Annotated in this window: 54 protein-coding genes (2 of these 54 cut by a window edge); 20 read left to right on the forward strand and 34 right to left on the reverse strand. The window is 73.2% G+C overall.

The features are described from left to right. The 6 genes from ACLQ26_RS21290 to ACLQ26_RS21315 all read right to left on the reverse strand — a co-directional run. Window positions 1-677 carry the 5' portion of an ABC transporter ATP-binding protein gene (locus ACLQ26_RS21290; protein WP_425746095.1) on the reverse strand. The gene continues 319 nt to the left of window position 1, outside the view, so 677 of the gene's 996 nt are visible here — the first part of the coding sequence; its start codon is at window positions 675-677; its stop codon lies off the left edge, out of view. A gap of 1 nt (window position 678) precedes the next feature. After that, window positions 679-3384 (reverse strand): FtsX-like permease family protein, encoded by a 2706-nt coding sequence (locus ACLQ26_RS21295; RefSeq protein WP_425746096.1) that lies wholly within the window; start codon window positions 3382-3384, stop codon window positions 679-681. Beyond that, window positions 3381-6581, reverse strand: a complete 3201-nt coding sequence (locus tag ACLQ26_RS21300) for an FtsX-like permease family protein (RefSeq protein ID WP_425746097.1) — start codon at window positions 6579-6581, stop codon at window positions 3381-3383. Before ACLQ26_RS21300 ends, ACLQ26_RS21295 begins: the two co-directional genes overlap by 4 nt. Window positions 6582-6689: 108 nt before the next feature. Continuing rightward, window positions 6690-6845 (reverse strand): hypothetical protein, encoded by a 156-nt coding sequence (locus ACLQ26_RS21305; protein WP_425746098.1) that lies wholly within the window; start codon window positions 6843-6845, stop codon window positions 6690-6692. Beyond that, the gene (locus ACLQ26_RS21310; protein WP_425746099.1) at window positions 6842-7057 is read right to left on the reverse strand and encodes a helix-turn-helix domain-containing protein; all 216 of its coding nucleotides are present in this window, start codon (window positions 7055-7057) and stop codon (window positions 6842-6844) included. The genes ACLQ26_RS21305 and ACLQ26_RS21310 overlap by 4 nt, the downstream gene beginning before the upstream one ends. Then, the gene (locus ACLQ26_RS21315) at window positions 7057-7536 is read right to left on the reverse strand and encodes a DUF2975 domain-containing protein (protein ID WP_425746100.1); all 480 of its coding nucleotides are present in this window, start codon (window positions 7534-7536) and stop codon (window positions 7057-7059) included. The genes ACLQ26_RS21310 and ACLQ26_RS21315 overlap by 1 nt, the downstream gene beginning before the upstream one ends. Window positions 7537-7619: 83 nt before the next feature. On the opposite strand from ACLQ26_RS21315, the gene ACLQ26_RS21320 reads away from it, so the two are divergent. Both ACLQ26_RS21320 and ACLQ26_RS21325 read left to right on the forward strand, forming a co-directional pair. After that, window positions 7620-8132: a DUF402 domain-containing protein gene (locus ACLQ26_RS21320; protein WP_425746101.1), complete on the forward strand. Its 513-nt coding sequence runs from the start codon at window positions 7620-7622 to the stop codon at window positions 8130-8132. 33 nt (window positions 8133-8165) lie between these two features. Continuing rightward, on the forward strand, window positions 8166-8519 hold the full coding sequence (locus ACLQ26_RS21325; RefSeq protein ID WP_425746102.1) for a nucleoside triphosphate pyrophosphohydrolase: 354 nt from the start codon (window positions 8166-8168) through the stop codon (window positions 8517-8519). A gap of 28 nt (window positions 8520-8547) precedes the next feature. On the opposite strand, the gene ACLQ26_RS21330 is transcribed toward ACLQ26_RS21325, so the two are convergent. After that, a complete protein-coding gene (locus tag ACLQ26_RS21330; protein WP_425746103.1) occupies window positions 8548-9798 on the reverse strand; it encodes a DUF222 domain-containing protein in 1251 nt (416 codons plus the stop codon). 145 nt (window positions 9799-9943) lie between these two features. Between ACLQ26_RS21330 and ACLQ26_RS21335 the strand changes: the two genes are divergently transcribed. Beyond that, on the forward strand, window positions 9944-10273 hold the full coding sequence (locus ACLQ26_RS21335; RefSeq protein ID WP_425746104.1) for a hypothetical protein: 330 nt from the start codon (window positions 9944-9946) through the stop codon (window positions 10271-10273). An 11-nt stretch (window positions 10274-10284) separates the two neighbouring features. Here ACLQ26_RS21335 and ligD read toward each other — a convergent pair whose 3' ends face one another. After that, the gene (gene ligD, locus ACLQ26_RS21340) at window positions 10285-11319 is read right to left on the reverse strand and encodes a non-homologous end-joining DNA ligase (protein WP_425746105.1); all 1035 of its coding nucleotides are present in this window, start codon (window positions 11317-11319) and stop codon (window positions 10285-10287) included. A gap of 47 nt (window positions 11320-11366) precedes the next feature. Here ligD and msrB point away from each other — a divergent pair, with 47 nt between their 5' ends. Next, entirely contained in the window at window positions 11367-11771 is a 405-nt protein-coding gene (gene msrB / locus ACLQ26_RS21345) for a peptide-methionine (R)-S-oxide reductase MsrB (RefSeq protein ID WP_234588985.1), read from the forward strand. Here the strand turns inward: msrB and ACLQ26_RS21350 are convergent. The 3 genes from ACLQ26_RS21350 to ACLQ26_RS21360 form a co-directional block, all read right to left on the reverse strand. Continuing rightward, on the reverse strand, window positions 11737-12357 hold the full coding sequence (locus ACLQ26_RS21350; RefSeq protein ID WP_425746106.1) for a DUF305 domain-containing protein: 621 nt from the start codon (window positions 12355-12357) through the stop codon (window positions 11737-11739). The two genes, msrB and ACLQ26_RS21350, sit on opposite strands and share 35 nt — an antisense overlap. Before the next feature lie 63 nt (window positions 12358-12420). Continuing rightward, the gene (locus tag ACLQ26_RS21355) at window positions 12421-13167 is read right to left on the reverse strand and encodes a lytic polysaccharide monooxygenase (RefSeq protein ID WP_425746107.1); all 747 of its coding nucleotides are present in this window, start codon (window positions 13165-13167) and stop codon (window positions 12421-12423) included. Window positions 13168-13276: 109 nt separating this feature from the next. Beyond that, window positions 13277-13552 (reverse strand): glycoside hydrolase, encoded by a 276-nt coding sequence (locus ACLQ26_RS21360; protein WP_425746108.1) that lies wholly within the window; start codon window positions 13550-13552, stop codon window positions 13277-13279. 155 nt (window positions 13553-13707) lie between these two features. On the opposite strand from ACLQ26_RS21360, the gene ACLQ26_RS21365 reads away from it, so the two are divergent. The 4 genes from ACLQ26_RS21365 to ACLQ26_RS21380 all read left to right on the forward strand — a co-directional run bounded on the left by ACLQ26_RS21365 (window position 13708) and on the right by ACLQ26_RS21380 (window position 16737). Continuing rightward, window positions 13708-13968, forward strand: coding sequence for a hypothetical protein (locus ACLQ26_RS21365; RefSeq protein ID WP_007456992.1), 261 nt, complete (start codon window positions 13708-13710; stop codon window positions 13966-13968). A gap of 28 nt (window positions 13969-13996) precedes the next feature. Continuing rightward, window positions 13997-14968 carry a DMT family transporter gene (locus ACLQ26_RS21370; protein WP_425746109.1) on the forward strand — a complete coding sequence of 324 codons (972 nt, stop codon included), beginning with the start codon at window positions 13997-13999 and terminating at the stop codon, window positions 14966-14968. 23 nt (window positions 14969-14991) lie between these two features. Beyond that, window positions 14992-15522, forward strand: coding sequence for a GNAT family N-acetyltransferase (locus ACLQ26_RS21375; RefSeq protein WP_425746110.1), 531 nt, complete (start codon window positions 14992-14994; stop codon window positions 15520-15522). A 66-nt stretch (window positions 15523-15588) separates the two neighbouring features. Beyond that, window positions 15589-16737: a lytic polysaccharide monooxygenase gene (locus ACLQ26_RS21380; RefSeq protein ID WP_425746111.1), complete on the forward strand. Its 1149-nt coding sequence runs from the start codon at window positions 15589-15591 to the stop codon at window positions 16735-16737. 69 nt (window positions 16738-16806) lie between these two features. On the opposite strand, the gene hemQ is transcribed toward ACLQ26_RS21380, so the two are convergent. The 3 genes from hemQ to hemE are packed head-to-tail and all read right to left on the reverse strand — an operon-like array spanning window position 16807 to window position 20019. Then, entirely contained in the window at window positions 16807-17508 is a 702-nt protein-coding gene (hemQ, locus tag ACLQ26_RS21385) for a hydrogen peroxide-dependent heme synthase (RefSeq protein ID WP_007456984.1), read from the reverse strand. Next, window positions 17505-18914 (reverse strand): protoporphyrinogen oxidase, encoded by a 1410-nt coding sequence (gene hemG, locus ACLQ26_RS21390; RefSeq protein ID WP_425746112.1) that lies wholly within the window; start codon window positions 18912-18914, stop codon window positions 17505-17507. Before hemG ends, hemQ begins: the two co-directional genes overlap by 4 nt. Before the next feature lie 7 nt (window positions 18915-18921). Next, entirely contained in the window at window positions 18922-20019 is a 1098-nt protein-coding gene (hemE, locus tag ACLQ26_RS21395) for a uroporphyrinogen decarboxylase (RefSeq protein ID WP_425746113.1), read from the reverse strand. A 149-nt stretch (window positions 20020-20168) separates the two neighbouring features. Between hemE and ACLQ26_RS21400 the strand changes: the two genes are divergently transcribed. Continuing rightward, window positions 20169-20741: a DUF3000 domain-containing protein gene (locus ACLQ26_RS21400; RefSeq protein ID WP_425746114.1), complete on the forward strand. Its 573-nt coding sequence runs from the start codon at window positions 20169-20171 to the stop codon at window positions 20739-20741. Window positions 20742-20775: 34 nt separating this feature from the next. Here ACLQ26_RS21400 and ACLQ26_RS21405 read toward each other — a convergent pair whose 3' ends face one another. Both ACLQ26_RS21405 and ACLQ26_RS21410 read right to left on the reverse strand, forming a co-directional pair. Next, a complete protein-coding gene (locus ACLQ26_RS21405; RefSeq protein WP_425746115.1) occupies window positions 20776-21648 on the reverse strand; it encodes a hypothetical protein in 873 nt (290 codons plus the stop codon). Between the two features lie 201 nt (window positions 21649-21849). Then, window positions 21850-23109, reverse strand: coding sequence for a trypsin-like peptidase domain-containing protein (locus ACLQ26_RS21410; protein ID WP_425746116.1), 1260 nt, complete (start codon window positions 23107-23109; stop codon window positions 21850-21852). Between the two features lie 266 nt (window positions 23110-23375). Here ACLQ26_RS21410 and ACLQ26_RS21415 point away from each other — a divergent pair, with 266 nt between their 5' ends. From ACLQ26_RS21415 to ACLQ26_RS21430, 4 genes are all read left to right on the forward strand, one after another. Further along, window positions 23376-24701, forward strand: coding sequence for a ribonuclease D (locus tag ACLQ26_RS21415; protein WP_425746117.1), 1326 nt, complete (start codon window positions 23376-23378; stop codon window positions 24699-24701). 176 nt (window positions 24702-24877) lie between these two features. After that, window positions 24878-26071, forward strand: coding sequence for a thiolase family protein (locus ACLQ26_RS21420; protein WP_425746118.1), 1194 nt, complete (start codon window positions 24878-24880; stop codon window positions 26069-26071). Beyond that, window positions 26068-28137: a 3-hydroxyacyl-CoA dehydrogenase NAD-binding domain-containing protein gene (locus ACLQ26_RS21425; RefSeq protein WP_425746119.1), complete on the forward strand. Its 2070-nt coding sequence runs from the start codon at window positions 26068-26070 to the stop codon at window positions 28135-28137. The genes ACLQ26_RS21420 and ACLQ26_RS21425 overlap by 4 nt, the downstream gene beginning before the upstream one ends. A 170-nt stretch (window positions 28138-28307) precedes the next feature. After that, window positions 28308-29111 (forward strand): hypothetical protein, encoded by an 804-nt coding sequence (locus ACLQ26_RS21430; RefSeq protein ID WP_425746120.1) that lies wholly within the window; start codon window positions 28308-28310, stop codon window positions 29109-29111. An 86-nt stretch (window positions 29112-29197) separates the two neighbouring features. Here the strand turns inward: ACLQ26_RS21430 and ACLQ26_RS21435 are convergent, their stop codons facing one another. From ACLQ26_RS21435 to ACLQ26_RS21460, 6 genes are all read right to left on the reverse strand, one after another. Beyond that, entirely contained in the window at window positions 29198-29620 is a 423-nt protein-coding gene (locus ACLQ26_RS21435) for a VOC family protein (protein ID WP_425746121.1), read from the reverse strand. Next, window positions 29617-30024, reverse strand: a complete 408-nt coding sequence (locus ACLQ26_RS21440) for a VOC family protein (RefSeq protein WP_425746122.1) — start codon at window positions 30022-30024, stop codon at window positions 29617-29619. The genes ACLQ26_RS21435 and ACLQ26_RS21440 overlap by 4 nt, the downstream gene beginning before the upstream one ends. Before the next feature lie 165 nt (window positions 30025-30189). After that, window positions 30190-31371, reverse strand: a complete 1182-nt coding sequence (locus tag ACLQ26_RS21445; RefSeq protein WP_425746123.1) for a sensor histidine kinase — start codon at window positions 31369-31371, stop codon at window positions 30190-30192. After that, a complete protein-coding gene (locus ACLQ26_RS21450) occupies window positions 31368-32036 on the reverse strand; it encodes a response regulator transcription factor (RefSeq protein WP_039907546.1) in 669 nt (222 codons plus the stop codon). Before ACLQ26_RS21450 ends, ACLQ26_RS21445 begins: the two co-directional genes overlap by 4 nt. A gap of 85 nt (window positions 32037-32121) precedes the next feature. Continuing rightward, complete coding sequence (locus ACLQ26_RS21455; RefSeq protein ID WP_425746124.1) at window positions 32122-33411, reverse strand: PQQ-binding-like beta-propeller repeat protein; 1290 nt, start codon at window positions 33409-33411, stop codon at window positions 32122-32124. Beyond that, window positions 33408-34685 carry a PQQ-binding-like beta-propeller repeat protein gene (locus ACLQ26_RS21460; RefSeq protein ID WP_425746125.1) on the reverse strand — a complete coding sequence of 426 codons (1278 nt, stop codon included), beginning with the start codon at window positions 34683-34685 and terminating at the stop codon, window positions 33408-33410. The genes ACLQ26_RS21455 and ACLQ26_RS21460 overlap by 4 nt, the downstream gene beginning before the upstream one ends. A 140-nt stretch (window positions 34686-34825) precedes the next feature. Between ACLQ26_RS21460 and ACLQ26_RS21465 the strand changes: the two genes are divergently transcribed. Continuing rightward, on the forward strand, window positions 34826-36700 hold the full coding sequence (locus tag ACLQ26_RS21465) for a hypothetical protein (protein WP_425746254.1): 1875 nt from the start codon (window positions 34826-34828) through the stop codon (window positions 36698-36700). Here the strand turns inward: ACLQ26_RS21465 and ACLQ26_RS21470 are convergent. Both ACLQ26_RS21470 and ACLQ26_RS21475 read right to left on the reverse strand, forming a co-directional pair. Then, window positions 36697-38517 (reverse strand): hypothetical protein, encoded by a 1821-nt coding sequence (locus ACLQ26_RS21470; protein WP_425746126.1) that lies wholly within the window; start codon window positions 38515-38517, stop codon window positions 36697-36699. The genes ACLQ26_RS21465 and ACLQ26_RS21470 overlap by 4 nt on opposite strands. After that, window positions 38517-40679, reverse strand: a complete 2163-nt coding sequence (locus ACLQ26_RS21475; protein ID WP_425746127.1) for a hypothetical protein — start codon at window positions 40677-40679, stop codon at window positions 38517-38519. Before ACLQ26_RS21475 ends, ACLQ26_RS21470 begins: the two co-directional genes overlap by 1 nt. 155 nt (window positions 40680-40834) lie before the next feature. Here ACLQ26_RS21475 and ACLQ26_RS21480 point away from each other — a divergent pair, with 155 nt between their 5' ends. After that, on the forward strand, window positions 40835-42034 hold the full coding sequence (locus ACLQ26_RS21480) for a hypothetical protein (RefSeq protein ID WP_425746128.1): 1200 nt from the start codon (window positions 40835-40837) through the stop codon (window positions 42032-42034). 112 nt (window positions 42035-42146) lie between these two features. On the opposite strand, the gene dxs is transcribed toward ACLQ26_RS21480, so the two are convergent. The 3 genes from dxs to ACLQ26_RS21495 all read right to left on the reverse strand — a co-directional run bounded on the left by dxs (window position 42147) and on the right by ACLQ26_RS21495 (window position 47535). After that, window positions 42147-44093, reverse strand: a complete 1947-nt coding sequence (gene dxs, locus ACLQ26_RS21485; protein WP_425746129.1) for a 1-deoxy-D-xylulose-5-phosphate synthase — start codon at window positions 44091-44093, stop codon at window positions 42147-42149. 81 nt (window positions 44094-44174) lie between these two features. Next, window positions 44175-45473 (reverse strand): class I SAM-dependent RNA methyltransferase, encoded by a 1299-nt coding sequence (locus ACLQ26_RS21490; RefSeq protein WP_425746130.1) that lies wholly within the window; start codon window positions 45471-45473, stop codon window positions 44175-44177. Further along, a complete protein-coding gene (locus ACLQ26_RS21495; protein WP_425746131.1) occupies window positions 45466-47535 on the reverse strand; it encodes an APC family permease in 2070 nt (689 codons plus the stop codon). The genes ACLQ26_RS21490 and ACLQ26_RS21495 overlap by 8 nt, the downstream gene beginning before the upstream one ends. Before the next feature lie 172 nt (window positions 47536-47707). Between ACLQ26_RS21495 and ACLQ26_RS21500 the strand changes: the two genes are divergently transcribed. Together ACLQ26_RS21500 and ACLQ26_RS21505 are read left to right on the forward strand one after the other, a co-directional pair. Continuing rightward, window positions 47708-48373, forward strand: coding sequence for a potassium channel family protein (locus ACLQ26_RS21500; protein ID WP_363682291.1), 666 nt, complete (start codon window positions 47708-47710; stop codon window positions 48371-48373). 3 nt (window positions 48374-48376) lie between these two features. Further along, window positions 48377-49066: a potassium channel family protein gene (locus tag ACLQ26_RS21505; protein WP_363682289.1), complete on the forward strand. Its 690-nt coding sequence runs from the start codon at window positions 48377-48379 to the stop codon at window positions 49064-49066. A 36-nt stretch (window positions 49067-49102) separates the two neighbouring features. Here the strand turns inward: ACLQ26_RS21505 and ACLQ26_RS21510 are convergent, their stop codons facing one another. From ACLQ26_RS21510 to dut, 4 genes are all read right to left on the reverse strand, one after another. Further along, on the reverse strand, window positions 49103-49789 hold the full coding sequence (locus ACLQ26_RS21510) for a DUF3159 domain-containing protein (RefSeq protein WP_425746132.1): 687 nt from the start codon (window positions 49787-49789) through the stop codon (window positions 49103-49105). A 25-nt stretch (window positions 49790-49814) separates the two neighbouring features. Continuing rightward, complete coding sequence (locus ACLQ26_RS21515; protein WP_357498525.1) at window positions 49815-50195, reverse strand: OB-fold nucleic acid binding domain-containing protein; 381 nt, start codon at window positions 50193-50195, stop codon at window positions 49815-49817. A 126-nt stretch (window positions 50196-50321) separates the two neighbouring features. After that, complete coding sequence (locus tag ACLQ26_RS21520) at window positions 50322-50990, reverse strand: DUF3710 domain-containing protein (RefSeq protein ID WP_425746133.1); 669 nt, start codon at window positions 50988-50990, stop codon at window positions 50322-50324. 25 nt (window positions 50991-51015) lie between these two features. Further along, a complete protein-coding gene (gene dut, locus ACLQ26_RS21525) occupies window positions 51016-51552 on the reverse strand; it encodes a dUTP diphosphatase (protein ID WP_425746134.1) in 537 nt (178 codons plus the stop codon). A 90-nt stretch (window positions 51553-51642) separates the two neighbouring features. Between dut and ACLQ26_RS21530 the strand changes: the two genes are divergently transcribed. Next, a complete protein-coding gene (locus tag ACLQ26_RS21530; RefSeq protein ID WP_425746135.1) occupies window positions 51643-52170 on the forward strand; it encodes a DUF3093 domain-containing protein in 528 nt (175 codons plus the stop codon). Window positions 52171-52188: 18 nt separating this feature from the next. On the opposite strand, the gene ACLQ26_RS21535 is transcribed toward ACLQ26_RS21530, so the two are convergent. Beyond that, the gene (locus ACLQ26_RS21535; RefSeq protein WP_393294889.1) at window positions 52189-52986 is read right to left on the reverse strand and encodes a hypothetical protein; all 798 of its coding nucleotides are present in this window, start codon (window positions 52984-52986) and stop codon (window positions 52189-52191) included. Window positions 52987-53106: 120 nt separating this feature from the next. Further along, a complete protein-coding gene (locus tag ACLQ26_RS21540) occupies window positions 53107-53403 on the reverse strand; it encodes a DUF4193 domain-containing protein (RefSeq protein ID WP_007075406.1) in 297 nt (98 codons plus the stop codon). A gap of 434 nt (window positions 53404-53837) precedes the next feature. Between ACLQ26_RS21540 and ACLQ26_RS21545 the strand changes: the two genes are divergently transcribed. Then, window positions 53838-54356 (forward strand): LytR C-terminal domain-containing protein, encoded by a 519-nt coding sequence (locus ACLQ26_RS21545; RefSeq protein ID WP_425746255.1) that lies wholly within the window; start codon window positions 53838-53840, stop codon window positions 54354-54356. 73 nt (window positions 54357-54429) lie between these two features. Here ACLQ26_RS21545 and ACLQ26_RS21550 read toward each other — a convergent pair whose 3' ends face one another. Then, window positions 54430-55251 (reverse strand): inositol monophosphatase family protein, encoded by an 822-nt coding sequence (locus ACLQ26_RS21550; RefSeq protein WP_425746136.1) that lies wholly within the window; start codon window positions 55249-55251, stop codon window positions 54430-54432. Between the two features lie 289 nt (window positions 55252-55540). Here ACLQ26_RS21550 and ACLQ26_RS21555 point away from each other — a divergent pair, with 289 nt between their 5' ends. After that, on the forward strand, window positions 55541-56525 hold the 5' portion of the coding sequence (locus tag ACLQ26_RS21555; RefSeq protein WP_425746137.1) for an RNA polymerase sigma factor. Its footprint extends 617 nt past the window's final position; the window shows 985 of its 1602 coding nt (coding positions 1-985); the start codon lies at window positions 55541-55543; the stop codon falls past the right edge of the window.

Genomic DNA, 56525 nt, shown 5'->3' on the forward strand with positions numbered 1-56525 from the left:
ATGGTGCGCAGCGCCGCGAAGACCTCGGCGCCGGTGGCCTCGTCCAGCTCACCTGTCGGCTCGTCGGCGAAGAGCACCTCCGGGTCGTTGGCCACCGCCACCGCCACGGCGCACCGCTGCTGCTCGCCGCCGCTGAGCTGACCCGGCCGACGGTCCGCGCAGTAGCCCACGCCGACCATGTCGAGCAACTCCCGGGCCCGTTCCCGGCGGGCCTTGCCGCCGCGCTTGCCTGCCAACTGCATCGGCAACTCGACGTTCTCCAGCGCGGTCAGGTACGGCAGCAGGTTGCGGCCGGTCTGCTGCCAGACGAACCCGACCAGCTCCCGCCGGTAGCTCAGTCGCCGCTTGGCCGACAGCGAGAGCAGGTCGTAGTCGGCCACCCGGGCGATGCCGGCGGTCGGCGTGTCCAGACCGGAGAGGATGTTGAGCAGGGTCGACTTGCCCGAGCCGGACGCGCCGACGATCGCCACCAGCTCGCCCCGGTCGATGACCAGGTCCAGACCCTGCAGGGCGACTACCTCCACCCCCTCGGTCTTGAAGATCCGCACCAGGCCGTCGCAGACGATGTGTCCGCGCAGTCGGTCCTGCCCGCCGGCCCGCTCGGCGGCGCGCTGTGCGGCCCTCTGCTGAAGGGCGGCCAGGTCGGGTACCAGTGCAGTCTGTGCGGTAACGGTCATCTCAGCTCTCCTCTCCGAGCCGGAGCACCTCACCGAGGCGCAGCCGGCGGTTGTTCAGGGCCTCGACGGCGACCGCGAAGCCGAGGGCGACCGCCCCGAGCGCGAACACCGCGACGACCAGGCCGGGTTCGAACGCCACCCGGACCGGCATTCCGCCGGTGAACGCGGACAGGCCGAGCACCGGATTGAGCACCAGCGGGAGCACCGCGCCGACAAGCGCGCCGGTCAGCACCGACACCCCGACCAGCGGGGCCAGCTCGACCAGCAACAGCCCCCGCCACTGCCGGCGGGACAGGCCGAGGGTACGCAGCCGGGACAGCACCTGCCCCCGGGCCCGCGCACCGGCCAGCACGGTGAACGCGATCGCCAGCAGCCCGAGAACGGTGCCTCCGGCGGCGCCCGCCACGAACCCGAACGCCAGCACGCCGTTCGCGCCACCGTCACCAAGATCCCGTCGTACGCCCGCTCGGGTGTCGACGGTGACCCCGAGCGGCCGTTCCCGGCCGGTCACCGCCCCCTGCTGCTGGTACCGCAACTGACCCGCGTCACCAGCCTGCCGAAGCTCATCCGCGTCGAGGCGATCCCCGGCTACCAGCAGGCTGGTCGGCACGGGGGTGGTGGTCCGCGGCGGCAGCGCCTGCCAGGGCAGGATGACGAACCGCCTGGTGTTCGCCGCCAACAGTGGGAAGGTGTCCTGCGCACCTGCCACCCGGAACTCGTACCGCTGGCCCTGGACGGAGATGAACGCCGAGTCGGCGAGCCCGCCCCGGGACAGGTCGGCGGCGACCGCCGGGGAGACGATCGCGGGCAGTGGCCCGGGTTGGGCCCGAGCCGAACGCAACACGGCCGGCACCGCGCCGTCCACGTCGGACTCCTCGGTCACCGTGGCCAGTCCAGGGCCGTCGACCAGCAGCACGGTCGCCTGCCCCATCCGCGCGTCGGTGCCGAGGTCGTCGGTTGCCAGCCGCTGGTCCGACTCGATCAGCACCGGGGTGGCGGCCCGGACGCCGGGCATGCCGTCCAGCGCCGCGACGGTGTCCGGGGCGAAGCGTTCGCCCCGGATCAGCGCGTCGGCGGGGACGATCCGCTCGGCGGCCCGGTCGCGGCTGGCGGCGACGCCGGCGGCGACGACCCCGCAGAACGCCGCCGTGCCGATCGCCAGCACCACGACGACCAGGGGGGCGGCGACGGCAGACCGCCCCGCCCGCGCGGTGCCGAGGAACGTCACGCTGCCACGCGTCCGCGCGGCAAGCCGGCTGACCAACCGCAACGGCCAGGGGTACGCGCGCAGCACGAGCACCGCCGCGGCGATCGCGAGCAACACGGGCACGGACACCAGCAGCGGATCCACCTCACCGAGGGTCAGCCCGCGCCGGCGCAGCAGCACCGCGGCGAGCACGGCAAGCAGCAGCAGGGACACCTCGACGGTGAGCCGCCGCGCCGACGGGTGCATCCGGACCAGGTCACGGCGCGCCGCCCCACCGGCCGGCACCGCAAGCGTCGCCAGCGGCAACGCCAGGGTGACCAGGACTGTCACCGCCGCGGCGTACGGGGCGGTCGGATCCGGTTCACCGGGGAACAGGGTGCCGAGCAACCAGCCAACCAGGGCGGCGGCCGGCACCACAAGCAACGACTCGGCGAGGCTGCGCCGGGCCCCGGTGGTGGCCGCGCCCCCACGGGCGCGGATCAACGCGAACTCCGAGCGGCGCCGTCTCGTGGCGAGCATGGCCGCGAGCACGATCAGTCCGGCCAGGGTGGCCAGCACACCGGCGCCGATGACCGAGAGGAGGGTGCGGGCGGCGTTCACCTGGGCGGCGAACTCGCGCAGCGGAACGTCGACGCCGATGGTCAACGCGTAGCCGGGCGGGAGGTTGCGTTGCATCTCCTGCAGGCCGTCGATGAGCTGGTTCAGACCGCTTGCGGCGATCCGGTCGATCCCCAGTCGGTACCGAAACTCGGACTGGATCGGCCAGCCCTCGGCGGCCCGCTTGTTCATGGCGGACTGGGCGATCACGCCGGTGATGGTGAACGGTTCGCTGTCGCCTGTCGGTTCGATGATCCGTAGCAGCTGCGGCAGTCCCTCCCACATCCCGTCCGCGCGGTCGACGGGTCGGAACAGGCCGGACACCACGACAGGTTTGGGGCTGCCGAAGGTACCCGCGAGGTCGACGGTGCCGATGCGGAGCCGGCTGCCGGCACGCAGGTTGAGCTTGCGGGCCACGTCGACGTCGAGCGCGACCTCGATCGGCCGATCCGGGACGTACGTCTCGCTGGGCCAGGCGCCCTCGACGAGGGTGCTGGCGTCCTGAACGCCGGGCATGGCCCGCAGGCCCACGTCGACAAGCAGGTCGCGAGCCGCGAGGTCCGGCCCGACCACGCGGGTCGGCGGGATATCCACCCGGAGCCACCGCTCGGTGATCGCCGAGCGCACCTGCGGCGGCATCCCGGCGGCGAGGGCGTCGAAACGCTCCTGCGCGTCGGCCATCGCCGTCTTCGTGGTGGGGACCGGGGCGTTCGACGTGTACGAGAGGTCCCGGCGGGCGGGGGGCTCGCTGGTGAGCTGCGCCCGCAACCCCTGTTCCGCGAGCCGGTTGACGAGTCGGGGCACTCCGCTGACCAGCAGGGTGACCACCAGGGTCAGCACCGCCAGGAGCAGGAACTGCCCGCCGTACGCCCGGACCCGCCGGGCGGCCGCGCCGACGCTCATCGTTCTCCCCCGATTCGCAGCTGCACCGCCGCCACCCGCTGACGGATGCCGGCGGCGATGAACGCGCTGAAGGCGAGCGCCGCCAGCAGCAGACCGACCGCGGTGAGGCCGATGGGCACCCAGGGCAGCGCGAATGCCGCCGGGGGCACCGGCCGGCCGGCGGCCGTGGTGAGGATGACCAACGGAGCCATGGTGGCTCCGACCGTGGCACCGAGCAGGAGCCCAACACCGACGCCGATGCCGGCCAGGAAGGTCTGCTCGGCCAGCAGCGCCCGGGCCAGCAGCCGAGGTGTGGCGCCGAGGGTGTTCAGCACCGCGAACTCGCCCACGCGACGCCGGGCGGTGGCCCACACGTCGACCATGAGACCGACCAGGGCGAGCAGCACCGCTCCGAGCGCGGCGGCGAGCATGCCGGTACGCGACCCGCGCCAGTACGGGTCGTCGGCGGCGGCCTTGATCACGGCGCGCCGGTCGAGGACTGTGACGCCGGTCAGTTCGGCGGTGGCGCGGGCGGCAGCCGCCGGGTCGTCGGCGCCGATCCACCACTCCGGCACCGGCCGGATGGTCCCGCCGGCGCGGATCAGCGCGTCGACAGCCGTGGGCAGGTCGAGCAGCACGCCCGCGCCGGTGGTGGTCGGCACGGAGTCCAGTTCACCGAGCAGCCGGGCCTGCACGGACGCGCCGGAGAGGGTCAGGTTGAAGGTGTCGCCGGTGTGCAGGCTCAACGCGTCACGTACTGCGGCGGTCATCAGCACCGGAACGGGTGCGATCTGCCCGGCGGGCACGATGGCGAACCGGGTGGGCGGTTGGTAGGCGAACTGCCCGCCGGGGATCACCTCCACCGGGAAGCTCGCGGCGACGCCCGTCGCGGTGGACTGCGCCCTGGGGGGCGCCTGGCCGTCGGTCGCCTGGCGGCCCGTCGCCGCGACCCAGTCCCCGGTCAGTTCGGCGGGTCGCGTGGCGCCGTCCGCGCCGACGAGAGTCAGGCCGTCCACCTGGAGCCGGTAGTTGTTCCCGGCCGCCGCCCCGCCGTCGGCCTCGAAGCCGGCGAGCCGCAGTCGCGCCGGGCCCACGTCGGGCAGCTGCACGGTGAACGGCGCGGCCCGTCCGTCGCTTGTGGCACTGACGGCCGGCAACCGGAAGGCCAGCCCGTCGGAGCTGGTGACCAGCAACGCCACGGCGATCCTCAGGGGCCGGTCGGCCTCGCCGACGGGCGTACGGGCCGTGCCGGTGATCGCGCGGGTGCCGGCGGGGAGTTCGACGCCGGTGGGGGCGCCGCGGGCAGCGACCATCCGCTGGTACTGCGTCGACACCGGCTCGTCGCTGAGTCGGTCGGCGAGCCGGACGACGCCGGCCGCGCTGGCCGGGTCGAGGCCGATCACGGTGACGGGCAGGTCCGCTCGGCCGACCCGTACCTCATCTCGCCACGCCGGCACTGCCCGGTGCACGCCCGGCAGCGCGGCGAGCTGACCTGCCCGGCTGGTCGGGGCGGAGCCGGCCCTCTCGGTCACCCGCAGGTCGGCGCCGACCGTGTGGCCGGCCTGTTCGACCTGGGACCGCTCACCCGTGCTGACCAGGGACCAGGCCAGGGTGCTCCCGCCGACGGCGAGGGCGAGCAGCAGCACCGGCCCGGCGTGCGGACGCCGGCCGGCCTGCCACATGCCGAGCATGGTGGCCGTCCACGGTCGCCTGTCGACGAACCGCTCGGCGAACCGGGTCAGCGGCGGGAGCACCCGTAGCGCCAGTACGGCCCCGGCCAGCACACCGAGGGTCGGCGCTGCCACCAGCAGCGGATCGAGTCCGAGACGGCCGTTCGAGCCGGCCAGCGGCGAGGCGTACCGGCGCAGCTGCACCCAGGCGAGCACGGCGAGCGCGACAAGCACCAGGTCGACGCTGGCCCGCTGGACGCTCGCCGACCGGTTCGGCCGGGACCGGGCGGCCATGTCGGCCACGTACGTGCCGGCCCCCCGCAGCGTCGGCGCGACCATGGCCACCAGGCATCCGGCGGCGGTCGCCGCGGCAGCCGCCCAGACCAGGGTGGTGTTGCCACCGGCGGTGGACAGCTCTGCCGTCCCGCCGGGGCGGACGAACCGCAGCGCCTCGCCGGCGATCACCGGCCCGAGCAGGGCTGCCGGTGCCACCACGAGGGTCGCCTCCCGGGCAGCCAGGCCGGCGAGCTGACGCCGGGCGGCGCCACGTGCGCGCAGCAGCGCGGTCTGGGGACGACGGTCCTCGTGCAGCAGGGCGGCGACCAGCACCAGCGCGTACCCGCCGAGCACCAGGATGAGCAGCAGCGGGGTGGCCAGCGCGGAGCGTCCCACCAGGTCGGCGCGGGCGATCCGGTCGAGCAGTTGGTCCATCTTCGTCAGCGTCTGGGCGGAGCTGCCCAGTTGGGCGGCGTCGGGCACCGCCGTCGCGGCGGCGTTCACGGCGGCACGCACCGCGGGCAGGTCACCGGCGTCGACGCCGCCGAGGTCCGGTTCGGCCAGCCAGGACGCCGTGACCGAGCCCGGGAAGGCGGTCGCGAAGTCGGCCGGGTCCAGCGCGAACGGCCCGTACGAGGTGGCCGACCCGGCGCTGCCCGTACCCACACCGGGGGCCAGCAGCCAGTACGCCTCGGTCGGGTCGCGGGGCCGCCAGGTGCCGGCGAGCACCATTTCGCTTGCCTTCTCGGTGGAGCGGTCCCGCAGGGGGATCCGCTCGCCGGTGGTCAGGCCGAGTGTCGTGGCGACCCGTTCCGGCAGACTCACCTGCACGGGTTTCGCTCCGGGACGCGGCCACGCTCCGTTGGTCAGCTCGGCGTGCGCGGCCAGGTCGTCGAGGGTGGCCAGGTTCGCGAAGATCGGCTCGTCGCCCGTGCGCGGCACCGAGCCGAGGTCGCCGGTCAGCTCCCGGCCGGTGCCGTATCGGGCCCCGGCGACGGTGACCGGCACCCCGGCGAGCCCGTCGGCGAACTGGGCTCGTGCCGCCTGGTCGCGCTTGGCGAACTCTGCGGCGTCGCGACCACCGGCGCCGCTGATCAGCAGACCGCGTTCCTCGGCCGGCGACGCGGCGACAAGCGCCCGCTGCCCGGCGTCCACCGCCCGGCGGTTGTAGTCGGACAGGCCGGTGACCAACGCGACCGCCACCAGAGCGGCGATCACCGCGGCAACCAGCAGACCCCGCGCCTCGCGGGCCCGCCTCCACACCAGCTTCATCCGACGCCTCCCCTGGCCCTGGCGGGCCGACGACCTTCAAGACAGGTCACCTACGGGGAAAGGTTCGCGCCCGTTACATGATCGTTATTACGAGTACGACAGGTGCGGTCACGTTCCGCGGCGGGCCGTCCGTACCGCGAACACGACAGCGCCCACGACGAGCAGCACGCCGATGAGCTGGAGGCCCGGCGAGTCGTCGGCTCCGCCGTACGCGACCGCGGCCACGCCGAGGGCGACGGCGAGGGTGGCGATGACGTACCTCATGGGGTGTCCTCCTCGACCCACTCCAGCAGGTCTCCGGGCTGGCAGTCGAGCACCCGGCACATCGCTTCCAGGGTGCTGAAGCGGACGGCCTTGGCGCGGCCGTTCTTCAGCACCGCCACGTTCGCGGGGGTGAGCCCGACGCGCTCGGCGAACTCACCGACGCTCATCTTGCGCTTGGCCAACTCGACGTCGATGCGGACGATGATGGGCATCAGATCACCGCCTCCATGTCGGTCCGCAGCGTGGTGGCCTGCCGCAGCAGCGCCCGCATCACCACCATCAGCAGCCCGAGCACCGTGACGCCCATCGTCAACAGGAACAGCAGGATCGGGCCACCCGGGTCGTCGGCGTTGAAGCCGACGTAGAGGAAGACGCCCACGAGCACCGCCCACCCCGCGCCGATGGCCCACACGATCAGATCGACCCACTTCAGGGACGCCTCGGTGAAGATGCGGTCGTCCCTGACCAGGCTGAGCAACTTCCAGGTGGACACGATCACCACCTGGACGCACAGCACCCAGAAGACCGTCACGGCGGTCAACGGCCACCGGAGGTAGGCGTGCTCGGGCGACTCCTGCGCCATGTGCGCGAACTGCCCCGGCAGCGAGAACGACTGGAACCCGACCAGGACCACGAACAGCACCACGAGAAAGACTCGGAGAGCGGCTACCGCTCGACGTTCAACAAACATGTATTGAGTCTCGCTCGTTACCTATCGAAAGTCAATCGGTTGTCGGCGCGACTGCCGAGCCCAACTTCGCCTAGGGTTCATCCGTGAGCATCGGGAAGACACCCGCCAGCGTGCGGCTCAGCAAGGTCAAGCGTCCGGGTGGGGTCTTATGGTTCGATCTCCAGCGGCTCGCGCAGGACGACGCGGGAACGTGGCTGCGGGGTCCGGTCGGTTCACCGTGGGGCACTCCGAGCGACAGTGGCAGGTTGCCCGTGCCGACAGTGGTGCTGCTGGCCGCGGACCGCCCGTGGGTGGCCTGGTGGGTCGAAGACCCCGCCGACAGGCGGCTGGAGATCGACGTGTGCCTTCCACCAGAGACCGTCGAAGCGGGTTGGCGGTATGTCGATCTTGAGCTGGATCCGGTGCGTCACGAGGCCGACGGACGTGTGGAGATCGAGGACTGGGACGAGTTCGAACAGGCGCGCCGGAACGGCTGGATGACGTCGGACGACGCGACGCTTGCGCAGACCACGGCCGAGCGCTGCGCGGAGGTGCTTCGGCAGGGGACAGAGCCCTGGCTTGGGCGCGGATGGGACATGCTCCGTCAGACGGCGTAGCAAGGCGCTGTCCGGCACTGCGAGGATGCTGACGTGGCGCAGATCGGGAGAACACTTCACGGCAAGCTGGTACGTGACCGCATTCCCGAGATCATCGCGGGCAACGGCCGGGTCCCGAAGTTTCGCGTCCTTCCTCGGGAGCGGCTCCTGCCGGCCCTTGTCGCCAAGTTGCACGAGGAAGCCGAGGAACTTGGGGCAGCCGGCCAGGAGGACGTCCTCGGTGAGCTCGCCGACGTCCAGGGGACAAGCCGTACCGCCCCGACAGCGGCGGCCGTTCGGCGAAAGAGCGAGAAGAGCCCGGCACGGATGCTTCCGGGGTTGGCCACGTCGCAGCACGGCGCTCAGCGTGCTTTCGTTCATTGGGCTTGCGCGCTCGTCGAGTGGTGATGGTGCGACGGATCGCGGTGCCGGCTGCTCACGTCCGCCGGTGGTAGTGGTTGCGGCGCGGCAGTTGGTCGGGGTCGAGCCAGGCCGGAGGCACGAATTCCGGGTGGCCGTCAGCGCCGAGGCGGACCGCCCAGTCGCTCCGGTGGACGTGCCGGTGGTGGTGGCCGCAGAGCAGGACCGCGTTGTCGAGGCTGGTCGGGCCGCCGTCGGCCCAGTGCCGGATGTGGTGGGCGGCGCACCAGCGGGGTGGCCGGTCGCAGCCCGGGAAGGCGCAGCCGCCGTCGCGCAGGACCAGTGCTCGACGCAGCGCGCCGGTGACGAGCCGGCGCTGTCGGCCCACGTCGAGGACCTGGCCGGCGCCGCCGAGCACGGCGGGCAGGACGGCGGCATCACAGGCGAGCCGGCGCACCGCGTCCGCTGTGAGCCGCAGGCCGACGTCGAGCACGCCGGCCCCCAACTGCCGGGTCAGCCCGTCGTAGCTTGTGGTGACCACGACATGGGCCGGATCGCCGCCGTTCTCGGGTAGCTCACCGGTACGCAGGGCGAGCCGGCACACGTCCGCGAGGGCGTCGTGGCGACGCTGCCCGGCGCAGCGGGTGTCGTCGGTGCCGGAGGGTGCGCTGAGTGGGTCGATGACGGCGCGCAGCAGCGCGGCGGCTTCCGCGTCCAGGGTGCCGGTGAGCCGTAGCCGCCCGCCTGCCTGCTCGGAGATGGTGACGTGCCGGTCGCGGGCCGCTCGGGCATCGTCGGCGGCGAGGGCCGCCGCGGCGGCGGCGTCGGCGAGGTCGGGGGCGGCGTGGTCGAGGATCCGGGCACCCATTCTGCGCAGCACCGAGGGCTCGAACTGCCCGGCCCACTCCACCAGCACGCCGACGGCCCCGTCGGCGACCTCGACACCCGCCGAGGTCGACACGGTGGCGGCCGTGTCGGCGATGACGCGGGCCTGCTCCACGGTGACCACCCCGTCGGCGAGGGCGGCCCGCACGCCAGGCGGGGCCACGTCGAGCGTGGCGGCGAGGCCGACCAGGCGGCGCGCCGCAGAGACGTCGAGGCGCAGGCGGTCGCGCAGCCACACAGCCGTCGAGGACGCGCCCTGCGCGACCGCGGTCCCCCGACCATCCAGCTCGCGCACCGCCGCCAACTGCACGGCCGCAAGTCGCTGCTGGAGCCGGTGCGTGGTGTCGAGCACCGCGATCAGATCGTGCTCGGAGAGCGCCCACGGGGCAGCGTCGGCGCAGCTCGCCACCGCACTCTCCGCCCGCGCCAACTCATCGATCACACCCAAATTTTAGAACAGGTGTACGACACTTTCGGCCCCCAGCGCCGCTTTCCGAAGATGGCCCGCCAGACAGCCAACGCGACCAGAATCGATGGCCCTTGAGCGGCACCCCGAGGGATCATTCGGCGTGACCGATGCCGCTGCAATGTTGAGAATCGCGGATCTGCGCCGAGCCTGTTCGATGCTGCTGGACGCGGCGGAGAGCAGATTCGGCCCGCACATCCCGCTGTCCCAGTTCCGCGTCGACCACTACTGGAACATCGATCTTCGTGCGGCATTCGAGATGACTCCGCAGCTGGAACTGGCGATCGACTGCGGGCAGAGCAGCGACGATCTCGCAGAGCTGATCGGCATCGTGCAGCGAGGTCCGGAGGACCTCCTGTCGCTGTGGCACGACCTCCAGCACGTGAGCGGGCTCCTGCGGCTGCTGGCGTACCTCGACCTGCCGGACGCCCCCGAGGCTCCCGGCAACTAGCGGAGAGAGAGTCAGGCGCTCTCGTCGGGGGTGCGCTTGGCGCGGCTGGGCTGCACGCGCTTGGGTTCGCCGGGCATCTTGGGGTGGTCTGGCGGGTACGGCAGGTCGCCCTGGCCGGCGGAGGCGTCGCGCTCGGCCCACTCCAGCAGGGGCGTGATGTCCCACGGGGCGTCGTCGATGCCGGCGTGCGGGTCGCCCTGCTCGGCGAGCCGGGCCGGGACGCTGCGCAGGTCGAAGTCGTCCGGGTCGACGTCGGGCAGCTCGTCCCAGGTGACCGGTGTGGAGACGGTCGCCCGCGCGTTGGCCCGCAACGAGTAGGCGCAGGCGATCGTGCGGTCGCGGGCCATCTGGTTGTAGTCGACGAACACCCGGCTGCCGCGCTCCTCCTTCCACCAGGCGGTTGTCACCAGGTCAGGGTTGCGGCGTTCCACCTCCCGGGCCAGCGCGATGGTGGCCCGGCGCACCTCGGTGAACGTCCAGCGGGGTTGGATGCGCAGGTAGACGTGCACACCGCGACCGCCGGAGGTCTTCGGCCAGCCGGTGGCGCCCAGCTCGTCGAGGACAGCGCGGACCTGCCCGGCGGCCCGCGCCGCGTCGGCGAAGTCGGTGCCTGGTTGCGGGTCGAGGTCGATGCGCAGCTCGTCGGGGCGGTCCACGTCGGTGGCGCGCACCGGCCACGGGTGGAACACGATCGTGCCCATCTGCGCCGCCCAGGCCACGTGCGCCAGGTCGGCCGGGCACAGCTCGGCGGCGCTGCGACCGCTCGGGAAGGTGATCTGGGCGGTCGTCACCCAGGGCGGCACGCCACGGGTGGGCACACGCTTCTGGAAGAACGCCTCACCCTCGACGCCCTCGGGGAAGCGTTGCAGCGTGGTGGGCCGGTCCCGCAGGGCGCGCATGATGCCGTCGCCGACCGCGAGGTAGTAGTGGAAGACGTCCGCCTTGGTGAACCCCCGCTGCGGGAAGATCACCCGGTCCGGACTGCTCAGCCGTACGCTGCGCCCGGCCACCTCGACCTCGGCGACCGCTGCCTTGGTGCCACCCATCCCGCGACCTTATGCCACGCCCCCGACGTTCGACGTACCGTTGACGGGTGAGTCTTGACGACAACAACCTGCCCAAGACCGAGGACGAGTGGCGTGTCCGCCTGAGCCCCGAGGAGTTCCACGTCCTGCGGGAGGCGGGGACCGAGCGCCCGTGGGTCGGCGAGTACGTGGACACCAAGACCCAGGGGGTCTACCACTGTCGCGCCTGCGGCCTGGAACTCTTCTCCAGCGACACGAAGTTCGACTCGCACTGCGGGTGGCCGAGCTTCGACGACGCCATTCCGGGCCGGGTCAAGGAGATCGAGGACCGCAGCCTCGGCATGGCCCGTACGGAGATCCGCTGCGCCCGCTGCGACAGCCACCTCGGGCACGTGTTCCACGGCGAGGGCTTCACTCCTAAGGACACCCGGCACTGCGTCAACTCGATCTCCGTCCGGCTGGAGCCGCGCTGATCTGAGCCGCGTACCCCTGGAGCAGCTCGACCTCGGCGGTCCGGGACCGCTCGATCCGCCGGGCCAGGTCGCGGACCCGCTCGTTGCGACCGACGTCGACCTGGGCCCGGGCCAGGTCGGCGGCGGCCCGCTGGTGCTCGGCGAGCACCTCGCGCAGCACCCGGTCGACGTCGGCGTCCCCGGCGGCCCGCAGCCGGTCGAGCGCGGTGTCGTCGCCGTGCCCGGCGTGGTCGTGCCCGGCCGTGCCGGTGCCCGGCCCGGCCGTGGGCAGCCAGCCGCTCATCGCCGACAGCTCGTCGGCCTCGGTCGCCTCGACGGCGGCGGCCAGGGTGCGCAGCGCGTCGTCGTGCAGTCGGTCCCGGGCCAGCCGGACGATCTGCAGGGTGCGTTCGCCGTGTCCGACCATCGTGCGCAGGAACACCACGTCGATGCCGCTCAGCTCGGCGCCGGCCGGCGCGGACCCGACCGCCGAAGACCCGGCCGACGCGGCCGGGGACGTGGGAGCCGACGCGGTCGGGGACGGCCCGGCGCAGGCGGCGAGCAGCGACGCGGCGACCAGCCACGACAGCAGGTGTACGCGGGGCATGCCGAGGCTCCGATCATCCGACGAGACGGCGACACGGGTGCGGCCGGGGCCGCACCCGTGCGGTCAGACCTGCTGCCAGAGCGCAGGCACGTTCGGGGGCTCCCAGCCGGGGATCGCCGTGTGGGCCTGCCGGCAGCGGTACGTCAGTCCGCCGTAGGTGACCTGGTCGCCGACCTGGTACGCCCGTCCGCTGGTCCAACTGCCGCCCGTGGGGGGCGGGGTCGTCGGCGCGGTGGTCGGGCTGGTGGTGGGCCGGGGCGTGGGCGAGGTGGTCGGCGTGGGGGTGGGCGTGGACCCGCCGCCGCCGATCTGCACGTCCATGCAGGAGTAGAAGGCGTTAGCGGTGTCGGAGATGTTCCAGACCGCGAGGATCTTCTGCCGGCCGGAGAAGCCGCCCAGGTTGACCGTGTGCGAGACCGTCGCGCCCGGCTGCTGCCCGTTGCCGTTGACCACGCCGACGCGGGTGTTGCCGATCCAGTACTCCCAGTTGCTGGTGGCGTGCCTGGCGGTGTTGACCCAGGTGAAGGTCAGCGAACTGCCGACCGACGTGGCGGGCCAGCCCCGGCTGTCGTCGTTGAGGACGGCGAACTGGGCGATTCCGGCGTTGCAGCTGCGCAGGCCCTTGGGCCCCTCCACGCTCTGCGGCTCGTACCTGATCTGTCCGCAGTCGGGCACCCGGCCCTGCGCGCAGAGCGCCTGGCGGCTGGGCGGGGCGGAGACGTAGCCGTGCGCCTGGGCGGGCGCGGCGACGGTGAGGGTGGCGGCGACAGCGCCCGCCGCCACCAGCGGGACGGTGATTCTTCGACGCATGGGGGCAGCTCCTTCTCCAGGTGCGGTGAGGTGCCCTCAAGGTAATTTAAACTTTATTAACAGTAAAGAGCGCCATCGATAAATCCATCGATGGTGACGACTTCACTCCTCAGAGTCGCAGCAGGCTGCCGCGGTCGTCGACATCGTCGGCCGTCTCGTCGTCGAGCCAGACCCCGCCGCTGGCGAGATAGCGGAACCGATACTCCCCCGGGCCGAGCTTCACGGTCACCGTCCGGGTGCCGTCGCGGCGGGCCACCAGCTCGTGCAGCCCGGGCTCCCAGTCGTTGAAGGAGCCCACCACGCTCACCGGACCGGGCGGGGCGTCCCGGGGTAGACAGAAGGTCACCCGGGTCTGGCTGCCGAAGAGCTTGTTGCGTTTGATCATGGCGATCCTCCGGGGTCACGGCGGTCCACCCGGCCTAACGGACGACACGCCGGAGCCGACACGCCGCCAAGCCCCGCCGACTGGCGGCAATTCGCCCACCACCGCCCCAACCTCGGGCACCCTGGTGGCACATGTCCTGATACGGGGGGTTTTCCGTGGCAACCTGCGAGGTCTGCGGCAACGACTACTGGATGGCGTTCGAGGTGCACACCGTCAGCGGCGACGTGCACACATTCGACTCCTTCGAGTGCGCGATCCACCGCATGGCACCCATCTGCGAACACTGTCAGATCAAGATCGTCGGGCACGGCGTGGAGGTCAACGGCCGGTTCTTCTGCTGCGGGCACTGCGCCCGCGCGGTCGAGGGCGCCGAGGGCGCCGAGATCCGAGACGCCGTGGGCGCGCGCCCCGCCTGAGCGAAACCCCTGCGGTACGGTCGTCCCCATGCGGTCGTTCCTTCGGAGCGCATCCGTGTCCACCTCTCGTACCGCGCGCCCGGCCGCCCCGGCGCCGGCCGTCCACCGGGCCCGCACGGGCCTCATCCAGATCAGCGTCACCGGAGTCCTCTGGGGCACCACAGGCGTGGCGGTGCAACTCCTCCGCGAGAGCACCGGGCTCAGCCCGGTGAGCATCGGCTTCCACCGGCTGGCGATCGCCGCGCTCGTCCTGCTGGCGTGCACCGCCGGCCGGTTGGGCGCGCTCCTGGCCGCCCTGCGCGCCACACCCGTACCGCTGCTGCTCACAGGCGTCGGCCTCGGGCTCTACCAGGCGCTCTACTTCGCCGCCGTGGTGCTCGCCGGGGTCAGCGTGGCCACCGTCGTGAGCCTGGGCCTGGCCCCGGTGCTCGCCGCGACCTGGGAGTCGCTGCGGGCCCGCCGGCTCCCCGACCCGGTGCGCCTCGGCACCCTGGTCACCGCCGTGGCCGGGCTCGCCCTGATCACCGGGGCCACCGCCGAGCCCACGACTGCCGCGCCGGCCCCGCTGCTGGGCCTGCTCGCGGCCGCCGGGTCCGGCCTCGGGTACGCGGTGACGACCCTGATCAGCCGCCAGGTGTCGCAGCACACCGCGCCGATGACGCTGACCACCATCTCCACGGTGGTCGGCGCGCTGACCCTGGCGCCGATGGCAGTGGTCTCCGGCGTCGCCGTCGACGTACGCCTCGACACCCTGGCGCTGCTGCTGCACCTCGGCGTCGTCACCACCGCCGTGGCGTACGCGCTGTTCTACGCCGGGCTGCGGACGACCGCCGGCAGCGTCGCGGCCGTGCTGACCCTGCTCGAACCGCTGACGGCGGCCGCGCTGGCCGTGGCGCTGCTGCACGAGCCGCTCCCGCTGCCGGTGCTCGTCGGCGGCGCGTTGCTGCTCACCGCCGTGGCTGCGACATACCTCGCACCCGACCGGGCAGATACCGCGTGAACCCCCCGGCCTAGGATCGGTGCGTGCCCCAGCAGACCACCGAGGTCCGGGCGGCCGGGTTCGCCGACCTGGACGCCCGCACCTTCCACGACCTGCTCAAGCTGCGCATCGACGTGTTCGTGGTGGAGCAGAACTGCCCCTACCCGGAACTCGACGGGCGGGATGTGGAGCCAGGCACCCGGCATCTCTGGTTGACCGACGGCGGCGCGCCGCTGGCGTACCTGCGGATCCTGGCCGACCCCGACGGCGTCGCCCGGATCGGTCGGGTGGTGGTGGCAACGGCGGCGCGCGGCGGCGGGCACGCCGGCCGGCTGATGACGGCGGCGTTGGATCTGGTCGGCGACCGGCCCTGCGTGCTGGAGGCCCAGTCACACCTGGTCGGTCTCTACGCCAGGCACGGCTTCGCGGTGAGCGGCCCGGAGTACGTCGAGGACGGCATCCCGCACACCCCGATGCGCCGCACCGCGGGGCCGCGCCGACGACTCCGACCATTGACGTCTGACGATCGGCCTGGCATCGTTCCGGGTGGAGCCAGCGCGAGAGCAACGCAGTAGGCACGGGAGTGGGCAACTCCCGGCCGTCCGGGTGTCGTCGTCCGACCTCATCCCCCCGGGGGCTCCATGTCCAGTCTCGCCCGATCACCACGCGTGCGCCGGCCACTCGCCATCGCGGCGGCCGCCACGCTCCTGCTGACCACCGCGCTGAGCGTCGCGCTGGTCCAGCCCGCCTCCGCGCACGGCTCGGTCGTCGACCCGGCCTCGCGCAGCTACAGCTGCTGGCAACGCTGGGGCAGTGAATTCCAGAATCCCCGGATGGCCACCGAGGACCCGATGTGCTGGCAGGCCTGGCAGGCCGACCCGCAGGCCATGTGGAACTGGAACGGCCTGTTCCGCGAGGGTGTGGCCGGTAACCACCAGGCCGCCGTCCCCAACGGCCAGCTGTGCAGCGGCGGGCACACCCAGAACGGTCGCTACAACGCGCTGGACACCGTCGGCGCGTGGAAGGCCACCCCGGTGTCGAACAACTTCCGGCTGCGCTTCTTCGACCAGGCGAGCCACGGCGCCGACTACATCCGGGTGTACGTGACCAAGCAGGGCTTCAACTCGTCGACCGAGGCGCTCGGCTGGGACGACCTGGAACTGGCCGGCCAGATCGGCAACACCCCGGCGTCGCAGTGGGACCGGGACACCGGTGGCGTCTCCATCCAGATCCCGGTCAGCGCGCCGGGCCGCACCGGGCGGCACATGGTCTACACCGTCTGGCAGGCAAGCCACCTGGACCAGTCGTACTACCTGTGCAGTGACGTGGACTTCTCCGGCGGCACGAGCACCCCGCCGCCCACCACTCCCCCGCCCACCACGCCGCCGCCGACGACCCCGCCGCCGACGACCCCGCCGCCCACCACTCCCCCGCCCACGACCCCGCCGCCGAGCACGCCTCCGCCGAGCACTCCCGTGCCGGCCGGCGCCTGCTACGCGACGTACGAGATCACCGGCCAGTGGGCCGGCGGCTTCCAGGCCGAGGTGAAGGTGACCGCGGGCGCCAACTCGCCGACCCAGAGCTGGTCGGTGAGTTGGAACTACAACAACGGCCAAAAGGTCGCGTCCGCGTGGAGCGCCGATCTCACCACCAACGGCACGCTCGTCACCGCACGCAACGTGAACTACAACGGCGCCCTGGCCGGCGGAGCGAGCACCACGTTCGGTTTCCTCGGCTCGTGGACCGGTAGCAACCCCGTTCCCCTGGTCTCCTGTACGAAGACCAGTTGATCCCCGTCCGGCGCCGCACCCGGGCGGGGGCGCGGCGCCGGCCGGCGGGGATCAGCCAGCCGGCCGGGATCAGACCAGGCAGTTGACGATCTCGGCGACCGAGCGGCGGCGGCCCGTGTAGAACGGGACCTCCTCGCGGACATGCCGCCGGGCGCCGGAGGCGCGCAGGTCCCGCATCAGGTCGACGATCCGGTGCAGCTCGTCGGCCTCGAACGCGAGCATCCACTCGTAGTCGCCGAGCGCGAACGAGGCGACCGTGTTTGCGCGTACGTCGGGGTAGCCGCGGGCCATCTTGCCGTGCTCGGCGAGCATCTCGCGCCGCTCGGCATCGGGCAGCAGGTACCACTCGTAGGAGCGCACGAACGGGTAGACGCACAGGTAGGGGCGGGCCTCCTCGCCGGCCAGGAACGCCGGGATGTGGCTCTTGTTGAACTCCGCCGGCCGGTGCAGCGCCATCTGCGACCAGACCGGGGTCAACGCCCGACCCAGCGTGGTGCGACGGAACCGCAGGTACGCGTCCTGTAGCGCGTCGCTGGACGCGGAGTGCCACCAGATCATCACGTCCGCGTCGGCGCGCAGCCCGGACACGTCGTACACGCCCCGGATGACCACGTCCTTGCCGGCCAACTCCTCGAAGAGGGACTCGACCTCGCCCGTGACGTTGTCCCGCAGCGACGGCAGTGGGGCGCTGGCCCGGAACACCGACCACATCGTGTAGCGGATGCTGTCGTTCAGCTCCCGCAACCGGGCCGCGTTGGTCTGCTCGGTCATCTCGCCGATCCTCCCAGTGCTGTGATGATCTCGTCGGCTGCCGTCTCGCCGGAGCGGACGCAGACCGGTATGCCGACACCGTCGTAGCCGGCGCCGGCCAGGACCAGTGTGGGATGCGCCGCCCGCAGCGCCGCGCGCGCGGCACTCACCCGGTCGGCGTGCCCCGGGGCGTACTGGGGCAGCGCGCCGCCCCACCGCTGCACGTGCCCGTCGACCGGGGCGGGCAGCGGGGCGCCGAGCACCGCCGACAGCTCCCGGTGCACGGTCGCGGCCAGGTCCGCGTCGGGGCGCTGCAGGTGCGCCTCCTCGCCGTAGCGGCCCACCGAGGCGCGCACCAGTGCCAGCCCGTCCGGCCGACGCAGGTGCCCCCACTTCGTGGTGAAGAACGTGGCCGCCTTGATCAACAGCCCCTCGGTGCTGGGCACCAGGAAGCCGGACAGCTCGGGCAGCAGCGGCTCCGGCAACGCCAGGGTGACAAGCGCGACGCTCGCGTAGTCCAGCTCACCCACGGCCGCGGCGGCCACCGGGGCCGGGCCGGCGAGCAGCCGGGCCGCCGGCCGGGCCGGCACCGCAAGCACCACGGCGTCCACGTCGACAACGTCCGGAGCGCGGGTCGGGCCGACAGTGAGCCGCCAACCCGTGCCGGTCGGGGTCACCTCGCGCACGGCGGCGTCCCGGCGTACCGTCGCGCCGCTCGCCCTCACCGCCGCCTCGACCAGGGTGCTCAACCCGCCGACCAGGGTGCCGAAGACCGGGGCGCCCGGAGCGCGCGGCGCGGCGGCCTGCGCCGCCCGGACCGCGCCGACCAGGGTGTGCTCCACCCGGGCCGTGCGAGCCAGCGCCGGCATCGTGGTGACCAGGGACAGGTCGTCGGCGCGGCCCGCGTACACGCCACCCAGCATGGGGTCGACCAGCCGGTCGACGACCTCGTCGCCGAACCGGGACCGGACCAGCGCGCCCACCGAGACGTCCGCGTCCGGCCCGACCAGCGGCCGACCGTCGTCGGTGTCGGCGTCCGCGGCCGGGCGCGCGACAGTCGCCACCCGCTCCAGATCCCCGGGTACGCCCACAAGCGTCCCGCCCGGGATGGGGCGCAGCCCTCCGTCGACGACAAGCGCGGCCTGCCCGACGGTGGGGTGCACGATCCTGTCGGCCAGCCCGAGCCGGTGCGCCAACGCCACCGCAGCGCTCTGCGCCCCGGTCGGATCGCGCATCAGGAACGACTCGGCGCCGAACTCCACAGGCGCACCTGCCAACGTCCCGGTACGCAGCTTGCCGCCCACCGCGCCGGACTGCTCGTACACAGTGATCTCGGTGCCCTCCGGCGCGCGGTCGCGCAGCCGGACCGCGGCGGCCAGCCCGGCGATTCCGCCGCCGACCACCGCCACCCGCCAGGGCTGCCGCATCGCCGTGTCAGCCCTGGTCGGCCCGGCGGCTGGAGACCTCGTGCACAAGCGCTACCACCCGGGTCAGCACGTCCGGGTCGGTCTCCGGCAGCACACCGTGGCCGAGGTTGAACACGTGCCCGGGAGCCGCCCGCCCCTGTTCCAGGATCCGGCGCACCTCGGCCTCCACCACCGGCCACGGCGCGAGCAGCACTGTCGGGTCCAGGTTGCCCTGCACCGCCTTGTCCGGGCCGATCCGGTGCGTGGCCACGTCCAGCGGCGTACGCCAGTCGACACCGACCACGTCCGCGCCGGCCTCGCCCATCGCGCCGAGCAGCTCGGCGGTGCCCACCCCGAAGTGGATGCGCGGCACGCCTGCGTCAGCCAGCCCGCTCAGCACGGCCGTCGAGTGCGGCAGCACATAGCGGCGGTAGTCGGCCTCGGAGAGCGCGCCGGCCCACGAGTCGAACAGTTGCACGGCGGACACGCCCGCCTCGATCTGCACCCGCAGGAACGCCAGCGTCACCTCGGCCAGCCGGCCGCAGAGCGCGTGCCACAGCTCGGGATCGCCGTACATCAGGGCCTTGGTCTTCGCGTGGGTCCGCGACGGGCCGCCCTCGAGCAGGTAGCTGGCCAGGGTGAACGGCGCGCCGGCGAAGCCGATCAGCGGGGTGTCGCCCAGCTCGACCACCAGCTGACGGACGGCCTCGTCCACGTACGAGACGTCGTCGCGGCCGATGAGGCGGATCCGCTCGACGTCGGCGGCGGTACGGATCGGCTCGGCCACCACCGGACCGGTGCCCGGCACGATGTCCAGGTCGATCCCGGCCGCGGCGACCGGCACCACGATGTCGCTGAACAGGATGGCGGCGTCGACCCCGTGCCGGCGCACCGGCTGGAGGGTGATCTCGGTGACCAGCTCCGGGCGACGGCAGGACTCCAGCATCGGCACGCTGGCCCTGATCTCCCGGTACTCCGGCAGTGAGCGGCCAGCCTGGCGCATGAACCAGACCGGGGTGTGCGGGCCGGGGCGACGCCGACAGGCCCGGATGAAGGGCGAGTCGGCCGGGCCGCCGGGGCGCGGGTGTCCGTCTCGGGCGGCAGTGCCCGTGGTGTCCGTGGTCATCGCCGCAATCGTGCCACGCCGCCCGACCCCAGGCCGCCGGGGGTGAACGGAAGGGGACGCACCTAACGTCCGTCGCGCTCCGGGGCGGTCGGGGTACGTGTCGGCGCGCCGTCGAAGCCTGTGGACCGACGGCGGCATAGGCTGCCGACATGGCCCTCCCGATCGCGCTCCCGGAGACCTTCGCCCGCGCGGTCGCCGGGCTGCGGTCGCCGGCGCCCCGATCGGAGATCACCCTCGAGGAGGTCGGCGCTCCCCAGCGGCTCGCACCGTTCACGTTCGCGCTCTCCGCGACCGTGCTGCGCGACGGCGACGAGGTGGCCACCGGCCGGCTGATCCTGCTGCACGACCCCGCCGGGCACGAGGCCTGGCAGGGGACGCTGCGACTGGTCACCTACGTGACGGCCGAGTTGGAGGTCGACCTCGCCGCCGACCCGCTGCTCCCCGGCGTCGGCTGGACGTGGCTGACCGACGCCCTGGACACCCAGGACGCCGGTCATCGAGCGATCGGCGGAACTGTCACCCAGACCATGTCGACCCGGTTCGGTGACCTGGCCGGCCCACCGACGGCCGGCGACATCGAGATCCGCGCCTCCTGGACACCCGTCGACGACGACCTCGCGCCCCACCTGCTCGGCTGGTGCGCCCTGCTCGCCTCGACGGCCGGCCTGCCCCCACCCGGGGTCACCGCCCTGGCCGACCGCCGTCCGGCCGCCACCGCCTGACACCTCGGCGGCGGCCGGCACGGTCGCCAGCGGATCAGAGGTAGTTCTCCGCCTCGTCGCACACCTTGTCGAGGCCCTTCATCGCCGTGTTGTACGCGCTCCTGTTCCCGGCCGCCGCCGCACCCAGCGCGGTGGTCAGCTTGTCCAGGCAGCTCGCGATGACCTTCTTCTGCCGGGCCTGCTCATCGCGGTCGTTGCGGGTGCCGGTCAGGTCCTGCTCGGTGTTGTCGAGCTTGTCCTGCATGGCCTGCAGATCGGTCTTGAGCTTCCCGATCTCGGTGGTGTTGGCCGCGATGGTTCCGTCGCGCTGGTTGACCTGAGCGGTGAGGCGCTTCTCGGTCCGGTTCAGCTCGTTGTTCTTGGTCACGAACAGACCGGTCATCACCCCGCTGACCACGAAGAGCAGCGCGGCCACCAGGGCGAGCACCAGCACCGCGCGACCGCGCCGTGGAGCCGGGGCGGCACCGTAGGGCGGCATCCCGGGCGGGCCCGACATCGGCTGGCCGTACGCCGGACCGGACACCGGCGGCGCGGACATCGGCTGGCCGTACGCCGGACCGGAGACCGGCGGCGCGGACATCGGCTGGCCGGCGTACGGCGGGGCGCTGGCCGGGTAGCCGGACGTCGGCGGGGCGCCGTACTGCGGCTGCGCGGGCGCGGGCGTACCGTACTGCGGCTGCGCGGGCGCGGGCGTACCGTACTGCGGCGCGGCGTGGCCCGGCGCGTACTGCTGCGGCGCAAGCTGCCCGGCCGGGTACTGCACGGTCGGATCGGCGCCGGCCGCGTGCGGCACGGTCGGGTCGTTGCCGGCCGCGTGCCGCACCGTCGCGTCGGGGTCGGGCGAGCCGGCCGGCGGCGTCGGGGTGGCGGGCGGGAGACCCTCCGGCCCGGTCGGTGGCTGGGACATTTCTTCCTCCAGGTGAGCAGGCCCTCCGCCGGTAGGCGCGACGGACCGGATGCAGCGGTGGGGTCGTCGTCCGAGGCCGAGGACCCGGACGGGTCGGGGACGGCCGGGGAGGCCGTCGGTGGCGCGGGCGGCCGGGGGAGGCCGTGGGTGGCGCGGACGGCCGAGAGGGCCGTCGGTGGTGCGAGCGGCCGGGGCCGCGGATCAGCAGATCTTGAAACCGTCGCAGGCGATCTTGATTGGGATGGCGAGCCCGATGCCCTCGGCGTCACGCGCCTTGGCGGTGGCGATGCCGACCACCTGCTTGCTGCCGTTGATCACCGGGCCGCCGGAGTTGCCGGGGTTGATCGGGGCGTCGAACTGGATGGCCGGTCCGGAGCCGCCCTGCGCGGCGCGCAACGCGCTCACCACACCGGTGGTGACGCTGTCCTCCAGGCCGAGCGGAGCACCGACGACGATGATCTGCTGCCCGGACTTCACGGCTGTGGGCGCGGTGACCAGGCCGGTGAACTTGCCGGTCGCCCGCAGGTGCGCCACGTCGTTTGCCTTGTCGACCTTGACGATGGTGGCCGGGAAGCGCTGGTCCGTACGCTCCAGGAAGACCTGCCGGCCGCCGCTCTCCCACACCGACTCGACGACGTGGAAGTTGGTGAACAGGTTGGTGCCACCGCCGGCCGCCGGCTTGCCCACCGCGAACGCGGTACCGGTGAACTGGCCGGCCCGCACCCGGAAGACGCTGGGCAGCACGGCGCTGGCCACCGCCTCGGGGTTGAATGCCGCCCCGGCCTGCTTCTCCAGCGCGTCCGTGCGTTGTTCCAGGCCGTCGAGACGGGTGCCGTCGGCGTCCTGGGCCTGGGCAAGCCGGCGGTCGGTCGCGGCGAGTCGGTCGCCGAGCCGGTCGAGCTGGTACGCCTGCAGGCCGGCCACGACGGCAAGCGCGACGACGAGCAGCGTGGCGAGCACGACGGGCCACCGACGTCGGGTGGGTCGCGCGGGCGGGGTGACGCCCGGCCAGCCGAGCTGACCGGGCTGGCCGGGGTGACCCGCGGTGGCGAACGGAGACGCGCTGGCCAGGTCACCGGCGGGCGGGTAGCCGCCGGCGCCGTAGGACGTGGGAGCGCCCGGGGTGTACGCGCCGTGCGGCGCCGGCCCCGCCGCGTATGGCGCTGACCCCGCCGCGTACGGCGCGGCAGTGCCGTGAGCAGCCGCCGTGGCCGGCGCGGCGGTCATGCCCGGTGCGGCGGCGGTGCCCGGTGCGTACGGGCCAGCGGGCACGGGCCCCTGGGGCGCCGCGCCCCACTGGCCGGCGTTCGGCGGCGCCACCCAGCCGGTACGGGGTGCCGGGACGGCGGCGGAGGGCTCGGCGCTCTGACCGGGTGCCCCGGACCAGGTGGCACCGGCCTCCGGGTGTGGTTCGATGCGCGGCGGCAGAGGACCCGGTCGATCGGGGACCTGTCCGCTCACGTCGTCAGGCTCGGCGCCCATTGGCCGTGCGTCCCCCGCGCCGAAGCCAGCCGTCATGATCATCTTGCCTTTCCCCGTGGTCTTTCGCTTGCGGCCACGACCCAGGATCATCCGATCGGGGTCGGCGGCTCGATGGACCGTACCTGCGCGAACGGGCTTTGTCTCCCCCGATGTCCGGCATCCGAAAGGACACCTTGCGGACACCTGACCGGCACACGCCGGACCGGCTGCACACGCCGGATCACGGCGCGCACTAGGGTTGGCAGGTGACCGACGAACCACCCCTGCGCCGTCGGCCCACCGAAGAACTCCCGGGACACGCACCCCAGCAGCCGCCGTCGGCCCAGCCGCGGCCGGCGGACGAGGGGCCCGACCCGACCGACGGTGGGCCCGTTCCGCTGACCGCCCCGCGCGACGGCACCCCCGATCCGGTGACCACCCCGGCCGAGCTCGCCGAGGTCGTGGCCCGGTTCGCGGCGGGCACCGGGCCGGTTGCCCTGGACGCCGAGCGCGCTTCGGGGTACCGCTACAGCCAGCGCGCGTACCTGGTGCAGTTGCGCCGCGCGGGCGCCGGCACCGCGCTGATCGACCCGCTGCCGCTGCCCGACCTCAGCACGCTGGACGCGGCGATCGGCGAGGCCGAGTGGGTGCTCCACGCGGCCAGTCAGGATCTGGCCTGCCTCGCCGAGGTGGGGTTGCGTCCGCGCCGGTTGTTCGACACGGAACTGGCCGCTCGGCTGGCCGGGTTCGAGCGGGTCGGCTTGGCGGCGCTGACCGAGCAGCTACTCGGATTCACCCTGGAGAAGCACCACTCGGCGGCCGACTGGTCGAGTCGACCGCTGCCCGAGTCGTGGCTGACCTACGCCGCGCTCGACGTGGAGATGCTCACCGACCTCCGCGACGCGCTCGACGCGGAGCTGGCCCGACAGGGCAAGTCGGCCTGGGCCGCGGAGGAGTTCGCCGCCCTGGTCCGGACGGGCGCCCGGCCGCCTCGGGTCCGCGCGGAACCCTGGCGACGTACGTCGGGCATCCACCGGGTGCGCGGGGCGCGCGCCCAGGCCCGGGTCCGCTCGCTGTGGTACGCCCGGGACCAGATCGCGGCCCGGCGGGACGCCGCGCCCGGCCGGGTGCTGCCCGACTCGGCCATCGTCGCCGCGGCCGAGCTGGACCCGAAGGACGAGAAGACACTGCTGACGCTGCCCGGCTTCGGGGGGCGGTCGGTCCGCCGGCTGGCCCGCACCTGGCTGGCCGCGCTCGACGACGCCCGGGAGCTGCCGGACGACGCGCTTCCGGCCACCCCGGCGGTGGAGGGTCCACCACCGCCGCACCGGTGGGCCGAGCGGGACCCGGTGGCGGCCGGTCGCCTGGCCCGCTGCCGGGAGGTGGTGGTCCGCATCGCGGGCGAGCACAGCCTGCCCCCGGAAAATCTGATCACCCCGGATTCGGTACGTCGTCTGGCCTGGACTCCGCCGGAGGAGGTCACCGAGGACGCGGTGGCGGAGACCCTGCGCGGCTTCAACGCCCGCGAGTGGCAGATCGCCCTGCTAACTCCCCACCTAACAAAGGCCCTGGCCCCCAACCCCATCCCCTGACAGCCCTCTGACGGCGTTGATCATGAAGTTATTGCCCTCCGCGTCGGCGTGTCGGCGCAATAACTTCATGATCAACCGGGCGTGGGTGTGGGGTGGGCCACATCGGGGGGTCGGCAGCAGTTTGGTTACTGGCGAGTAGCATTCGGGGGAACGCGCCCATCGGCTAGGAGGCTCAAGTGCCCCGTGAAGTCCGGGATGTCGTCTTCGTCGACGGCGTCCGTACCCCGTTCGGCAAGGCGGGTGGCATGTACGCCAACACCCGCGCCGACGACCTGGTGATCCGCTGCATCCGTGAGCTGCTGCGCCGCAACCCGCAGCTGCCGCCGGAGCGAGTCGAGGAGGTCGCCATCGCGGCCACCACCCAGATCGGCGACCAGGGCCTCACCATCGGCCGAACCGCCGCCCTGCTGGCCGGTCTACCCAAGACCGTTCCCGGCTTCGCCATCGACCGGATGTGCGCCGGCGCGATGACCGCCGTGACCACTGTGGCCAGCGGCATCGCCATGGGCGCGTACGACGTCGCCATCGCCGGCGGCGTCGAGCACATGGGCCGCCACCCGATGGGCGAGGGCGTCGACCCCAACCCGCGCATCATCGCGGAGAAGCTGGTGGACCCGTCGGCGCTGGTCATGGGCGCCACCGCGGAGAACCTGCACGACCTGGTCCCGCACATCACCAAGGCGCGCACCGACGCGTTCGCGCTCGCCTCGCAGCAGAAGACGGCGAAGGCGTACGCCAACGGCAAGCTCCAGGACGACCTGGTGCCGGTGGCGATCCGCGACGCCGAGGGCGGCTGGGGTCTGGCCGGAGTGGACGAGGCCCCCCGCGACACGTCGCTGGAGAAGCTGGCCACCCTGAAGACCCCGTTCCGCCCACACGGCAAGGTCACCGCGGGCAACGCGGCGGGCCTGAACGACGGCGCCACCGCGAGCCTGCTCGCCGACGAGGCGACCGCCCGCGAGCTGGGCCTGCCGATCGCCATGCGGTTGGTGTCGTTCGGTTTCGTGGGTGTGGAGCCGGAGGTGATGGGCGTCGGCCCGATCCCGTCGACCGAGAAGGCCCTGCGCCTGGCCGGGCTCAGCATCGACGACATCGGCCTGTTCGAGCTGAACGAGGCGTTCGCCGTGCAGGTGCTCGCCTTCCTCGACCACTTCGGCATCGCCGACGACGACCCGCGGGTCAACCCGTGGGGCGGCGCGATCGCCATCGGCCACCCCCTTGCCTCGTCGGGCGTACGCCTGATGACCCAACTGGCCCGCCAGTTCGCCGAGCACCCCGAGGTCCGCTACGGCGTGACAGCGATGTGCATCGGCATCGGCATGGGCGGCACCGTGATCTGGGAGAACCCGAACTGGGAGGGCGACAAGTGAGCGCACTGGCCGCACCGAACGAGGTCGTCACGAAGGCGCTGCTGCGCTCGGTGACCGTGCCGGGGCTGGACCGGCCCGCCGCCCTGATCACCCTGGACAACGGCTTCGACCACACCAAGCCGAACACCTTCGGCCCGGCCGGTCTGACCGACCTGGACGACGCCATCACTGCCGCGCTCGCCGCCGACCCGGCGTTCATCGCGGTCACCGGCAAGCCGTACATCTTCTGTGTGGGCGCCGACATCGTCGGCCTGCCGCAGCTCGCCGACCGCGCGCAGGCGCTGGAGATCGGCCGGCTCGGCCACCGGGTCTTCGCCCGCCTCAAGGACAGCAGCGTTCCCACCTTCGCCTTCGTCAACGGCGCGGCGATGGGAGGCGGCCTGGAGTTGGCGCTGCACTGCCACTACCGGACGCTCTCCGGTGGCGCGGCGGCGCTCGCCCTGCCCGAGGTGTCCCTCGGTCTGGTGCCCGGCTGGGGCGGCACCCAGCTGCTGCCGAACCTGATCGGCATCCCCGCCGCGACCCAGGTGATCATCCAGAACCCGCTCATGCAGAACAAGATGCTCAAGCCGAAGCAGGCCGCCGAGATGGGCATCGCGGACGTGCTGCTGGAGCCGGCCGACTTCCTGGAGCGGTCCCTGGAGTGGGCCGCCGACGTGGTGCGCGGCCAGATCACCGTGACCCGGCCCGAGGTCGACAAGGACATGTGGGCGGGCGTGCTCTACTTCGCCCGGGAGACGCTGAACCAGCGGCTGCACGGCGCGGTCCCGGCCGCGTACAAGGCGCTCGACCTGTTGGAGACGGCGAAGGACGGTGACTTCGCCGCCGGCACCGCCGCCGAGGACGAGGCCCTCGCGGACCTGGTCTTCTCCGAGGAGTTGCGCAGCGGCCTGTACGCCTTCGACCTGGTGCAGCGGCGGGCCAAGCGCCCGGCCGGCGCACCGGACAAGGGCCTGGCCCGCACGATCACCAAGGTCGGCATCGTCGGCGCCGGCCTGATGGCCAGCCAGTTGGCGCTGCTGTTCGCCCGCCGCCTCCAGGTGCCTGTCGTCATGACCGACCTGGACCAGGCCCGGGTGGACAAGGGCGTCGGCTACGTGCACACCCAGATCGAGAAGGCCGTCACCAAGGGCCGGATGGACAAGGGCACCGCCGCCAAGCTGTACGGCCTGGTCAGCGGCACTGTCGACAAGAGCGCCTTCGCGGACGCGGACTTCGTCATCGAGGCGGTCTTCGAGGACCTGGGCGTCAAGAAGCAGGTCTGGGCCGAGCTGGAGAAGATCGTCTCCCCGGAGGCGGTACTCGCCACCAACACCAGCTCGCTGTCCATCACCGAGATGGCCGCCGAGCTGGAGCACCCGGAGCGGGTGGTCGGCTTCCACTTCTTCAACCCGGTGGCCGTGCTGCCGCTGCTGGAGATCGTCCGGGGCGAGCGCACCGACGACGCCACCCTGGCCACCGCGTTCGCGGTCGGCAAGCAGCTCAAGAAGTCGAGCGTGCTGGTCTCCGACGCCCCGGCGTTCGTGGTGAATCGGCTGCTCACCCGCTTCCTGGGCACCGTCTTCGCCGCCGTCGACGCCGGCACCCCGTTGGACGTGGCGAACAGCGCACTGGACCCGCTGGGCCTGCCGATGCGCCCGCTCGCCCTGCTCCAGCTCGTCGGACCGGCCGTGGCGTACCACGTGGGCGGCACCCTGCACGCCGCGTACCCGGACCGGTTCTCCGTCAGCGAGAACCTCAAGCGGATCGCCGACTCGGGTCAGCCGCTCGTGGTCGACGACCAGGTCAACGACGAGGTGGCCAAGCTGCTCGTCGTCGGTGACCAGCCGCTGACCGCCGAGCAGGTACGCCAGAACGCGCTCGACGCGCTCGCGCAGGAGGTCCGGCTGATGCTGGACGAGGGTGTGGTCGCCGAGGCGCAGGACATCGACCTGTGCATGATCCTGGGCGCCGGTTGGCCGTTCCACCTGGGCGGTGTCACGCCGTACCTGGACCGGACCGGCACCAGCGAGCGGGTCACCGGCCGCCGGTTCCTGCCGCGCGGGGCGGCGAGCCTGCCCGGCTGAGGAAATCCCCGCACCACAGTCGCGGGGGCCGGACCGTCCCTCGTGGACCGGGCCGGCCACCGCGCTCGTTGGTGGTCACTCCGTGGCGCTGGGGGACCCGGCGCGGGCGACACCGCCGTCGGCACCGGGTTAGGATCACGCGCTTCGCACCCCGATCCTGGAGCTGACTGATGTCCCAGCCGCCGGCCAACCCCTTCGGCCCGCCGCACGATTCCCCTCCCCCGCAGCAGCCCGGCCAGCCGCCAGCGCCGCAGCAGCCCGGTGGCTGGTCACCGCAGCAGCAGGGCCAGCCGCAGGGTGGGTGGCCGCCGCCGCACCAGCAGGGCTTCCCGCCGGCTCAGCCGGGCCAGCCGTACGGCGCCCCGAACCAGTTCGGCGGCCCGCCACCGGCGAAGAAGTCGAACGTCGGCAAGATCATCCTAATCGTGCTGGCCGTGGTGCTCGTGCTCTGCCTCGGCGGGGCGGCGATCACCTGGTTCGCGGTGAAGGACGAGGTGGGCGACGTCGTCGACGCCACCAAGACCCGGGTGGTCGCGCCGGCCACCCTCGCCGGCCGGGCCAAGAACACCGACCCGCAGTTGCAGTCGATCGCCGACCAGATGGTCACCTCGATGAAGGCCGAGGTGCAGAACGAGACCAGCACCGTCGGCGGGTTCTACGGCGATCCGGCCAAGCAGGACCTCATCATGATCACGGCGGTGTCCGGCGTGATGGCCGACCCGAAGAAGGAGCTGGACGAGGCCGTGACCGGGCTCTCCAGCGAGCTGACGGTGACAAACATGGCGGCGGTCGAGGCCGGCCCGCTGGGCGGCGACGCGCGCTGCGGTGACGGCAAGACCGACGGCGTGCCGCTTGGCGTCTGCGTCTGGGCCGACCGGGGCAGCGTGGGCCTGGTGGTCATGTACTTCAAGTCGGCCGAGGAGACGAAGGCCGAGTTCGTCACCATCCGGGGCCAGATCGAGCAGCGCTCCTGACCCGTGCACGACGGGGCCCCGGCCACCTCTGCGGGTGACCGGGGCCCCACCGATGCGATCATGGGATGGCAGCGGTGCCGCCGGCGCTAGACCGGCTCGCCCGTACCCGTCGCCGCGGCCCGCGCCGCCGCTGCCGCCGCTCGCTCGGCGGCGTTGCCGAGCACGCAGAACTCGTTGCCCTCCGGGTCGGCCAGCACCACCCAACCCCCGCCGGTCGGGCCGACCTGATCGGCGACGAGCGTCGCGCCGATGCCGAGCAGCCGCTCGACCTCGTCGGCCCGGGACCGGTCGGCCGGTTCCAGGTCCAGGTGCAGTCGGTTCTTCACCGCCTTGCCCTCGGGCACGGCGATGAACAGCACCTCCGGTCCGCCCGGCGGCAGGAGCATCGCCTCCGAGTCGCCCGGGAAGTCGTCGGGATGCCGGGGGCACTCGAAGACCTGCGACCAGAAACCCGCCAGGGCGTACGTGTCGCGACAGTCGAAGCTGATGTTGTGGATCGTCGAACTCACGGTTGGTCCTCCAGAGTGGTGGTGACGACACGTTCCCCGGCGCTGCGGACCACGCAGAACTCGTTGCCCTCCGGGTCGGCCAGCACGGCCCAACCCGTCCCGTCGGCGTGCCGGCGGTCGGTCACCAGGGTGGCCCCGAGGCCGAGCACCCGCTCGACCTCCTCGTCCCGGGTCCGGTCGACCGGCTCCAGGCAGATGTGCAGCCGGTTCTTGGTCACCTTGTCCTCCGGCACCTCTTGGAAGAACAGGTTCGGCATGGCCTCGTCCTGCGGCAGCGCGGCAGCCTCCGGATCACCGGGGACGTCCTCGCTGTGCCGGGCGTAGCCGAGCACGGCCGACCAGAAGCCGGCCAGGGAGTACGTGTCGTGGCAGTCGAAACTGATGTTGCGGATCCGTGGATACACGGGTGGTCCCTCCATTGGTCGGATGGGGACGCTCCGCTGCCCGGGGTCAGCCGGCGAAGACCTGGGGCGCGGAGTCACGATTGGTGGACATCGACGCACCCCCTTCCGCTCTCGGGCTGACGTAGGCGATCTTGCCAGCGACCGAGCGCCGCGCGCAACCCCGTTTCAGCCTCCGGCGGCCACCGGGCCGGTCACCGCCGGGGCGTCCGCCGTCGGCAGGGTGACAGTCACCTCCAGGCCGCCGCCGGGCTGGGCGACCACCCGCACGGTGCCGCCGTGCGCCTGGCAGACCGCCCGGACGATGGACAGGCCCAGCCCGGAGCCGCGCGCCCCGGTGCGTTCCCGGCCACCGCGCCGGAACGGTTCGAACAGCCCCGGCACGTCGGCCTGGTCCACCTCGAAACCGGTGTTGCCCACCACCAGCCACGAGCGCTCGCCGTCGGTGCCCGTACGCACCCAGAGCCGACCGTGCAGGTGGTTGTAGCGGACGGCGTTCTCGATCAGATTGCCGGCCAGCCGGTCGAGCAACCCCGGATCGCCGACCACCGGCGCGGACTCCAGCGACGTCTGCACGCGCAGGCCGATCCGCTCCACCTCACGGCGCATCGCCGACAGCGCGTTGGCGGTGCCCGTCGCGAGGTCACACTCGGTACGCCGGCCCAGTCGCCGCCCGGTCTGGGCCTCGCTGCGGGCCAGCACCAGCAACGCGTCCACCAGGCCGTTCGCCCGCTCCGAGGCGTCGCGGACGACTGTCGCCATCCTGCGGTACTCGGCGGCGTCCGCGTCGTCGTCGCTGAGCGTCACGTCGATCTCGGTCCGCATCACGGCGAGCGGGGTACGCAGCTCGTGCGAGGCGTTGGCCACGAACCGCTTCTGCGCCTCGAACGCGGACGCGATCCGGTCCAGCATCGCGTCGAACGTCTTGGCCAGCTCGGCCACCTCGTCGTCCGCGCCCGAGTAGCCGATCCGCTGGTCCAGGGTCGCCTCGCCGAGACGCTGCGCGGTCGCGGTGACCTGGTGCAGGGGCCGCAGCGCCCGGCCGGCCACGGCGTACGCGCCCGCCACCCCGACCACGCTTATCGCCAACAGCGCGACCAGGCCCTTGGCCAGCAGCTCCCCGGAGGCGGCGTCGACCAACTGCCGCTGCCACTGCGCGGCATCCATCGTCCGGTTGTCGGACAGCACCACCACCGTGCCGGGCAGCAGCTCGTCGGTGGGCCGCAGCGCGTCGCGGACCAACAGCCAGGCCAGCAGCACCAGGATCGCGCCCGCGCCGACCAGCAGCACCCCGTTGAGCAGCGTCAACCGCAACCGCAGGGTGGGTCGCAGCCGGCCCAGCCGGCTCACGGCAGGACCTCGGCGGTGCGGTAACCCGCCCCCACCACCGTCTCGATCAACGGCGGATCGCCGAGCTTCCGACGCAGCGTCATGACCGTCACCCGGACGATCGTGGTGAACGGGTCGGTGTTGGCGTCCCACACCCGCTCCAGCAGCTCCTCGCTGGACACCACCGCGCCGCGCGCCTTGAGCAGCTCGCTGAGCACGCCGAACTCCTTGTTCGTCAGGTCCATGGGCACACCGGCGCGGGTGGCGACCCGCCGGGCCGGATCCAGCACCAGGTCCGCCAGTTCGAGAACCGGCGGCGCGGCCGGGGTGGCCCGTCGGCCCAGCGCCTGCACCCGGGCGACAAGCTCGTCGAACGCGAACGGCTTGGGCAGGTAGTCGTCCGCCCCGAGCTGCAACCCCTCCACCCGGTCGGCCACGGTGCCGCTCGCGGTCAGCATCAACACCCGGGTCAGCGCCCCGGAGGCGGCGAGGTCGGCGCAGATCTGGTCGCCGTGCACGCCGGGCAGGTCGCGGTCGAGCACCACCACGTCGTACCTGGTGACGAACGCCGCCTCGTGGCCGGCGTCGCCGTCGTACGCCACGTCCACCGCCATGCCCCGTTTGCGCAACCCGCGCGCGATTGCGTCGGCGAGGTTGCGTTCGTCCTCCACCACCAGTACCCGCATCCCGGCCTCCTCGCTGCTGACCACCGACAACCTAGTGCCGGCGGGCAACAATCCTCCCTCGCCGCCCGTACCGACCCGCCGGTGGTCAGCGGGGCAACGACCACAGCCCGTACGCGCCGTCGCGGCGCCGGCAGAGCAGTCGCCCGGGGAGGGCCTGACAGTCCCCGGACGCGTCCGGCAGCACGTCCAGCAGCCGGGCCCCGCCATCGGTGACGTCCAGGTCGGCGACGAGCAGGCCCCCGCCGGGATGACGGCGTACGCCGATCATCGGGCCGCCCTGGGCGAACCCGGCCAGCTCCCACCGACCCAGCTCGGCCAGCACCCGGCCGGTCGGTGGGTCGAGCACGACCAGGTCGTCCGCGCCGGGTCCGGCGCTGCTCAGCGTGGTGGCCAGGAGCCGACCGGCGTACGGCCAGACCCACCCCCAGCGGCCGCTCCCCCAGAGTTCCCGACCGGTGGCGGCGTCGAGCGCCCGCATTCCGCCGGAGCGGGTCAGCAAGCAGATGACGACTCCGCAGTCCGACGCGTACATCGCATCGCCGGCGGGCACGCGCCACCGCTGGCGCAGGTCGTCGAGCCCGTACGCGGTGGTCGTGGGCGACGGGCCACCGATGGTGAGCAGCAGGTCGTCCACCAGTTGCACGGACAGGCCGGACCCACCCGAGGCGGTGCCCAGGTCGGCGCGGGCCAGCACCACGCCTGTGGTCGCGTCGCGGACCTCCGTCGGGCCGTTCAGGCGGGCGACCACCAGGCGGTCCACCCCGTGCTCGCCGTCGCGGAAGACGAACTCACCGCCGGGGCTGATCGGCACCTGCCAGCGCACGGTGCCGCAGCACGGGTCGACCCCGCGCAGGGTGCCGGGCTGGTCATCGCTGACCTGGGACCACATGAGGATGTTGCCGTCGGGGAGCGCGGCGGGGCTGCCGGGCTGCTGCCAGCGGTACGCCCCGGTCCGGCGGTCCAGCGCCAGCGTGAGCGTCCCCTGCCGGTCCGGGCCGACCTCGTGGCCGGTGACGAGCAACGTCTCGCCCTGCTGCGCGACTCCCCAGTACCGGCCCTCGGCCGGTAACGGCACCTGCCAGACCGGCTCGCCACCGGGCAGCCGGGTGGCGGTGATCCGCCGCTGCCCGGTCCTGCCGAGCGGCTCGACGAGGACGAAGAGGTCGCCCGAGACCAGCGCGTCGGCGCCGGGATCGGCGGGCAGCGTCACCACCTCGCGCCTCTGGAACGACCCCGAACCGGCGAGGCCGGCCAGCAGCAGCACCAGGACCAGCGCGCACCGCAGGGGCCGCCAGTGGGTCGACGGCGGGCGGGGCAGCGGTTCGAGGTCCGGCTCGTGCCCCAGCTCCCCCAGGTCGATCACACCGCCGGTCACCGGGACAACCGCCACAGGCCGGTCGATCCGTCGAGGCGGCGGCAGAGCAGGACGGGCAGCGCGGCCTGACACCCGCCCGCGACGTAGGGCAGCACGTCCAGGACGCGCGTCCCTCCGGTGCGCAGGTCAAGCGCGGCGACCACGAGGTGGCTGCCGGCCGTCCGCACGCCGAGGAGCTCGTCGCCTCGCCGCAGTTGAGACACCAGCTGCCACTCACCCAGGTCGATGCGCTCCCGCCCGGTCGCCGCGTCGCGGACCGCGTACCGCTGGTCGGGCCCGGTCACCAGCAGCCTGTCTCCCCGGATCTCGACAAGCATGTCCGGGCCGGAGTCGGCCCAGCGGACGGCGCCGGTGGCCGGGTCGACGGCCTGGATGCCGCCGGTCTGCTGGACCGCGCAGAGCAGCTCTCCGCACGTGGTCGCCCAGGACACCAGCGGCACCGGGGACGTCCACACCGGATCGAGGCCGGGCAGGCCGTACGCGACAAGCCTGGTGCTGCCGGGTGGGACGAGCAGCACCAGGTCGCCCACCACCTGCACCCGCTGGAACGCCGAGCGGGCACCGGCCAGCGTGTCGAGGTCGCGCAGCAGGCGGCCGGAACCGGCGTCGTACACCTGGACCTCGCCGGTCGGCTGGACGAGCACGAGCTGGTCAACCTGATCGGGTGGACCGTGGAGTTCGGGGCTGCCCGAGACCGGCACCGAGACCGTCCACTGGACGGCACCGGTGTCGGGCGTCACCTTGCGCACCGCGCCCGACCCCTCGATCTCGTCGTTGACGAGGAGCAGGCCCCCGTCGGCCGTCCCCCGGGCGACCCCGGGATGCCGCCAGAGCTGGCGACCCGTCGCGGCGTCGAAGGCTGTCGTCTCGATCGTGCTGTTGGTGGCGCTGACGCCCGCGGCCAGCAGCAAGCCGCGTCGAGCCCACACGGCGAGGTAGTCACCCGTGCGCGCCAGCGGCGTCCGCCACCGGCGCCGCACGACGCTGTCGTCGTTCTCCGTGGGCAGGGCGTAGGCGGTCAGGTAGCGATCCCCGGTGGGCGTCGTCGCGTCGACGACGACGACGCCGTCCTCGGTGAGGTACGTCGAGGCGCCCGGCGCGGCCGGCACCGACGCCACCGTCCGCCCTGGCACCGGCGCCGCCCCGGCCAGCACGACGAGGGCCGCCAGCAGCACCGCTCCCGCCCGCAGCCGGCGGCCGGCGGCGCGCGGTCGGCGGACCGTCGGCGGCGACTCGGGCTCGTCCCGGACCTCGCCCAGCTCGATGATCGACAACGCCCGTCCCTTCATCGCCGGTGGGCCGACCGGAGGCGGCGGCCCCGGCAAACCGGCCGAGGGCGTACCGGCCCGGCAAAAGCGACGCATCCCCGCCTGTACGATGGCGCGTCGTGGCCGTGCCGGTGGTAGACCCTTCGCTGAATCCCGTGACCGACGCCGAGCCGGCCGAGGTCGAGCCGACACGGCGGCCTCGACGCCGCCCGGCCAGAGGCGACCTGTTGGCCCTCGGAGCCTATGTGGTGCTGGGCGTCTTCGTCTGCCTCCACTACTGGGGGGACGTGACCGGTCGGGTCTCGTCGCACCTGCCCACCGACCACAGCTGGTTCGAGTGGCTGTTCGCGCACGGCGCGTACTCGGTGCGGCACCTGGAGAACCCGCTGTTCACGGCCCGGCAGAACGCCCCGGACGGGGTGAACATGATGGCCAACACCTCGCTGCTCGGGCTGACCCTGCCGCTGTCGCCGCTGACGATGCTGTTCGGCCCGCAGGTCACGTACGCGCTCTACCTGGGAGGGGCCCTGGCGGCGACCGCCGGCACCTCCTACTGGATGCTCTCGCGGCACCTGGTGCGCTCCCGGGCGGCGGCCTTCGTCGGCGGGGCGTTCCTCGGCTTCGCGCCGGGCATCATCCACCACGCCAACGGCCAGCCGAACTTCGTGTCCAACTTCCTGCTGCCGTTGATCGTGGTGCGGGTGCTGCGGATGGGCGAGCCGGGCCGGTGGCGGCGCAACGGGCTGGTGCTCGGGGTGCTGGTTGCCTACCAGATCTTCATCAACGAGGAGATGCTGCTGCTCACGGCGCTGGCCTGCCTGGTCGTCGTGCTGGCGTACGCGGTGCAGCGGCCACGGGCGACGCGCGCCGCGGCCGGGCCGTTCCTGGCCGGAATGGGCGTCGCCGGCGGGCTGGCGCTGCTGCTGGCGGCGTACCCGATCTGGTTCCAGTTCAACGGCCCGCAGTCCTACCGCGGGCTCCAGGGTGGCGTGTTCCACAACTGGGGTGAGGACCTGGTCGCCTTCGTCACCTTCGCCCGGGACACCTGGGCGGGCGACCCGGCGGTGGAGCAGACGATCGGCATGACCGAGCAGAACACGTGGTTCGGCTGGCCGCTGGTGCTGCTGTCGGTGGTGGCCCTCGTGCTGCTGGTGCGCCGGTCGCTGGCCGCCCGGATCGTCGCCGTGCTGATCGTGGTCTTCACGGTGGCATCGATCGGGCCCCGGGTGCGCTTCGACGGCGTGGAGACCGGCGTGCGCGGCCCCTGGTCGTACGTGCCGGACGACCTGCCGCTTGTCGAGATGATGATGCCGACCCGGCTGACCCTTGTGGTCACCGCCGCGGTGGGCGTACTGCTGGCGCTGACCTGGGACGCGGCGGCCCGGCAGGGCCGCCCGGTGGCCGCGCCGGGTCGCGTGCCGGCCCCGCGCGCCGGAGAGCCGGCGACGTCCGACGAGCAGGCCGCGACCGCGCCTGTCGCGCCGCGCCGACGGTGGCTGCGCCCGCTGGGGTACGCGGCGGTCGCCCTCGCCCTGCTGCCGCTCTTTCCCCGACCGCTGCCCGCCCAGCAGATCGACCCGCCGCCGCACTTCATCACCGCCGGCGGCTGGCGGCCGTACGTGCCCGAGGGCCGCACGCTCGTGCCGGTGCCGATCCCGAGCAACGTGCACGGCCTGCCCACGCTGCGGTGGAGTGCGCTGACCGAGCAGGAGTTCCCCGTCCCGGGCGGCTACTTCATCGGCCCGAACGAGCTGGGCGAGGGTGTCTTCGGCGCGCCGAACCGGCCCACCAGCAGCCTCATCTACTCCACGATGGACAAGAACGCGGTCCCCGTCCTCACCGAGGAGAACCGCCGCCAGGCCGTCGAGGACCTGCGGTTCTGGAAGGCGTCGGTGGTGGTGCTCGGCGCACACCCGCGCGAGGCGGTGCTGCGTGAGCTGGTCACCGCACTGATCGGGCCGCCGCAGCGGGTCGACGACGTCTGGGTCTGGGACGTTCGCGCGCTCGTGGATCAGCGCTAGCCGACCAGAGCGCGCACGTCCCACACCCAGCCGCCGTCGACCTGGCGGCCGGGGCCGAGCAGCTCCTCGACGGTCCGGCGGACCGGTTCACCGTGCGTCAACCGGCCGAGCACCACCACGGCGGCCCGCCAGTGCCGCAGGTCTTCCACGGCCTGGCGGCGGTCGGCCTCGGTGAGCACCGGCACCGTGCCCGTCTCGGCGACCCGACGCAGCAGCACGGCGGTGGGCCGGTCCGGGGCGCCCCAGCGGGCCGCGGGATCGTCCGGGCCACTCGGTCCGATGAAGTACCCACCCGGGGCGCGGAACGCCAGCCCGGTGCGGGCGGACCAGAGCATCACCGGGCTCAGCGCGGCGCCGGTCACCGGGGGCACCGCCACCACGGTCCGGCCCACGGGCACCAGCGTTCGCCACCCTCCGTCGGCGACGAACCCCGGCACCGGCGCGACAGGCACCGCCCGGATCGGCGTCGGCGTGAGCGGCAGCAGCGCGGCGGCCACCGCGCCGGCCCCCAGCAGTCGTACCGGCAGTCCCGGCGCGGCCGGTGACCGGCGAACCGTCCGGACCCGGTCGGCGAAGAGCGCCACCAGGACGCCCAACACCGGCACGCAGACCAGCGCGAACCGGGCCGGCACCGCGAGGTCGAGCAGCGGCAGGCCGGCGACCAGCCGGTACGGGCCGGCGACGCCTGTGGCGGTGCCGTCCACCCGCAGGTCGGTGCCGAGTGACAGCAGGGCGAAGACGACACCGCAACCGGCCAGCGCGCGGACCAGTGGCCGCCGCCACAGCCAGCTCACGGTGACCACCGCGAGCACCAGCAGCCCAGGCCCGAAGAACGAGTTCTCCTCTGTCGGGTTCGGCGCGAGCAGCCCCGGCAGCCAGTCGTCACCGAGCACTGTCTGCCGGGCCGACGCGGTGAACGACGCGGCGTCGAGCTGGAAGCCGTGCGCGGCGAAGGCCATCCCGGTGTAGTGCTGCGGCCCGTGGAACTGGAACCACAGCGGGTACGCCAGCAGCGCCGCCGCCACCACCGCCGCCACCGCGAGCCGACCGAGCAGGGACGGCGCGAGGCGGCGGGCCGCGGCCCGGTCGGCGAGGGCGTAGCCCAGCGTGAACACCCCGGCGGCGAACGCCAGGAAGACGAGCACCTCCTCGCCGATGAACACCTGCCAGACGAGCAGCAGGCCGAGGGCGACACCGGGCCGCCACACCCCGCGCGGGCTCGACGCGGGACGGAACACCAGGGCGAGGATCGCCGGCAGCAGGAACTGGGCGGCCACGTGCAGATGCGCCCCGGCCTGGGCGATCATCCCGGGGGCGAAGCCACAGACCAGCCCGCCGAGCGCCGCCGCGGAACGGGCGGTGACAAGTCGACGGCGCAGCAGCACGTACCAGGCCGCGGCGGTGCCGGCGAGGCAGCAGACAACCGCCACGCAGAACGCCACCTGCGAGCCGAACAGCAGCGTGACAGGGGTCAGTGGGACACCGAGGCCGAGCACCGAGGTGTTCGCCATCAGGTTGACCCCGTCCGGGGCGTTCAGGGCGGTGCTGAAGAGCGGGTTCTCCCCCGCGACGACGGCGTGTGCCGCGTGGGCCAGCATCCACTCGAAGAGCACCTGGTCGCCGGCCTGGTGGAACAGCCGCCCGGGATGGCCCCACTGGGCGCTGGTCAGCAGCACCGCCAGCCCCAGGTAGCCGGCGACGACAAGCGCGTCCGGCAGCCAAGCCGGCCGGGTGGGGCGCGAGCGCGGCGGACCGGCCGCCGCCGCCGCATCCCCCGCCGCCTCCGTCGCCGCCGACGACGTCGTTCCGGTGGACATCAGACCGAGCGGTCGGTAAGCGCCCGGACGTCCCACACCCAGACGTCCAGCTCCTGCCGACCGGGGCCGACGAGCTCCTCGACGGTACGCCGCAGCGGTTCGACGTGCTGCTGACGCATCGGCAGCACCAGGATCGCCGCGTGCCAGTGCCGCAATTCGTCGGTGAAGCGACGACGCTGCCTGTCGTCCAACTTGGGGGTCCGGCCGGTGGTCGCCACCTCCTCCAGCAGTTGGCCCACCCCACTGGGCCGACCACCGAAACGACCGGGGTCGCCCGTGTTGCCGTTGCGGGGGGCGAGGAAGTAGCCGCCGGGGATCTTGAAGCCGAGGTTGGTGGCCGCCGCCCAGCGCATGCCGTGCGTGTTGCCCATGCTGGGCACCGGGATCGGCACGAGCGTCTGGTCCGGGCCGACGTATGCCCGCCAGCGGTCGGCGGTGATGAACTGCGGCACCGGAGGCCGGGAGACCATCCGCAGCGGCATCGGGGCGATAGGCAGCAGCGCGAACGCCAGACCGGCGGCGGTGAGCATCCGGACGGTACGCCTGTCGGCCGGGCGCAGCGCCCAGGCCCGTTCGACGGCGAGCGCGAGCAGCAGACCGATGACCACGGTGGTGATCAGGCCGAACCGGGTCGGCACGACCGCGTCCAGCAGGGGCAGGTGCACCAGCAGCTCCCACGGCCCGGCGATCAGCTCCCGGTCCCACCAGGAGATCCGCTCGCCGAGGGAGAGCAGGGCGAAGAAGCCACCGGTCGCGGCGAGCGCCCGGACCACCATCTCCCGCCGCAGCCACACCACGACGCCGACGGCCAGCAGCGACAGGCTCCAGCCGAAGAAGGCGTTCTCCTCGGAGTAGTTCGGGGCCAGGTTGACGTTGGCCCGCTGGTTGCCGCCGAGAGTGGCCGAGCCGGGTGCGAAGAAGGAGGCGATGTCGTTGCCGTAGTCCTGCACCGCGTCACTGAGCCCGTGGTACGCCATGGGCCCGGCGAACTGCACGTACAGCGGGTACGCCAGCAGCGCCCCGGCCAGCAGCGCGCAGGCGGCGAGGCCCGCGGCCAGCGGTCGCCACGCGGCCCGCCAGCGGGCCGGCTCCTGAGCCACCACCGCGAGCAGGAAGATCCCGCAGGCCAGCGCCGTGAAGAGCAGGATCTCCTCGTTGATGAACGCCTGCGCGGTGACGAGCAGGGCCAGCAGGGCGCCGTCGCGGACCGGCCGGCGCGAGCGGGTGAGCACCAGCACCCGCCAGACGATGAACGGCAGCAGGAACTGGCTGATGATGTTCGGGTGCCAACTGGCGTGCGAGAGCATCGCCGGGGAGAAGCCGCAGAACCAGCCGCCCGCCGCGGCCGCGAGCGGCGTCCGCACGACGTGGCGGCGGAGCATGAGGTACCAGGCCATGGCGGTGCCGGCGAGGCCGAGCGTCACCAGCACCACGAAGGACACCGCCGGCCCGAACAGCAGGGTCACCGGCACCATCGGGATGCCCAGCGCCAGTACGGCGGTGTTCGCCATCAGGTTGACGCCGTCGGGATAGTTGAACTGCTCGGTGTAGAACGGGTACTCGCCGTGCAGCACCACCCGCACCGAGTGGGCGAGGAAGAACTGCACCTGGGCGGGGTCTCCGGTATAGAGCGACGCCACCCGGCCGGCCGGGTCCATCCAGATCCGGCTGGTCACCCAGAGCGCGGCGAGCAGGAACAGCACGCCGACCGCCAGGTGCTGCCGCCGCCGCGTCCAGCGGGCCCGTCGGCGCGGTCCAGCCGCCCCTTCGGTGCCGTCGCCGTCGCCGTCGGCCGCGGCCGGTACGGCAGCCGGGTCGGCTTCGACCGGTACGGCAGCCGGGTCGGCTTCGACCGGCGGCGCCGGCGGGGCCTCGATCGGTGCCGCCGGTCGGGCTTCGGCCGGCGCGGCGGCCGTCCCCGGTACGGGTGGGGACGTGGGCCCAGGCTTCGGCGTGGGCTTAGGCTTCGGCGTGGGCTCAGGCGCGGTCGCGGTCTCGGGCTCGGCGGTGTGCACAGCGCCGCCGGGACGGGCGGCCGGGGCGGCGGGAGCGTCGACAGCCCGGGCCCGGGAAGCGGTGCGAGTGTGGTGGCTCACTGTCTCGTCGGGGCCGGCCGCCTCCGGGTGCGGCGCGGACAGGGCGCGGGACTCGGGAGGCGTCACAGTCGGCGGAGTCTACCCGAGCGGCGAAAAGGCACTAAAGCCCCGGTGGCGTCCATTGTGGTGGGTGCGGGACCGGCCACCGGCGGCGTCGCGTCGGACATCTCGTACTATGGCGCTTTCCGACAACGACGGCGAGGCGATCGGGGGCGGATCAGGTGACTCCGGGCCGCCGGCACGGCAGGACGCTCGCCATCCTGCTGACCGCGCTGTTGGCCGCCACCGCGTGCGGTCCCGTCGCGGAGCGCGCCCCCCGCGACCTGCGGGTGGGGTACGACAGCCTCGACGGCACGCTGACGGTGTGGCCGCCCCGGGGCGACCTGGCCGCCGATGCGGCGGCGACGGCGGCGGTCACCAGGGCGGTACGCGACTGGCGTTCACCGACCGACGACCGGGCACACCTGCCCTCGTCCGGCATCCTCTTCTCGGGCCGGGTCGACGGGGCCCCGGTGGCCCTGATCGCGGCCGACGTGCCCGGCGAGAGCGCGTCCTGGCTGCTGCAGCTCACCGGCGCCGGCGGTCGGTACGCGGTCGCCCGAGCCACCGAATACACCGACCCCGGCTACCTGGTCTACTCCGACGTGCTGCCGGTGCAGACGGCCGGCGGTCGGCGCTACCTGGTCTCCGCCCGGGTGCAGCAGCTGCTCGGGCCGCAGGGCCGGGCGCTTACCGTCGCCGACGGTCTCAGCGCCCCGGTCGACGTGCCGACCTGTACGGCGGTCGGCGTGACGGCGACCCTGCGGGCCACCGAGTCGCTGCCCCGCGGACGGGCCGCCGACCGGCTGCTCGACCTGGGCACCGGCACGACCGACCCGCGCTATCCGCTGGTCCGCGACGAGTCCGGCGCGGGCCGGCGGGCGCTCACCGGCCTGGACACCTGTGTGCTGGCCGGCGAGCGGGGTCCGTTCGGCAGCATCCCGCGTCGGATCGGTGACCGGGACGCGCCCAAGTCGGTGCCGACGTCCTGGCCGATGGCGAAGCTCTCCGTCCGCTCACTCGGCGAGGTGGCTCTCGGCGGCGGCGAGCCGGCCGAGTTGCAGCAGCTCAGCTGGGACACCGACGCCGGCATGATGACCGCTGTCGTCTACCGCCCGGCGGACGGGAGCGCGCCGGTGGTCTCGCCGGCCGACCGGGCCACACCGTTGCAGACGTACCAGCTGCCGGTGCCCGGCCAGCCGCTTGTGGTGCTGAGTTGGCGGGCCACCCGGGACAGCTCCCTGTCGGTGCCACCCGGCACCCCGCTGCTGGTGGAGCGCCCCGGTCTGGTGGTCGTCCCCGAGCCGGCCCGCACCCAGACCTACAGCCTGGCCAACACCGACAAGACCCACTACCGCTCGGTCACGCCCCGCTCCCGCTGAGCCCCGATCGTGCTCTCTCCGCCCCGACAGACGGGGGCGGAAGCCGCAGCACGGCGACCGAAAGCCCGACGGCGGGTGCCCCGTGGGGCGCCCGCCGTCGGGTCGAGCCGGCTCAGTTCTGGGCGGGGGTCCTGGTGGGGGTCAGCCGGTCCGGGGTGGCGTCCAGGCGGGAGATCCAGCCGGTGACGTCGCGGGCCACGTCCTGCGCGGTGAGGCCGAGGTCGGCGAGGATCTGCGCGCGGGTGCCGTGCGGGTGCCAGTCGGCCGGTACACCCAGGTCCTTGAGCGGCACCCGGACGTCGGCGTCGCGCATGGCCTGGCCGAGGGCGTCGCCGACGCCGCCGACGCGGACGCCGTCCTCGACGCTGACCACGAGCCGGTGGCGGGCGGCCAGCTCGACCAGCTCGGCCGGGACCGGGCGGACCCAGCGGGGGTCGACGACCGTGACACCGTAGCCCTGCTCGGCGACCCGGGCGGCGACCTCCATGCCCAACTGGCCGAAGGAGCCCACGGCGACGAGCAGCACGTCGGTACGCGCCGACTCGGCAAGCACGTCGACCGGGCCGACCCGGCGCAGCGCCGGCAGGTCCGCGGCGACCGTGCCCGTCGGGAAGCGCACCACTGTCGGGCCGTCGTCGACGGCCAGCGCCTCGCGCAGCTCCTCGCGCAGTGTGGCGGCGTCCCGGGGAGCGGCGATCCGCAGACCCGGCACTACTCCGAAGACGGACATGTCCCAGATGCCGTAGTGGCTGGGGCCGTCCGGACCGGTGATGCCCGCCCGGTCCAGCACGAAGGTCACCGGCAGCTTGTGCATGGCGACGTCCAGCAGGACCTGGTCGAAGGCGCGGTTGAGGAAGGTGGCGTAGACCGCGACCACCGGGTGCAGCCCGCCGAGCGCCAGACCGGCCGCCGAGGTGGCGGCGTGCTGCTCGGCGATGCCCACGTCGTACACCCGCTCGGGGTACTTGCGGGCGAGCTTGGCGATGCCTGTCGGCTCGGCCATGGCGGCGGTGATGCCCACCACGTCCGGACGCTCGTCGGCGATGGCCAGCAGCTCGTCGGCGAAGACGTGCGTCCACTTCACCGCCGGGGCGGCCAGCAGGGCACCGGTCTCCACGTCGAAGGCGCCACCGGGGCCGTGCAGGCAGTCGGCCTCGTCCTCCTCGGCCGGGCGGTAGCCGTACCCCTTGCGGGTGACGGCGTGCACGATCACCGGGCCGCCGAAGTTCTTCGCCGCGCGCAGCGCCGACTCGACGGCAGCCACGTCGTGCCCGTCCACCGGGCCGACGTACTTGATGCCGAGGTCCTCGAACATGGCCTGCGGGGCGACGGCGTCCTTGATGCCCTTCTTGACCGCGTGCAGCACCTCGTACATCGGCTTGCCGACGAGCGGCGTCGAGCCGAGGGCGTCCTTGACCGTGTCGAGGACCTTCTCGTAGCCGGGGTTGAGCCGCAGCGAGGAGAGGTGGTCGGCGAGGCCGCCGATCGTCGGCGAGTAGGACCGCCCGTTGTCGTTGACCACGATGACGAGGGAGTTGCCGGCGGTGGCGATGTTGTTCAGCGCCTCCCAGCACATGCCGCCGGTGAGCGCGCCGTCGCCGACCACGGCCACGACGCTGCGCGCCTCACCCCGCAGGGCGTACGCCTTGGCGAGGCCGTCGGCGTAGGAGAGGGCGGTGGAGGCGTGCGAGTTCTCGATGAGGTCGTGCTCGCTCTCCGCCTGGCTGGGATAGCCGGAGAGGCCGCCGCGCTGGCGCAGCTTGTCGAAGCCGGCCTGGCGTCCGGTGAGGATCTTGTGCACGTACGCCTGGTGGCCGGTGTCGAACAGGAGCCGGTCACGGGGGGAGTCGAAGACGCGGTGCATGGCCAGCGTCAGCTCGACCACACCGAGGTTGGGCCCGACGTGCCCGCCGGTGCGGGAGACCTTGGCGATCAGGAAGTCCCGAATCTCCGCGGCGAGAACATCCAGCTCCTCGCCCGACATCCGCTTGACGTCCTGCGGACCGCGTACCGTCCCCAGCAACCGACCGTGGTTGGCCGTTTCCTCTTCAACGCTCATGACCGGAGAGTCTATCGGCCGCCCGACACTCCGCAGCCTGGCCCGAGCCGGGCGCACCGCGACGGGTTGCTGAGCGCCTGGTCAGGGGCGATCCACGGCGGGCACGTCGACAGGCAGCAGGAGCCCCACCAGTTCGACGTGCTGGGTCATCGGAAACAGGTCGAAGCCGCGCAGCGCGGCCAGCCGCCAGCCCAGCCCGGTGAAGGTGCGGACGTCCCGGGCGAAGGCCGCCGGGTCGCAGGCCACGTACGCGACCGCTCGCGGGCCGGCGGCGGCCAGCGCGCGCACCACCGGGGCGCCGGCGCCCGAGCGCGGCGGGTCGAGCACCACCACGTCGACCGGGCCGGTGATCCGTCGGCGGGCCAGCGCGGTCTCCACCCGGGCCGCCACCACCTCCACGCGGGGCAGGTCGGCCAGGTTCTCGCGGGCCGCGGCGACGCCCTGTGCGGCGGCCTCCACCACTGTCACCCGCCCGGACGCGCCCACCCGGGCGGCCAGCCCGGCGGCGAACAGCCCGGCGCCGCCGTAGAGGTCCCAGGCCACCTCCCCCGGGCGCGGGTCGAGCAGTTCCAGCACGGCCGTGGACAGGGTGTCCGCCGCCGCCGGGTGCACCTGCCAGAAGGCGGACGCGGGCAGCGCCCAGTCCCGTCCGGCGGCGACCTCGCGCACCTCGGTGGGCCCGCTCACCGGCGTGGCCACCCCGTCGCGGACCTCGGCGACGCTCACGTCCCCGCCGGTGCTGGCGACGGTCTCCACCGCCTCGGCGGCCGGCCAGCGCGTGCCGCTGGGGGTGAGCACCGGCAGCTGCTGGATGGCCGGGTGGGCGATCCGACATCTGTCGATCGGCACGACCTCGTGCGAGCGGTGCTTGAGCAGGCCGGCGCGGTCCGCGGCGTCGACCGCGTAGCGGACCCGCGAACGCCAGCCCAGCAACCCGCCCGGCAGCGCCTCGACCCGGACGCCGAGCCGGTCCAGCTCGGCGTCGGTGAGCCCGCCGAGGCGGACCAGCTGCTCGCGCACCACTGCGGTCTTCCAGGCCAGCTGCGCGTCGGGGGCGACGTGTTGCAGGTCGCAGCCGCCGCAGGCGCCCGGCTTCGCGTACGGGCAGGGTGGCTCCACCCGGTCCGGCGAGGCGTCCAGCACGGTCACGGCGTCGGCCCGGACGAACCCCCGGTGCACCTCGGTGACCTCGGCGATCACCCGCTCGCCGGGCAGCGCGTGCCGGACGAACACCACCTGCCCGTCCACGCGGGCCACGCAGTGCCCGCCGGGGGCGACCGCGTCGACCGTCAGCTCGACGCGGTCCGCCTCCGCTAGGCCACGTTCCGCCTCGGCCAGGCCACGCTCGACCGCCACCGGCGGTCCGGTCCGCTCAGTCACGGCCGTTCCCGCCCGTCTCGGTGCCCACCGGGCCGGACTCGTCCTGCGGCGGTGCGGTGACCGCCGGTGGCACGGTGCCCCGGGGCCCCCGCGCCGGCGTGTTGGAGAGCGCGGCGTCCAGCCGGTCCAGGTTCTTGCTCGCGGTCGAGGCGAGCTGCCACGGGACGCTTACCACCATCACCCCCGGTTCGAAGAGCAGCCGGCCCTTGAGACGCAGCGCGCTCTGGTTGTGCAGGAGGTTCTCCCACCAGCGCCCCACCACGTACTCCGGGATGAAGACGGTGACCACGTCGCGCGGTGACATACGGCGGGTCGAGGCGACGAAGTCCAGGATCGGGCGGGTGATCTCCCGGTACGGCGAGTCGACGACTGTGAGCGGGATCGCCATCTCCCGCCGCTCCCAGTCGGCCTGCAGGTCGCGGGTGTCCTTCTCGTCGACGTTGACGGTCACCGCGGTCAGCGTGTCCGGTCGGGTCGCCCGGGCGTACGCGATGGCCCGTAGCGTCGGCTGGTGCAGCTTGCTGACCAGCACGATCGCGTGGTTGCGGGCGGGCAGCACGGCCCGGCCCTCGTCCGGCGGGGTCAGCTCGGTGGCGACCCGGTCGTAGTGCCGGCGGATGGCCAGCATCAGCGCGTAGATCACCGCCATCGCCGCGATCGCGATCCAGGCGCCGAGCAGGAACTTGGTGATCAGGACGATCACCAGCACAGTGCCGGTCAGCCCCATGCCGAAGGTGTTGATGGCCCGGGACCGCAGCATCCGATGCCGCGCCTCCGGGTCCCGCTCGGTGCGCAGGCGCCGGTTCCAGTGTCGGATCATCCCGGCCTGGGACACGGTGAACGAGACGAAGACGCCGACGATGTAGAGCTGGATGAGGCGTGTCACCTCGGCCTGGAACCCGACGATCAGCACGATCGCGAAGAGGGCGAGGAAGGTGATGCCGTTGGAGAAGGCCAGCCGGTCACCCCGGGTGTGGAACTGGCGGGGCAGGTAGCGGTCCTGGGCGAGGATCGAGCCGAGCACCGGGAAGCCGTTGAACGCGGTGTTCGCGGCCAGGAAGAGGATGAGCGCGGTCATCCCGGCCACCACGTAGAGCAGGAACGAGCCGGAGCCGAAGACCGTCTCGCCGAGCTGGGTGGTCACCGTCTTCTGCACGTACCCGTCGGGGCCCGAGACGATCTGCAGGGCCGGGTCCTCGACGAACTGCAGACGGGTCAGCCGGGCCAGCCAGATGATCCCGACCAGCAGGCTCACCGCGATCACGCCCAGCAGCAGCAGCGTGGTGGCGGCGTTGCGGCTCTTCGGGGCCTTGAACGCGGGCACGCCGTTGGAAATCGCCTCGACACCGGTGAGCGCGGCGGCACCCGAGCTGAACGTCCGCAGCAGCAGGAAGACGAGCGCGAAACCGGTCACGCTGTGCTCGGCCTGGATGACCAGGTCGGCACTTGGCGCACGGAGGTCGTCGCCCAGCACGAAGACGCGGAACAGACCGGTGAGCAGCATTCCGCCCATCACGATCACGAAGCCGTAGGTGGGGATGGCGAACGCGGTGCCCGACTCGCGCAGCCCGCGCAGGTTGACGGCGGTCAGCAGGACCACCGCGAGCACCGCGATCATGACCTTGTGGGTGGCCACGAACGGCACCACCGAGCCGAGGTTGGCCACCCCGGAGGAGACCGACACGGCCACCGTGAGCACGTAGTCGACGAGCAGGGCGCTGGCCACGCCGACCCCGAACTTCGGCCCGAGGTTGACGGTTGCCACCTCGTAGTCGCCGCCGCCGGAGGGGTAGGCGTGCACGTTCTGCCGGTAGCTGGCCACCACCGTGAGCATCACCACCACCACGGCGAGGGCGATCCACGGGGAGAAGAAGTACGCCGAGGTGCCGGCGATGGAGAGGGTCAGCAGGATCTCGTCAGGCGCGTACGCGACGCTGGATAGCGCGTCGGAGGCGAACACGGGCAGCGCGATGCGCTTCGGCAGGAGGGTGTGCTGCAGACGGTCGGACCGGAACGGTCGACCGAGGAGCATTCGCTTCAACAGCGAGGTGGGACTGGCCACGAACGCCAAGGGTACGACCACCACTGTGCGAACGCGGGGGTGGGCGATCACGATCGGCCGCGATGAGGGGGTACGGTCGGTCCCGCTGTCGACCCGGACGTGGCAGGCTCGGACCCGAAGCCACAGGCGGCGGAAGGCCAGCGGCAGCGGTACGCACCTTGGGAGGGACAGCGTGCACGTCGTGATCATGGGATGTGGCCGGGTCGGGTCGACCCTCGCCCACAGCCTGGAATCCCGGGGGCACTCGGTGGCGGTGATCGACCAGGACGCCGACGCCTTCCGGCGACTCGGCCCCGACTTCGCCGGGATCACGGTGACCGGGGCGGGCTTCGACGGCGAGGTGCTGCGCCAGGCCGGCATCGAACGCGCGGACGCCTTCGCCGCCGTCTCCAGCGGTGACAACTCCAACATCATCTCGGCGCGGTTGGCCCGCGAGACGTTCGGTGTGTCCCGCGTGGCGGCCCGCATCTACGACCAGCGCCGGGCCCAGGTCTACGAGCGGCTGGGCATCCCCACTGTGGCGACGGTGCGCTGGACGGCCGACCGGATGCTGCGGCACCTCGTGCCGGAGGGCAACGTGGAGATCTTCCGCGACCCGACGAGCACCGTGTCGATAGTCGAGGTCCCGGTGCACAAGGAGTGGATCGGCCGGCCGGTGCGCGCCCTGGAGGAGGCGGCCGGCGCGCGGGTGGCCTACCTGATCCGCTTCGGCATCGGCACGCTGCCCACCGCGTCCACAGTCGTCCAGGAGGGCGACCAGGTGTTCATGCTGGTCAGCGACGACATCGTGGCGACTGTCACGTCGGTGGCGGCGACGCCGCCGGAAGGGGGGCACTGAGCCATGCGGATCGCCATCGCGGGCGCCGGCAACGTCGGCCGCTCGATCGCCCAGGAGCTGATCGAGAACGGCCACCAGGTGATGCTCATCGAACGGCAGCCGAAGATGCTCCGGCCGGACCGGGTTCCGGCCGCCGAGTGGGTGCTCGCCGACGCGTGTGAGGTGGCCAGCCTGGAGGAGGCCAACGTCGCCGGCTGCGACGTGGTGGTCGCGGCCACCGGCGACGACAAGACCAACCTGGTGCTGTCGCTGCTGGCCAAGACCGAGTTCGCGGTGCCCCGGGTGGTGGCTCGGGTCAACCGGGCCGAGAACGAGTGGCTCTTCACCGAGCAGTGGGGCGTGGACGTCGCGGTGAGCAAGCCGCGGGTCATGGCCGCGCTCGTCGAGGAGGCGGTCACCGTCGGCGACCTGGTCCGCCTGATGACCTTCCGGCAGGGCGAGGCGAACCTCGTCGAGATCACCCTGCCGCCGACCGCGCCCTACGTCGGTCAGCCCATCCACGCGGTGCCGCTGCCCCGCGACTCCGCCCTGGTGGCGATCCTGCGCGGCAAGCGCGTCCTGGTGCCCAGCCCGGACGACCCCATCGAGGCCGGTGACGAGCTGATCTTCGTCTGCACCGCCGAGGTGGAGGACGACGTCCGCGCGGTCATCCTCGGCCCGGACAGCGTCGAGCGGACCCGCGGCTCACGCTGAGCGCTGGGCCGCCGCCGGCGCGGGTGACGCGACAGCTCAGGCGCCGGGCAGCGGGGTGGGTTGCGGCTCCCGGGTGACCCGGCGCACCGTCCAGACGGTGATGAGCAGCAGCAGCGCGTACGGCGGGTAGCCCAACGCCAGCCGGGCCACGCCCAGCGCGGTGTCCTCGTGGGCCAGGTAGAGCCCGGCCTGCACGCCCACCTTGGCGAGCCACACCACGCCCCAGAGCACCGTCAACCGGGTGAAGGTGCGTACGAGCTTCGGGTCGGCCCGCCACTCCGAGCGACCCTTGGCGACAAGCACCGACCAGATCCACCCGACGAGGGGCTGCCGGACGACCGCCGAGATCAGCAGGGCGATGCCGTAGCCGATGCCGTAGAGGATGCCGGGAAGGTAGAAGTCCCGCTCGTCGCCGGTACGCCAGGCGATGGCGGCGCCGATGCCCACACCGAACAGCCCGTTGACCGCGTGCCGGATCGGCCGGCGCTGGGCCAGCCGCAACCCGGCGATCAACAGCGCGACGGCCACCGAGGCGATCACGGCCGGCCGTAGGTCGCCGATGATGTTGGCGAGCACGAAGACGACCACCGGGATGCTGGACTCGACAAGCCCTCGCCACCCGCCGAGCTGGTCGGCCATCTGTTCGGCGATCGTGGGCAGTGGCTCGTCGTCCTGCGGAGGATCGGTCTCCGGTTGTGTCGCCCGGTGCTGTCCCGTCGTCATGCCCGGCCTTCCGTCCGCGGTGCCGTCACTTCGGCGAGTCCAGCTCGTAGTAAGGGTTGTAGATGACCTTGCGGTCGTCGCGCATGGCCACCCGACCGCGCGCGGTCAGGTGCCGCCCCGGCTCGATCCCGGAGATGTGTCGCCGGCCCAGCCAGACCAGGGTGACCACGTCGCTGCCGTCGTACAGGTCGGCCTCGAGGGTGGGCAGGTTGGTGCGCGGCGTGTAGACCACTGTGCGCAGCCGACCAGCGACCGAGACCACCTGACCTCGGGAGCACTGCTGGGCCAGGACGCCACCGCACTCGGCGCTCTCCTGACGCAGCTCCTGCGCGTCGATCTCGGCCTCGCTGGCGGTGAACCGTTGCAGGATGCGCCGCAGCGACACCCTGCTCTCGTCGGTCGTCATGACCTCCGCGTCACCCTCTCCACACTCGCCGGCGCTGGCCGGCACCGGCCCAGCTCCGGCGACGCCGGAACCGTCCCGCCAGCGTACGCCGACGGGCCCGGTTCCGGCGGGCCGGTGCGCCGTCGGTCAGACCTGACGGGGCTCGGCGGCGGCGGACGCGTCCGCGCCCTCGGCCTGGTCGGCGATCTCGCGGGGCAGCCGCAGCGGCAGCGGCTCACGGACCGGCTTCGCCTCCTGGCCACGGTCGACCACCAGGCCGTCCAGGCACTCGGCGAGCGGCCCGGCGCTGGCCGGGTCGGTGGCCACCGGGCCCTGGAAGACGCCCCGGACCATCCAGCGCGGCCCGTCGACGCCGACGAACCGCAGGTTCGTGGGGCCGTCCGCGGTCCGCACCTGGGCGTGCAGCTCCGGGCCGTACTCGCCCTCGACCTCCTGGGCGGCGGCGCCGTCGCCCAGCAGCGACTGACGGATCTCCTCGCGCACCTCGTCCCAGATCCCCTCGGACCGGGGGGCGGCGAAGACGCCGAGCTGCAGCGCGTTGTCCCCGTGCACCAGCACCACCTGCTGGATCACGCCCTGCGGGTCGGCCTGCACCCGCACCTCCACCTCGGCCACCGCCGGGATGTGCAGGCTGCCGAGGTCGAGTCGCTGCACGTCGTCGTCGACCTCGGAGATGTCGTACGGCCCGCGCACCAGCCCCGGCGTCGACGCCCCGGCGCCCTCGTCGAGGACCTCGGCGGTCCGCTCGTCGCGGGTGTGCCGCCCGGCATCGGCCCGCTTTCGGGAGAAGATCACTGCGCCCACCCTCCGCTGTTCACAATCACCCTGCCACCTCTTCCGTCTGCCCGGGGCCCGGCCCGGGCCGCCGCTGGTCGGCCCACTCCTGGCCGGCCGGTGACGGCACCAGCCCGGCGTGCCCGCCGGTCGAGCCGTGCCCGCCGGTCCCGCGCGCGGAACCGGGCAACTCGGCCACCGGCTCGAACCGCGCCCGCGCGACCCGCTGGACGACGAGCTGGGCGATCCGGTCGCCACGGGAGATCTTCGCGGGCGTGTCCCGATCATGGTTGATCAGGTTGACCATGATCTCACCCCGGTAGCCGGCGTCGACCGTACCGGGCGCGTTGAGCACCGTCACGCCGAGCCTCGCCGCCAGGCCGGAGCGCGGATGGACCAGGCCCACGTACCCGTCCGGCAGCGCGACGGCCACGCCGGTGGGCACCAGGGCCCGACCGCCGGGCGGCAGCTCCACGTCCGCGGCGGCCACCAGGTCGGCCCCGGCATCGCCGGGATGGGCGTACGTGGGCAGCGGCAGCTCGGCATCGAGCAGCCGTACGGGCACGGGTACGACGTCGGTCACGGGTCCCCTCTTCGTCCGGTTGTCTCCGGTGACCCTGCCATCCTGCCGGTTGGCTGGCCCGCCGTGCGCCGTACCCTCGCAGGAGTGAGCATGTCGCCCTCCCCGTCCGCCGATCGGCCGCCGGTCCCGGCCCGTCCGGCGTACGCCGAACGGCTGGACCTGCCCTGGTGGCTGTGGCTGACCGGGCTGGTGGCCGCCGCGCTGCTGGCCGTCGAGATCTGGATGGGCGGGTCCGGCGCCCGCGCCTGGGTGCCCTTCGCGGTGCTGCTGCCGGTCACCGCCGCCGCGCTGTGGTGGCTGGGCCGGATCCGCGTCACGGTCGTCGACTCCGAGCTGCGGGTGGACGACGCCCGGCTGCCGGTGCGCTTCGTGGCCGACGTGATCCCGTTGGACGTGGCCGGCCGGCGTGAGGTGCTCGGGGTGGGCGCGGACCCGCTCGCCTTCGTCGTGCAGCGGCCGTGGGTCGGCGGCGCCGTGCAGGTCGTACTCGACGACCCGGCCGACCCGACCCCGTTCTGGGTGGTCAGCAGCAGGCGGCCGGTCGAGCTGGCCGAGGCGGTGCTGGCCGAGCGGGACGCCCGCCGGCTCGCCGACCGTACGGCCGGCGAGCCGGGCTGATCGACGCTGACAGGCCGCTCAGGTGCCCGTGGGCGGGCCGGGCAGGGCCGGCGGTGGCGCTGGCCGGGCGATGCCCTGACGGCGCAGGTCCACCTGGAGTTGGTCGGCCATCTGGCGCGTGGCCCGGCGGTTGAGGAAGCTGGCCACCGCCGCGCCGGTCAGGAACGGCCCGAGCGTGGTGAGGTTGCGCCCGAAGCGGCGCAGCAGCATGTCCCGCATCTCCTTGCGGGCGGCGGTGCCGAGCACCGCGCCCACGCCCACGCCGGGCACCATCGGGTTGACCCCGCGCTGGGTGGCCCAGGAGTGCACCAGGGCCACCGCCCGTTGACCGCCGGCGCCCGGCAGCGCCACGCCGTGGATCTCGTGCAGCTCACCTATCAGTTTCAGCTCCACAGCCACGACGGCGACGGTCTCGGCGGCGAGCAGCACGGGCGCCGAGAGCAGCGTGGGCGCGACGGTCCACTCGACTGCCGCGACTCCCCCGCCGGCGGCGCCGATCCCGGCCGTGGCGCGGGAGGCGTTGCGGATCAGTCGCTCGGCCAGGGCGGCGTCGTCCAGGCCGGGAAAGTGTCGGCGCAGGGTGGCCAGGTCCCGCACGGGTACGTGCGGGGCGATCTCGGCCACCGTGTCGGTCATCCAGCGCACTGCGGCGCGGGGTTTGAACAGGTCGGAAATGCCCCGGCTGCGGGCCTGGCTCACCATCCGGGTGAGCAGTTGGCGCCGCCGGGCCGGCGCGATGTCGTCCGCGGTCAACGCCGCGACGGTGGCGCCGAGGTCGTCCGCGCCGCCGTCGGTGGTGTCGCCTCGATCGCTCATGGGTCGGACCTCCCGGTGCTGTGGCTACCCGCTACGAGTCAAGCAGGTACCCACCGGCGTCGCATGCCTACACCGGTAGCGGCGGCCCCGATCAGGAGGCCGCCGCCGGTGTCGTGAGTGTCAGACGCACTCTCGGCAGATCAGCTCGCCGTTGCGCTCGACCGCCAGCTGGCTGCGATGGTGGACCAGGAAGCAGCGGGCGCACCGGAACTCGTCCTGCTGCATCGGTAGCACCTTGACAGTGAGCTCCTCGTCGGCCAGGTCGGCGCCGGGCAGCTCGAAGCTCTCGGCGACCTCGGCCTCGTCGACGTCCACCGCGCCCGACTGTGAGTCGACGCGCCGTGCCTTGAGCTCTTCCAGGCTGTCCTCGCCGAGGTCGACCTCGTCGCGACGCGGGGCGTCGTAGTCGGTGGCCATCGGTTGTCACTCTCCCATATCGATGTTGTCGCTTCCGGTTGTAACGCCGGACGACGCTGTTTCGGTTCCGCTGGCCGACCACCACTTGTGTCGGGCACCCGACCCGGGGACTGTACGGGTCGAGACCGCTGGGGCCACTCCCCTGCGAGCGCGGAACCTTACCCCCCCTTGGGCGAGGCATGTATACCGCCCTTGCGGCTGAGATGTACGCCCCCGCACGCGAAGTTGTTCCCAATGTGATTCAGGCGACACGAAGATAGGGGTAGTAGTACCCGGTTCGCGGTCGGCGCGCCGGCATGTCGGACTGTTTCCACGCGACGGCCGGACAACCGTTAACCTCAGCGGCGTATTCGACGGCCGGCGGTCAGTGCGATCGGTGGCGGCCGCCGCCACCCACCTGAGGTCCCGGGAGCGCCCAGATGAGTTTTGCGCGAGTGCGAGCACTCGTCGTCGTCGGCCTGCTGGGGGTCCTGGCCCTGGCCTTCGTGATCACCGCGATCGTCCGCGACAGCCAGGGCGAGGCCGGCGCGGCGGGCGGCTGCCCGGACGGCTGGCCGCTTGCCGACGTCACCCTGCACGAGACCAAGGACGTCAAGATCAACGTCCTGAACGCGACCGACGAGCCGGGCCGGGCCGGCGCGGTCGCGGACGACTTCCGCAACCGCAAGTTCCAGGTCAAGAAGGTCGGCAACGCGCCGAAGGGCATCGACGACGTCGCCGTGCTGAAGTTCGGTCCCAAGGGTGTCAGCTCCGCCCACCTGCTCAAGGCGTACTTCCTCAACAACGCCGAGCCCGTCTACGACGAGAAGCGCACTGACGACGTGGTCGACGTGGTGTTGGGCAACGGCTTCCAGCAGCTCGCCACCACCACCGAGGTCAACCAGTCCCTCGGCGACCTGGGCCCGCCGGTCGCGCCCGCCGGCTCCTGCCCGTCCCCGGCCGCCAAGAAGTGACGCCGTAACCGCCCGGATCCGCCCGCTGCCACCCCGGTCCACCCCCGGCGCTCCCGACGCGCTCAGGACGTCGTCAGGGGCCGCCGGAGGCGTCCAGGGCGGCCAGCCGGTCGTGCAGCCCGGCGAAGAGGGCGGGCGGGGCCGCGATGACCAGGTCCGGGCCGGGCGGGCGACCGGCCAGGCCGGAGACCCGCGCGCCCGCCTCGGCGGCCACCAGACCGCCGGCGGCCAGGTCCCAGGCGGCCAGACCCTTCTCGAAGTACGCGTCCAGCCGCCCCTCCGCCACCAGGCAGAGGTCCAGGGCGGCGGCGCCGAGGCGGCGGATGTCCCGCACCGACGCGATCAGCCCGGCCACCACCGACGCCTGGTGCGCCCGCCGACCGGCGTCGTAGCCGAAGCCGGTGCCGACCAGCGCCTGCCCCAGGTCCGTCTCCCCGGAGCAGCGCAGCCGGACACCGTCGCGCCAGGCACCGCCGCCCCCGGTGGCGGTCCACTCCTCGCCGGTGTTCACGTTGCGCACCACGCCGGCGACCACCACCCCGTCCACCTCGGCCGCCAGCGACACCGCGCTGTACGGCAACCCGTAGAGGTAGTTCACGGTGCCGTCGATCGGGTCGACGATCCACCGCACGCCGCCCGGCTCGGCGGGGCCGGTGTCCTGGGTGCCGTACTCCTCACCCAGGACCGCGTCCCCCGGCCGCAACGCGCGCAGCGCGTCGAGGACCTGCCGCTCGACGGCGCGGTCCGCCGCCGTGACCACGTCGGTGACAGTGCTCTTGGTCGCCGCCACGGACACGCCCTCGGCCCGCATCCGGTACGCGGTGGCCGCGGCGTCCCGCGCCACCTCGATCGCTATCGCCAACAGTTCCCGCGGTGGCGGCGCCGAACGGTCCATTCCAGGGTCCCCTTCCCGTACGACCGGGGCGTTCCGGGCCGTGCGCGAGTATCATCCTTACAAAGTCCACATCTGCGCCGAATCGGCGGTCCCGCCGCCGTTACGCCGTGCGGCGCAGGATGATCGCCGCAGACGGCGTTACAATTCACCCCTGCCCACGCGCCACGGACCGCCGACCACCGGCCGGCCCGGGACACGGGGGTCCCTCAACCACATCGCCCGGCCCGGTTGCCCCACGCTGTGCCGGACGACCCGGCCGTGCCCGCTCTTCGCCTCCGGAAGGTCATTCGTGACAGAACCCCGCCAGCCCGGCGCCGACGTTCGCTCGCTCACCGACACCCTGATCGCCCACGCGCAGAGCGCCGGTGGTCAGCTCACGTCGGCTCAGCTCGCGCGCACCGTCGAGACCGCCGAGGTGACTCCGGCCCAGGCCAAGAAGATCCTCCGGGCGCTCTCCGAGGCGGGAGTGACCGTTGTGGTGGACGGCTCGGCGAGCACCCGCCGCCGGGTCGCCGCGGCCCGCTCGACGACCCCCGCGTCCCGGGCCACCACCGCCAAGACCACCAAGAAGGCCGCCGCGCCCGCCCCGAAGCAGGCGCCGGCCTCCGACGAGCCGCCGTCGACCCCGGCGCCACGTAAGGTGGCCGCTCGCAAGGCCGCCGATGGCGCCGCCGCGCCCACCCCGGCGAAGGCGACCAAGTCCACCCGCGCCACCAAGGCGACGGTGGCCGCGGCGGCCGGAGCCAAGCCGGTCAAGGCCGGCGGTAAGGCCAAGGGCGAGGGCGCCGAGGGTGAGATCGACCCGGAGGAGCTCGCCGCCGCCATCGAGGACGTGGTGGTGGAGGAGCCGGCCGAGCTGGCCCAGGCCGCCGAGACCGACGCCGCCGCGTCGGCCACCGACAACGACTTCGAGTGGGACGACGAGGAGTCCGAGGCCCTCAAGCAGGCCCGGCGCGACGCCGAGCTGACGGCCTCCGCCGACTCCGTCCGGGCGTACCTGAAGCAGATCGGCAAGGTTCCGCTGCTCAACGCCGAGCAGGAGGTGGAGCTGGCCAAGCGGATCGAGGCCGGGCTCTACGCCGCCGAGCAGCTACGCGCCGCTGACGAGGGCGAGGAGAAGCTCGTCCGGGAGATGGTCCGCGACCTGGGCTGGATCTCCCGCGACGGCGAGCGCGCCAAGAACCACCTCCTCGAGGCGAACCTCCGTCTGGTCGTCTCCCTGGCCAAGCGGTACACGGGACGCGGCATGGCCTTCCTGGACCTGATCCAGGAGG

It is taken from the genome of Micromonospora sp. DT43, assembly GCF_049841645.1.
Classification (GTDB): Bacteria; Actinomycetota; Actinomycetes; order Mycobacteriales; family Micromonosporaceae; genus Micromonospora.

Excerpts from the sequence above, each read along its gene's own strand:
- ACLQ26_RS21405 (WP_425746115.1), bottom strand. The coding sequence starts at position 21,648 with ATGTCCCAGCCACCGACCGGGCCGGAGGGTCTCCCGCCCGCCACCCCG.
- ACLQ26_RS21315 (WP_425746100.1), bottom strand. The coding sequence starts at position 7,536 with ATGTTTGTTGAACGTCGAGCGGTAGCCGCTCTCCGAGTCTTTCTCGTG.
- ACLQ26_RS21305 (WP_425746098.1), bottom strand. The coding sequence starts at position 6,845 with ATGAGGTACGTCATCGCCACCCTCGCCGTCGCCCTCGGCGTGGCCGCG.
- ACLQ26_RS21370 (WP_425746109.1), top strand. The coding sequence starts at position 13,997 with ATGCGGTCGTTCCTTCGGAGCGCATCCGTGTCCACCTCTCGTACCGCG.
- ACLQ26_RS21310 (WP_425746099.1), bottom strand. The coding sequence starts at position 7,057 with ATGCCCATCATCGTCCGCATCGACGTCGAGTTGGCCAAGCGCAAGATG.
- ACLQ26_RS21530 (WP_425746135.1), top strand. The coding sequence starts at position 51,643 with ATGTCGCCCTCCCCGTCCGCCGATCGGCCGCCGGTCCCGGCCCGTCCG.
- ACLQ26_RS21360 (WP_425746108.1), bottom strand. The coding sequence starts at position 13,552 with ATGATCAAACGCAACAAGCTCTTCGGCAGCCAGACCCGGGTGACCTTC.
- ACLQ26_RS21295 (WP_425746096.1), bottom strand. The coding sequence starts at position 3,384 with ATGAGCGTCGGCGCGGCCGCCCGGCGGGTCCGGGCGTACGGCGGGCAG.
- ligD (WP_425746105.1), bottom strand. The coding sequence starts at position 11,319 with ATGGGTGGCACCAAGGCAGCGGTCGCCGAGGTCGAGGTGGCCGGGCGC.
- hemE (WP_425746113.1), bottom strand. The coding sequence starts at position 20,019 with ATGACCACGGACACCACGGGCACTGCCGCCCGAGACGGACACCCGCGC.
- ACLQ26_RS21505 (WP_363682289.1), top strand. The coding sequence starts at position 48,377 with ATGCGGATCGCCATCGCGGGCGCCGGCAACGTCGGCCGCTCGATCGCC.
- dxs (WP_425746129.1), bottom strand. The coding sequence starts at position 44,093 with ATGAGCGTTGAAGAGGAAACGGCCAACCACGGTCGGTTGCTGGGGACG.
- ACLQ26_RS21470 (WP_425746126.1), bottom strand. The coding sequence starts at position 38,517 with ATGTCCACCGGAACGACGTCGTCGGCGGCGACGGAGGCGGCGGGGGAT.
- ACLQ26_RS21550 (WP_425746136.1), bottom strand. The coding sequence starts at position 55,251 with ATGGACCGTTCGGCGCCGCCACCGCGGGAACTGTTGGCGATAGCGATC.
- ACLQ26_RS21300 (WP_425746097.1), bottom strand. The coding sequence starts at position 6,581 with ATGAAGCTGGTGTGGAGGCGGGCCCGCGAGGCGCGGGGTCTGCTGGTT.
- ACLQ26_RS21355 (WP_425746107.1), bottom strand. The coding sequence starts at position 13,167 with ATGCGTCGAAGAATCACCGTCCCGCTGGTGGCGGCGGGCGCTGTCGCC.
- ACLQ26_RS21450 (WP_039907546.1), bottom strand. The coding sequence starts at position 32,036 with ATGCGGGTACTGGTGGTGGAGGACGAACGCAACCTCGCCGACGCAATC.
- ACLQ26_RS21510 (WP_425746132.1), bottom strand. The coding sequence starts at position 49,789 with ATGACGACGGGACAGCACCGGGCGACACAACCGGAGACCGATCCTCCG.
- ACLQ26_RS21535 (WP_393294889.1), bottom strand. The coding sequence starts at position 52,986 with ATGAGCGATCGAGGCGACACCACCGACGGCGGCGCGGACGACCTCGGC.
- hemG (WP_425746112.1), bottom strand. The coding sequence starts at position 18,914 with ATGCGGCAGCCCTGGCGGGTGGCGGTGGTCGGCGGCGGAATCGCCGGG.
- ACLQ26_RS21430 (WP_425746120.1), top strand. The coding sequence starts at position 28,308 with ATGTCCCAGCCGCCGGCCAACCCCTTCGGCCCGCCGCACGATTCCCCT.
- ACLQ26_RS21335 (WP_425746104.1), top strand. The coding sequence starts at position 9,944 with ATGTTGAGAATCGCGGATCTGCGCCGAGCCTGTTCGATGCTGCTGGAC.
- ACLQ26_RS21515 (WP_357498525.1), bottom strand. The coding sequence starts at position 50,195 with ATGACGACCGACGAGAGCAGGGTGTCGCTGCGGCGCATCCTGCAACGG.
- ACLQ26_RS21400 (WP_425746114.1), top strand. The coding sequence starts at position 20,169 with ATGGCCCTCCCGATCGCGCTCCCGGAGACCTTCGCCCGCGCGGTCGCC.
- hemQ (WP_007456984.1), bottom strand. The coding sequence starts at position 17,508 with ATGACCGAGCAGACCAACGCGGCCCGGTTGCGGGAGCTGAACGACAGC.
- ACLQ26_RS21540 (WP_007075406.1), bottom strand. The coding sequence starts at position 53,403 with ATGGCCACCGACTACGACGCCCCGCGTCGCGACGAGGTCGACCTCGGC.
- ACLQ26_RS21380 (WP_425746111.1), top strand. The coding sequence starts at position 15,589 with ATGTCCAGTCTCGCCCGATCACCACGCGTGCGCCGGCCACTCGCCATC.
- ACLQ26_RS21350 (WP_425746106.1), bottom strand. The coding sequence starts at position 12,357 with ATGCCCCGCGTACACCTGCTGTCGTGGCTGGTCGCCGCGTCGCTGCTC.